This window comes from Stenotrophomonas sp. DDT-1, from assembly GCF_001580555.1.
Taxonomy (GTDB): Bacteria; Pseudomonadota; Gammaproteobacteria; order Xanthomonadales; family Xanthomonadaceae; genus Stenotrophomonas; species Stenotrophomonas sepilia.
The window spans coordinates 1-54,822 of sequence record NZ_LEKR01000006.1 but is presented as its reverse complement, the minus strand read 5'-3'; the positions used below and the strand labels follow the sequence as shown (position 1 = coordinate 54,822).

At 66.7% G+C, this 54,822-nt stretch carries 56 protein-coding genes, 7 tRNA genes and 1 riboswitch (1 of these 64 only partly in view); of the genes, 47 read left to right on the top strand and 16 right to left on the bottom strand.

Annotated features, from left to right (window positions below; all coding sequences use genetic code 11):
* Positions 1–69, top strand: a tRNA-Val gene (locus tag AB839_RS04745) (it extends 6 nt beyond the left edge of the window).
* Between the two features lie 126 nt (positions 70–195).
* Here AB839_RS04745 and AB839_RS04740 read toward each other — a convergent pair.
* The gene (locus AB839_RS04740; protein ID WP_061478486.1) at positions 196–498 is read right to left on the bottom strand and encodes a hypothetical protein; all 303 of its coding nucleotides are present in this window, start codon (positions 496–498) and stop codon (positions 196–198) included.
* Positions 499–680: 182 nt separating this feature from the next.
* Here AB839_RS04740 and AB839_RS21680 point away from each other — a divergent pair, with 182 nt between their 5' ends.
* Positions 681–821 (top strand): hypothetical protein, encoded by a 141-nt coding sequence (locus tag AB839_RS21680; protein WP_005415970.1) that lies wholly within the window; start codon positions 681–683, stop codon positions 819–821.
* A gap of 96 nt (positions 822–917) precedes the next feature.
* On the opposite strand, the gene AB839_RS04735 is transcribed toward AB839_RS21680, so the two are convergent.
* The gene (locus AB839_RS04735) at positions 918–1,202 is read right to left on the bottom strand and encodes a hypothetical protein (protein WP_061478485.1); all 285 of its coding nucleotides are present in this window, start codon (positions 1,200–1,202) and stop codon (positions 918–920) included.
* Between the two features lie 176 nt (positions 1,203–1,378).
* Between AB839_RS04735 and AB839_RS04730 the strand changes: the two genes are divergently transcribed.
* The 21 genes from AB839_RS04730 (at position 1,379) to AB839_RS04625 (ending at position 23,159) form a co-directional block, all read left to right on the top strand.
* Positions 1,379–2,050: a response regulator transcription factor gene (locus tag AB839_RS04730; RefSeq protein ID WP_049415866.1), complete on the top strand. Its 672-nt coding sequence runs from the start codon at positions 1,379–1,381 to the stop codon at positions 2,048–2,050.
* Position 2,051: 1 nt separating this feature from the next.
* The gene (locus AB839_RS04725; RefSeq protein WP_061478484.1) at positions 2,052–3,395 is read left to right on the top strand and encodes a HAMP domain-containing sensor histidine kinase; all 1,344 of its coding nucleotides are present in this window, start codon (positions 2,052–2,054) and stop codon (positions 3,393–3,395) included.
* 59 nt (positions 3,396–3,454) lie between these two features.
* The gene (locus AB839_RS04720; protein ID WP_061478483.1) at positions 3,455–5,854 is read left to right on the top strand and encodes a DNA internalization-related competence protein ComEC/Rec2; all 2,400 of its coding nucleotides are present in this window, start codon (positions 3,455–3,457) and stop codon (positions 5,852–5,854) included.
* Between the two features lie 3 nt (positions 5,855–5,857).
* Complete coding sequence (locus AB839_RS04715) at positions 5,858–6,520, top strand: MotA/TolQ/ExbB proton channel family protein (protein ID WP_061478482.1); 663 nt, start codon at positions 5,858–5,860, stop codon at positions 6,518–6,520.
* Between the two features lie 3 nt (positions 6,521–6,523).
* A complete protein-coding gene (locus tag AB839_RS04710; RefSeq protein WP_005415977.1) occupies positions 6,524–6,946 on the top strand; it encodes a biopolymer transporter ExbD in 423 nt (140 codons plus the stop codon).
* Positions 6,943–8,691 carry a lipid A export permease/ATP-binding protein MsbA gene (gene msbA / locus AB839_RS04705; RefSeq protein WP_061478481.1) on the top strand — a complete coding sequence of 583 codons (1,749 nt, stop codon included), beginning with the start codon at positions 6,943–6,945 and terminating at the stop codon, positions 8,689–8,691. The genes AB839_RS04710 and msbA overlap by 4 nt, the downstream gene beginning before the upstream one ends.
* Positions 8,691–9,710 carry a tetraacyldisaccharide 4'-kinase gene (gene lpxK / locus AB839_RS04700; protein ID WP_061478480.1) on the top strand — a complete coding sequence of 340 codons (1,020 nt, stop codon included), beginning with the start codon at positions 8,691–8,693 and terminating at the stop codon, positions 9,708–9,710. The genes msbA and lpxK overlap by 1 nt, the downstream gene beginning before the upstream one ends.
* A gap of 75 nt (positions 9,711–9,785) precedes the next feature.
* A complete protein-coding gene (gene kdsB, locus AB839_RS04695) occupies positions 9,786–10,559 on the top strand; it encodes a 3-deoxy-manno-octulosonate cytidylyltransferase (protein ID WP_061478479.1) in 774 nt (257 codons plus the stop codon).
* Positions 10,556–11,044, top strand: a complete 489-nt coding sequence (locus AB839_RS04690) for a low molecular weight protein-tyrosine-phosphatase (RefSeq protein ID WP_061478478.1) — start codon at positions 10,556–10,558, stop codon at positions 11,042–11,044. The genes kdsB and AB839_RS04690 overlap by 4 nt, the downstream gene beginning before the upstream one ends.
* A complete protein-coding gene (locus AB839_RS04685) occupies positions 11,041–12,453 on the top strand; it encodes a hypothetical protein (protein WP_061478477.1) in 1,413 nt (470 codons plus the stop codon). The genes AB839_RS04690 and AB839_RS04685 overlap by 4 nt, the downstream gene beginning before the upstream one ends.
* Positions 12,450–14,294, top strand: coding sequence for an excinuclease ABC subunit UvrC (gene uvrC / locus AB839_RS04680; protein WP_053500510.1), 1,845 nt, complete (start codon positions 12,450–12,452; stop codon positions 14,292–14,294). Before AB839_RS04685 ends, uvrC begins: the two co-directional genes overlap by 4 nt.
* Before the next feature lie 18 nt (positions 14,295–14,312).
* Positions 14,313–14,939, top strand: a complete 627-nt coding sequence (gene pgsA, locus AB839_RS04675) for a CDP-diacylglycerol--glycerol-3-phosphate 3-phosphatidyltransferase (RefSeq protein ID WP_061478476.1) — start codon at positions 14,313–14,315, stop codon at positions 14,937–14,939.
* A 98-nt stretch (positions 14,940–15,037) separates the two neighbouring features.
* Positions 15,038–15,113 (top strand) — tRNA-Gly (locus AB839_RS04670).
* Positions 15,114–15,251: 138 nt separating this feature from the next.
* Positions 15,252–16,358 (top strand): NAD(P)/FAD-dependent oxidoreductase, encoded by a 1,107-nt coding sequence (locus AB839_RS04665; protein WP_061478475.1) that lies wholly within the window; start codon positions 15,252–15,254, stop codon positions 16,356–16,358.
* Between the two features lie 147 nt (positions 16,359–16,505).
* Positions 16,506–16,832, top strand: coding sequence for a helix-turn-helix transcriptional regulator (locus tag AB839_RS04660; RefSeq protein ID WP_227200205.1), 327 nt, complete (start codon positions 16,506–16,508; stop codon positions 16,830–16,832).
* Positions 16,825–18,108: a type II toxin-antitoxin system HipA family toxin gene (locus AB839_RS04655; RefSeq protein ID WP_061478474.1), complete on the top strand. Its 1,284-nt coding sequence runs from the start codon at positions 16,825–16,827 to the stop codon at positions 18,106–18,108. Before AB839_RS04660 ends, AB839_RS04655 begins: the two co-directional genes overlap by 8 nt.
* Before the next feature lie 114 nt (positions 18,109–18,222).
* Positions 18,223–18,298: transfer RNA gene (locus AB839_RS04650), tRNA-Gly, on the top strand.
* Between the two features lie 605 nt (positions 18,299–18,903).
* Positions 18,904–20,367, top strand: a complete 1,464-nt coding sequence (locus AB839_RS04640; protein ID WP_061478473.1) for an efflux transporter outer membrane subunit — start codon at positions 18,904–18,906, stop codon at positions 20,365–20,367.
* Positions 20,364–21,503: an ABC transporter permease gene (locus AB839_RS04635; RefSeq protein ID WP_061478472.1), complete on the top strand. Its 1,140-nt coding sequence runs from the start codon at positions 20,364–20,366 to the stop codon at positions 21,501–21,503. Before AB839_RS04640 ends, AB839_RS04635 begins: the two co-directional genes overlap by 4 nt.
* Before the next feature lie 10 nt (positions 21,504–21,513).
* The gene (locus tag AB839_RS04630; protein WP_061478471.1) at positions 21,514–22,242 is read left to right on the top strand and encodes an ABC transporter ATP-binding protein; all 729 of its coding nucleotides are present in this window, start codon (positions 21,514–21,516) and stop codon (positions 22,240–22,242) included.
* Positions 22,239–23,159: a biotin/lipoyl-binding protein gene (locus tag AB839_RS04625; protein ID WP_061478470.1), complete on the top strand. Its 921-nt coding sequence runs from the start codon at positions 22,239–22,241 to the stop codon at positions 23,157–23,159. The genes AB839_RS04630 and AB839_RS04625 overlap by 4 nt, the downstream gene beginning before the upstream one ends.
* Positions 23,160–23,163: 4 nt before the next feature.
* Here AB839_RS04625 and AB839_RS04620 read toward each other — a convergent pair whose 3' ends face one another.
* Positions 23,164–23,613, bottom strand: a complete 450-nt coding sequence (locus AB839_RS04620) for a hypothetical protein (RefSeq protein ID WP_061478469.1) — start codon at positions 23,611–23,613, stop codon at positions 23,164–23,166.
* A 130-nt stretch (positions 23,614–23,743) separates the two neighbouring features.
* Here AB839_RS04620 and AB839_RS04615 point away from each other — a divergent pair.
* The 5 genes from AB839_RS04615 (at position 23,744) to AB839_RS04595 (ending at position 25,700) form a co-directional block, all read left to right on the top strand.
* Positions 23,744–23,819 (top strand) — tRNA-Gly (locus AB839_RS04615).
* Between the two features lie 142 nt (positions 23,820–23,961).
* A tRNA-Gly gene (locus tag AB839_RS04610) sits at positions 23,962–24,037 on the top strand.
* A gap of 66 nt (positions 24,038–24,103) precedes the next feature.
* Positions 24,104–24,177 (top strand) — tRNA-Cys (locus AB839_RS04605).
* Between the two features lie 120 nt (positions 24,178–24,297).
* Positions 24,298–25,212 carry an ADP-ribosylglycohydrolase family protein gene (locus tag AB839_RS04600; protein WP_061478468.1) on the top strand — a complete coding sequence of 305 codons (915 nt, stop codon included), beginning with the start codon at positions 24,298–24,300 and terminating at the stop codon, positions 25,210–25,212.
* A gap of 218 nt (positions 25,213–25,430) precedes the next feature.
* On the top strand, positions 25,431–25,700 hold the full coding sequence (locus AB839_RS04595) for a hypothetical protein (protein WP_005415995.1): 270 nt from the start codon (positions 25,431–25,433) through the stop codon (positions 25,698–25,700).
* 22 nt (positions 25,701–25,722) lie between these two features.
* Here AB839_RS04595 and AB839_RS04590 read toward each other — a convergent pair whose 3' ends face one another.
* Positions 25,723–26,799 carry a hypothetical protein gene (locus AB839_RS04590; RefSeq protein WP_061478467.1) on the bottom strand — a complete coding sequence of 359 codons (1,077 nt, stop codon included), beginning with the start codon at positions 26,797–26,799 and terminating at the stop codon, positions 25,723–25,725.
* 182 nt (positions 26,800–26,981) lie between these two features.
* On the opposite strand from AB839_RS04590, the gene AB839_RS04585 reads away from it, so the two are divergent.
* Positions 26,982–27,815: an AraC family transcriptional regulator gene (locus AB839_RS04585; protein WP_005415997.1), complete on the top strand. Its 834-nt coding sequence runs from the start codon at positions 26,982–26,984 to the stop codon at positions 27,813–27,815.
* A 3-nt stretch (positions 27,816–27,818) separates the two neighbouring features.
* Here the strand turns inward: AB839_RS04585 and crcB are convergent, their stop codons facing one another.
* Entirely contained in the window at positions 27,819–28,211 is a 393-nt protein-coding gene (crcB, locus tag AB839_RS04580) for a fluoride efflux transporter CrcB (RefSeq protein ID WP_061478548.1), read from the bottom strand.
* An 81-nt stretch (positions 28,212–28,292) separates the two neighbouring features.
* Positions 28,293–28,356, bottom strand: a riboswitch (Fluoride riboswitch).
* Between the two features lie 22 nt (positions 28,357–28,378).
* Positions 28,379–28,780, bottom strand: a complete 402-nt coding sequence (locus AB839_RS04575; RefSeq protein ID WP_061478466.1) for a helix-turn-helix transcriptional regulator — start codon at positions 28,778–28,780, stop codon at positions 28,379–28,381.
* Between the two features lie 111 nt (positions 28,781–28,891).
* Between AB839_RS04575 and AB839_RS04570 the strand changes: the two genes are divergently transcribed.
* Together AB839_RS04570 and AB839_RS04565 are read left to right on the top strand one after the other, a co-directional pair.
* Entirely contained in the window at positions 28,892–29,095 is a 204-nt protein-coding gene (locus tag AB839_RS04570) for a hypothetical protein (RefSeq protein WP_061478465.1), read from the top strand.
* Positions 29,096–29,453: 358 nt separating this feature from the next.
* Positions 29,454–29,690, top strand: a complete 237-nt coding sequence (locus tag AB839_RS04565) for a hypothetical protein (RefSeq protein ID WP_061478464.1) — start codon at positions 29,454–29,456, stop codon at positions 29,688–29,690.
* A gap of 9 nt (positions 29,691–29,699) precedes the next feature.
* Here the strand turns inward: AB839_RS04565 and AB839_RS04560 are convergent, their stop codons facing one another.
* Both AB839_RS04560 and AB839_RS04555 read right to left on the bottom strand, forming a co-directional pair.
* Positions 29,700–30,749, bottom strand: coding sequence for a 4Fe-4S dicluster domain-containing protein (locus tag AB839_RS04560; RefSeq protein WP_061478463.1), 1,050 nt, complete (start codon positions 30,747–30,749; stop codon positions 29,700–29,702).
* Entirely contained in the window at positions 30,746–31,033 is a 288-nt protein-coding gene (locus tag AB839_RS04555) for a hypothetical protein (protein WP_061478462.1), read from the bottom strand. Before AB839_RS04555 ends, AB839_RS04560 begins: the two co-directional genes overlap by 4 nt.
* A gap of 179 nt (positions 31,034–31,212) precedes the next feature.
* Between AB839_RS04555 and AB839_RS04550 the strand changes: the two genes are divergently transcribed.
* Together AB839_RS04550 and hemN are read left to right on the top strand one after the other, a co-directional pair.
* The gene (locus AB839_RS04550) at positions 31,213–31,653 is read left to right on the top strand and encodes a group III truncated hemoglobin (RefSeq protein WP_061478461.1); all 441 of its coding nucleotides are present in this window, start codon (positions 31,213–31,215) and stop codon (positions 31,651–31,653) included.
* A gap of 44 nt (positions 31,654–31,697) precedes the next feature.
* On the top strand, positions 31,698–33,107 hold the full coding sequence (gene hemN / locus AB839_RS04545; RefSeq protein WP_061478547.1) for an oxygen-independent coproporphyrinogen III oxidase: 1,410 nt from the start codon (positions 31,698–31,700) through the stop codon (positions 33,105–33,107).
* A 21-nt stretch (positions 33,108–33,128) separates the two neighbouring features.
* Here hemN and AB839_RS04540 read toward each other — a convergent pair.
* Positions 33,129–33,215: transfer RNA gene (locus AB839_RS04540), tRNA-Leu, on the bottom strand.
* A 132-nt stretch (positions 33,216–33,347) separates the two neighbouring features.
* Between AB839_RS04540 and AB839_RS04535 the strand changes: the two genes are divergently transcribed.
* From AB839_RS04535 to AB839_RS04520, 4 genes are all read left to right on the top strand, one after another.
* On the top strand, positions 33,348–33,782 hold the full coding sequence (locus AB839_RS04535; RefSeq protein WP_061478460.1) for a BLUF domain-containing protein: 435 nt from the start codon (positions 33,348–33,350) through the stop codon (positions 33,780–33,782).
* Between the two features lie 143 nt (positions 33,783–33,925).
* Positions 33,926–35,212, top strand: a complete 1,287-nt coding sequence (locus AB839_RS04530; RefSeq protein ID WP_061478459.1) for a nucleotide sugar dehydrogenase — start codon at positions 33,926–33,928, stop codon at positions 35,210–35,212.
* A gap of 55 nt (positions 35,213–35,267) precedes the next feature.
* Positions 35,268–36,890, top strand: coding sequence for an FMN-binding glutamate synthase family protein (locus AB839_RS04525; RefSeq protein ID WP_061478458.1), 1,623 nt, complete (start codon positions 35,268–35,270; stop codon positions 36,888–36,890).
* Between the two features lie 137 nt (positions 36,891–37,027).
* Positions 37,028–37,489, top strand: coding sequence for a GNAT family N-acetyltransferase (locus AB839_RS04520; protein ID WP_061478457.1), 462 nt, complete (start codon positions 37,028–37,030; stop codon positions 37,487–37,489).
* 39 nt (positions 37,490–37,528) lie between these two features.
* Here the strand turns inward: AB839_RS04520 and AB839_RS04515 are convergent, their stop codons facing one another.
* Together AB839_RS04515 and AB839_RS04510 are read right to left on the bottom strand one after the other, a co-directional pair.
* Positions 37,529–38,776 (bottom strand): TIGR03862 family flavoprotein, encoded by a 1,248-nt coding sequence (locus tag AB839_RS04515; protein ID WP_061478456.1) that lies wholly within the window; start codon positions 38,774–38,776, stop codon positions 37,529–37,531.
* Positions 38,763–39,197 carry an FKBP-type peptidyl-prolyl cis-trans isomerase gene (locus tag AB839_RS04510; RefSeq protein WP_061478455.1) on the bottom strand — a complete coding sequence of 145 codons (435 nt, stop codon included), beginning with the start codon at positions 39,195–39,197 and terminating at the stop codon, positions 38,763–38,765. The genes AB839_RS04515 and AB839_RS04510 overlap by 14 nt, the downstream gene beginning before the upstream one ends.
* A 70-nt stretch (positions 39,198–39,267) precedes the next feature.
* On the opposite strand from AB839_RS04510, the gene AB839_RS04505 reads away from it, so the two are divergent.
* From AB839_RS04505 to AB839_RS04490, 4 genes are all read left to right on the top strand, one after another.
* The gene (locus AB839_RS04505) at positions 39,268–39,633 is read left to right on the top strand and encodes a DUF6164 family protein (RefSeq protein WP_061478454.1); all 366 of its coding nucleotides are present in this window, start codon (positions 39,268–39,270) and stop codon (positions 39,631–39,633) included.
* Positions 39,634–39,878: 245 nt separating this feature from the next.
* Positions 39,879–40,646: a sulfurtransferase gene (locus AB839_RS04500; RefSeq protein WP_061478453.1), complete on the top strand. Its 768-nt coding sequence runs from the start codon at positions 39,879–39,881 to the stop codon at positions 40,644–40,646.
* A 190-nt stretch (positions 40,647–40,836) separates the two neighbouring features.
* Positions 40,837–41,832, top strand: a complete 996-nt coding sequence (locus AB839_RS04495) for an LLM class flavin-dependent oxidoreductase (protein WP_061478452.1) — start codon at positions 40,837–40,839, stop codon at positions 41,830–41,832.
* Between the two features lie 69 nt (positions 41,833–41,901).
* Entirely contained in the window at positions 41,902–42,399 is a 498-nt protein-coding gene (locus tag AB839_RS04490) for a pyridoxamine 5'-phosphate oxidase family protein (protein WP_005416015.1), read from the top strand.
* A gap of 112 nt (positions 42,400–42,511) precedes the next feature.
* On the opposite strand, the gene AB839_RS04485 is transcribed toward AB839_RS04490, so the two are convergent.
* Both AB839_RS04485 and AB839_RS04480 read right to left on the bottom strand, forming a co-directional pair.
* Entirely contained in the window at positions 42,512–43,171 is a 660-nt protein-coding gene (locus AB839_RS04485) for an exopolysaccharide biosynthesis protein (protein WP_053501113.1), read from the bottom strand.
* Positions 43,155–44,459 (bottom strand): hemolysin family protein, encoded by a 1,305-nt coding sequence (locus AB839_RS04480; protein ID WP_005416017.1) that lies wholly within the window; start codon positions 44,457–44,459, stop codon positions 43,155–43,157. The genes AB839_RS04485 and AB839_RS04480 overlap by 17 nt, the downstream gene beginning before the upstream one ends.
* Before the next feature lie 292 nt (positions 44,460–44,751).
* Between AB839_RS04480 and AB839_RS04475 the strand changes: the two genes are divergently transcribed.
* Both AB839_RS04475 and AB839_RS04470 read left to right on the top strand, forming a co-directional pair.
* Positions 44,752–45,378, top strand: a complete 627-nt coding sequence (locus AB839_RS04475) for a DUF47 family protein (protein ID WP_004152833.1) — start codon at positions 44,752–44,754, stop codon at positions 45,376–45,378.
* A 13-nt stretch (positions 45,379–45,391) separates the two neighbouring features.
* Complete coding sequence (locus AB839_RS04470) at positions 45,392–46,513, top strand: inorganic phosphate transporter (RefSeq protein ID WP_014646691.1); 1,122 nt, start codon at positions 45,392–45,394, stop codon at positions 46,511–46,513.
* Positions 46,514–46,894: 381 nt separating this feature from the next.
* On the opposite strand, the gene AB839_RS04465 is transcribed toward AB839_RS04470, so the two are convergent.
* The 3 genes from AB839_RS04465 to parE all read right to left on the bottom strand — a co-directional run bounded on the left by AB839_RS04465 (position 46,895) and on the right by parE (position 51,097).
* Positions 46,895–48,391 carry a S10 family peptidase gene (locus tag AB839_RS04465; protein ID WP_061478451.1) on the bottom strand — a complete coding sequence of 499 codons (1,497 nt, stop codon included), beginning with the start codon at positions 48,389–48,391 and terminating at the stop codon, positions 46,895–46,897.
* A 111-nt stretch (positions 48,392–48,502) separates the two neighbouring features.
* Positions 48,503–49,081 carry a GNAT family N-acetyltransferase gene (locus AB839_RS04460; protein ID WP_061478450.1) on the bottom strand — a complete coding sequence of 193 codons (579 nt, stop codon included), beginning with the start codon at positions 49,079–49,081 and terminating at the stop codon, positions 48,503–48,505.
* A 126-nt stretch (positions 49,082–49,207) separates the two neighbouring features.
* Positions 49,208–51,097 carry a DNA topoisomerase IV subunit B gene (gene parE, locus AB839_RS04455; protein ID WP_061478449.1) on the bottom strand — a complete coding sequence of 630 codons (1,890 nt, stop codon included), beginning with the start codon at positions 51,095–51,097 and terminating at the stop codon, positions 49,208–49,210.
* 170 nt (positions 51,098–51,267) lie between these two features.
* Between parE and AB839_RS04450 the strand changes: the two genes are divergently transcribed.
* From AB839_RS04450 to AB839_RS04435, 4 genes are all read left to right on the top strand, one after another.
* Entirely contained in the window at positions 51,268–51,501 is a 234-nt protein-coding gene (locus AB839_RS04450) for a hypothetical protein (RefSeq protein WP_019658885.1), read from the top strand.
* Between the two features lie 400 nt (positions 51,502–51,901).
* Positions 51,902–53,566 carry a CTP synthase gene (locus tag AB839_RS04445; protein WP_005416023.1) on the top strand — a complete coding sequence of 555 codons (1,665 nt, stop codon included), beginning with the start codon at positions 51,902–51,904 and terminating at the stop codon, positions 53,564–53,566.
* Between the two features lie 89 nt (positions 53,567–53,655).
* Positions 53,656–54,486 (top strand): 3-deoxy-8-phosphooctulonate synthase, encoded by an 831-nt coding sequence (gene kdsA / locus AB839_RS04440; protein WP_010485995.1) that lies wholly within the window; start codon positions 53,656–53,658, stop codon positions 54,484–54,486.
* The coding region (locus AB839_RS04435) for a hypothetical protein (RefSeq protein WP_061478448.1) at positions 54,483–54,822 on the top strand (340 nt) is incomplete at its 3' end. The genes kdsA and AB839_RS04435, both read left to right, overlap by 4 nt.

Below are 54,822 nucleotides of genomic sequence, written 5' to 3'. Positions count from 1 at the left end.
TTAGCTCAGCGGTAGAGCACTACCTTGACATGGTAGGGGTCACAGGTTCGAACCCTGTACCGCCCACCACCTGCTCCCGGCGTTGCCGGTGAAGCGGTGGAAACGATGAAAGCCGGCCCCGGGGCCGGCTTTTTTCGTTCCGGCGAGCCTGGCGTTCCCGCGAAGCTGCATCCGTGCCGGTTCATTGGCATGAAATCAGTGGGTAATGCTGATCGAACGCTGGATGCGCCACTGGCCGTCGACGCGTTCCCACAGCTGCGCCACACGTACCGGGGCCAGTGCCGGATGAGGGCTGGCGCCAGTGTCGTCTGGCGATTGCTGGCTGCCCAGCCGCAGCACGCGGTCCTGGCGCAGGTGATAGAGCTGAAGGGGCTGCGCTTCATGCATGGCCTGCCGATCCTCGGTGCGCAGGATCTGGCTGCGCAGGGCATCCTCGGTGGGCCCGCAGCCGTCGCCGAACAGGCTGGAGAACAGCAGGATCAGGGCAAGCATCGGCATGGCACGGTGCTCCAGCGGGAAAGTGCGTGCAGGCTGGCAGGGTCGGCCGGGCATCGCAGCCGGCCTGCGACGAAGGCGGGAATTGGGCCGCCAAAGGCAGGCAGATGGCGATGAATCCGGGCCGCGCAGGCGTAGACTCGGCGCTGCTGCGCAAACGCGCCATTACTGCAAGGAGCTGCCGCATGAGTGATCACGTCCCGGTGTCCAGGCCCAACCCGCTCCTGGAACGCCTGTTCGGCGGCAACATGCTGGAAGGCACGTTCAAGGCAGTGATCTGGGTCGCAATCCTGAGCGCGCTGCTGGCGTGGACCACGCTGCGCTGAATGACGCTGCCGCGCCAGGCCTGCCGGGTGGCGGGTCCTGCTGACCCGATCACTCCCGCTGCCGCCGGTGCGGCGGCAGTGCCTGTGCGGGTGCTGTCAGGCGCTGAAGGCCTGGCGCAGGCTGCGCAGGGTGGCCTGGCGATGTTCCCTGGCCGTTGGCTCGCCCATTTCCAGCTCCTGCAGGCGCAGTCCGACCAGAGTCATCGCCAACGCATAGCCGCGTGCCGCGTCGGCAACGCGTGACAGGCTCACTGCACGGCGGGCCAGTGCATTCACATGTTCAAGGTCGGGCATCAGTCCCAGATAGGCGCGTTCTGCGCTGTCCAGGTCCGGTGCACGCAGGATCGCGTGGGCTTCTGCGGTGGGGGAGACGGAGGCCATGGGGGTCCTTGTCAGGGGCAGCGACAGCATCGTTCGGCCACATTGCGGGTGATGGCTGCGAATGCTGAAGGGGCAACATTGTCAGAACATTGCGCCTGCAACCGCTGGCATGCATGGGCGCAAAACCATGGCCCCAGGCACTATGATCGGCAGCGTTTCCGGTAGACGAGTTCCTGATGCGCATCCTCCTGGTCGAAGACGATCCTGATCTGTCCCGCGCCCTGCAATCGGGTCTGGAGCGGCAGGGCGTGGTCGCCGATGTGGTCGGCAGCCTGGCCGAGGCCGCGCTCGCGTTGCGCGAACCGGTGCACCAGCTGCTGCTGCTCGATCGCCAGCTGCCCGATGGCGATGGTGCTGGATTCGTCGCGTCGGCGCGTGCGCTGCGGCCGAACCTGGCGGTGATCATGCTCACCGCCAAGGGCACGCTGTCGGACAAGGTCGAAGGCCTGGACGTCGGTGCCGATGACTATCTGGTCAAGCCGGTGGCGATCGAGGAGCTGATGGCACGCATCCGCGCGGTATCGCGCAGGCCTTCGGCGATGGTGACGCCGAGCCTGCGGCTGGGGCGGCTCGAGTTCGATTTCGAATCGCTGCAGGCACAGGTGGAGGGCCAGCCCTTGGCATTGCCACGTCGGCAGGTGCTGGTGCTGCAGGCGTTGGCGATGCGGCAGGGCCGCACGGTGACCCGCAGTGCCCTGGAGGCTGCAGTGTACGGGTTCGATGATGAGATCCAGTCCAATGCGCTCGATGCGCATATCTCCAAGCTGCGCAAAGCGCTGCAGCAGGCCGGGGCGGGGGTGGAGATCCACGTGATCCGGGGCGTCGGCTACCTGCTGGCGGAGGCCTGAGATGGCCCGTCCGATCCGTTCGATCACCCTTGGCCTGGCTTGGCGCCTGTTCCTGGCACAGGCCTTCACCGTACTGTTCGCGGTGGTCGCGTTGATCCTGACCTGGGGTGACAAGGACTCCTGGGGCATGGACATGTTCGTTGCCGAGGCGGTGGCCAAGGCGGTGCACAGCGAAGGTGGCCGCCTGGTGCTGGACCAGGCGCGCTGGGACAAGCTCGATGCCAACGCCGGGGGAAATCTCTGGTTCGCCGCGGTGGATGACAAGGGCATGTGGCTCGAGCGCGGCACCATCCCAGCCATCCACGCGCCGATGCTGGCGCGGCTGCCGACCGTGGGCGCCACGGAACTGGGCTCGCTGGTGCCCCCCTACCTGGACGTGGCGCGGGTGATGATCCGCAACGAGGACGGGCGCCGCATCACCGTGATGGTCGGTGGCGCGCCCAAGGGCGGGCTGCTGGATGGCGCGTTGATGGTGCTGCGCCTGATCGGCCTGTGGTTCTTCCTGCCACTGATCGTGGTCACCCTGCTGGTGATGCCGACCGTGATCCACCGTGCCATGCGCGGCGTGCGCCGTTCTGCGCAGCAGGCCAAGGAACTGGATATCGGCCAGCCCGGTGCGCGGCTGGATGCGCGGCTGGTCTCCACGGAAGTGGCGCCGCTGGTGGAAGCGTTCAACGATGCCATCGACAAGGTGCAGCAGGGCTACGCCGCGCGCGACAAGTTCCTCGCCGACGCGGCGCACGAGCTGCGCGTGCCGATCGCCGTGGTGCAGGCGCGCCTGGCGCAGCTGCCACAGGGTGAGCTGAAATCGCAGTTGCTGACCGACGTGGCGCGGCTGGGCAATGTTGCCGAGCACCTGCTCGATCTGCAGCGCCTTGACCGCAATGTCGGCGCATTGCAGCGGCTGGACCTGGCGCTGCTGGTGCGTGAGGCCGCCGCGGACCTGGCGCCGTTGGTGGTCGGCGCCGGCTATGGATTCGAAGTGGACGCGCCGGAATCGCCGGTGTGGATCCACGGCGACAGTCTGGCGCTGGGGCGGGTGATTGCCAACCTGGTGCACAACGCGATCGTGCATGGTGGTGGCCGTGGCACCATCTGCGTGCGGTTGGATGCGCGTGGCTTGCTGGAAGTCAGCGATCAGGGCGCGGGCATTCCAGTGGGCGACCGCGAGGCGATCTTCGAGCCGTTCCATCGCCTGCGCGCGGCGGGCAGCGGCAGTGGCCTGGGCCTGCATCTGGTGAAGGAGATCGTGCAGCACCACGGTGGCTCGGTCAGTGTCGGTGAGGCTGCGGGAGGCGGCGCAAGCTTCCGGGTCAATTTCCATCGCGGCAGCGTCCGGCGCTGACGCGTTTGCGGGGCAAGTCCCGATAGGCAACCTGCCGCCGGTAGCGGCAGGCTGGACCCATGGCCGTCGAGCGTTCCCCGTCTCCCTTGCTGGGCAGTGGCGCCGCTGCGGCGCTGACACTGGGGGCGCTGGCCTGCGTGCAGCTGCCACAGCTGCCGCCGCTGTGGGGCTGCATGGTGATGATCGTGCTTGGCATGGCAGGGTGGGGCCTGCGTTGGCGGGGGCGCCTGCCCGCGGTCGTGCTGCTGGGCGCCGGATGGACGGCGATGCACGGACACTGGGCAATGCAGGAACAGCTGCCGCCAGGCCAGCCAGCACGGGATGTGGTGGTCAGTGGACGGGTCATCGATCTGCCGGACCATGGAGCCGCGCACACCCGCTTCCTGCTGCAGGTCAGCGAGAGCAGCGAACTGCCATCGCTGCGCGGCAAGCGCCTGCAGGTCACCTGGAACGATGCCTGGCGTGCCGCTGACGCCACCGACGCCGGGCGTGGGCGCCATCAGGTCCTGGCCGGCGCGCAGTGGCATCTGGCCCTGCGCGTGCGGGCGCCGCGTTCGCGGATCAATCCCGGTGGTTTCGACGGTGAACGCCATGCGCTGCTGCGCGGCGTGTCCGGCAACGGCACGGTTCGGGCGCCGACCAGCGCGCGTGAGCTTCAGGCCGCGCATGGCCTGCCGGCGTGGCGTGAACGCACCAGCGCCGCCATCGCCGCGCAGGTGGCCCATCCAGCTGCGCGCTTCGTGCAGGCGCTTGCCCTGGGCGATACACGTGGCCTGTCCGACGCCGATTGGGATCAGTTGCGGGCGCTGGGCCTGACCCATCTGGTGGCCATTTCCGGGTTCCATGTCGGGGTGGTGGCGGGACTGGGGGCGTTGCTGTGCCGAGGGCTGTGGTGGCTGTGCCCGCTGCTGGGCCGGCATTGGCCACGCCCCCAGGCGGCGGCCTGCGCCGCGGCCCTGTCCGCAGCGGGCTATGCGGTGCTGGCCGGCGGTGAATTGCCGACCGTGCGCACCGCACTGATGATCGGGCTGGTGGCGCTGGCGCGTAGCGGGCGGCGCCCACTGGGTCTCGTGCAGGGGCTTGCACTGGCGGCGCTGGCGCTGCTGCTGCCGGCGCCCCTGTCAGTGCTGTCCGCGGGCTTCTGGCTCAGCTTCGGCGGCGTCCTGTGGCTGGTCTGGTGCCTGCCGCAGGGACGTCCGCGAGGCGTGGTCGCCAACCTGCGCGGGTTCCTGGCCGCACAAGGGGTGGCCAGCGTCGGCCTGTTGCCGCTGGGCATCGCCTTGTTCGGCGGCACCGCCTGGCTGGGGCCGCTGGTGAACCTGCCGGTCATCCCGTGGTGGACATTGCTGGTGGTGCCCTTGTCGCTGCTGGGCACCGCCCTGCAGGTGCTGCATGACGGCGCCGGATGCTGGGCGTGGCGTGCAGCGGCGTGGTTGTTCGAAATCAGCTGGCAGGCCCTGCAGCCATTGGCGGCGCATCCACAGGCGATGTGGTGGTTGGCCGAGGCACCGGCCTGGGCAGTGCCGGCGGCGCTGCTGGGCGTGTTCTGGTGGCTGCTGCCACGCGGTGCCGGGGGCGGGCTGGCTGGCCTCCTGCTGTGCCTGCCGCTGCTATGGCCATTGCGCGAGCGGCCGGCCGAGGGGGAGCTGGAGCTGCTGGTGCACGACGTCGGGCAGGGCACGGCGGTGTTGCTGCGTACCGCGCGGCATGCGCTCTGGTACGACGTGGGACCGCCGATCGGGGGTGAGGGCAGTGAGCGGGTCCTGGTTCCGTCATTGCGAGCGCTGGGGCAGGCACGGCCCGACCGCGTGCTGATCAGTCACGACGATCTCGATCATGCCGGCAACCTGCCGAGCCTGCGCCTTCAGTTGCCGGAGCTGCCCCTGTTGGCGCCGCCGGGCAGCGCGATCGCCGGGGCCGGGCGCTGCCAGCGCGGCCTGCGCTGGCGCTGGGACGGCGTCGACTTCCAGGTGCTGCACCCGGATGCCGGCAGCCAGCGGGCTGAAAACGAGGACAGCTGCGTGCTGCGCGTGGCCAGCGCGCATGGTGGGGTCCTGTTGCCCGGGGACATCGGCCGCCCGGCCGAACAGGCGCTGCTGCGGGCGTCTCCGGCGGCGCTGAAGGCGGATGTGGTGCTGGTGCCGCACCATGGCAGCGGCACCAGCTCCAGCGCGCCCTGGGTGGCGGCGGTGTCAGCCCGGCTGGCGCTGGTTTCGGCCGGGCACCAGAACCGCTTCGGCCACCCGCGCCGGGACGTGGTCCGGCGCTGGCAGGCGCAGGGAGCCGAGGTGGTGTCCACTGCGGAGTCCGGGGCGATCCGCGTATGGCTTGGCGCACAAGGGCTGCAGCTGCGTGAACAGCGTATCCATGCATCCCGGTGGTGGGATGCCGCTGGGCGGGCGCGGTCGGCTGTTATCCTATCGCCGATCAAACAAGCGGCCGTTGGGCCGGAGGGTTGAAACGTGTGGGAACTGGTCAAGGCCGGTGGCTGGCCGATGGTGCCGCTGCTGCTGTTGGGCGTACTGGCTTTGGCGATCATCCTGGAGCGTTTCTGGTCCCTGCGGCGGACTGAAGTGCTGCCGCCCGGCCTCGGCCAGGAAGTGCGCAACTGGGCCGCACGCGGCAAGCTTGACCCGGCGCACCTGCAGACCCTGCGTGCCAACTCGCCGCTGGGGGCATTGCTGGCGGCCGCGCTGGAAGCCCGCAATCGTCCGCGCGACCAGATCCGCGAGCGCATCGAGGACACCGGCCGCCACCTGGTGCACCGCATGGAACGTTTCCTCAACGCTCTGGGCACGATTGCCTCGGCCGGCCCGCTGCTGGGCCTGCTGGGCACGGTGATCGGCATGATCCAGATGTTCCTGGGCATCCTCGACCATGGGGTGGGCGACGTGAACCAGCTGGCCGGCGGTATCGGCAAGGCGCTGGTGTGCACCGCCACGGGCATGATCGTGGCCATTCCGGCACTGATGTTCCATCGCTACTTCAAGGGCCGCATCCACGGCTACGTGGTGGAAATGGAGCAGGAAGCCAGTGCCCTGCTGGACACACTCGACGGTCGCCCCGGGGTGATGAACCCGGTCGCGCCGGCGCGACCGGCCAACGCCGCTGCGGCGAAGGCCTGATCGATGCGTATCGGCAATGACCGCTCCCAGGATGAACCGCATATCGATCTGGTCCCGCTGATCGACGTCATCCTGGTGCTGATCATCTTCTTCGTGGTCACCACCACCTTCGATGCGCGCTCGACGCTGCAGGTGCAGCTGCCGACCGCCAGCCAGCAGCCCAACAACGAGCCGCCGCGTTCGCTCAGCGTGCTGATCAACGCCGAAGGCCGCTATTTCATCAATGACCAGGAAGTGCTGCGCAGCGACGTCGAGTCGGTCAAGCAGACCATCGCGTCCGTGGCCGGCAGTGACCGTAGCCAGCCCGTGCTGCTGCGCGCCGACGCACGCACTCCCTACCAGGCCGTGGTGACCGCGCAGGACGCGCTCGGTCAACTCGGTTTCCGTCGTATCGCCATTGCAACTGCGCCAGAGGTGCGTCCATGAGTTCCCATCACGCGCCGGTGTGGCCGATCTACAAACGTCTGCTGGGCTACACCCGCACCTACTGGGTGTTCATGGTGGGCGCGGTCATCGCCATGGTGGTCGAGGCCCTGGCCGGCTACCACTTCACCAAGCTGATGGAGCCGCTGGTCAACGAAGGTTTCGTCGACCCGCAGCCGCGCGCGGCCGTGGTGCTGCCGCTGACCATCCTCGGCCTGTTCCTGATGCGCAGCGTGGCCACCTGGGTCAGTGATTACACGCTGGCCAAGACTGGTCGCAGCGTGGTCCGCGACCTGCGTGAGCAGGTGCTGCAGAAGTACCTGCACCTGCCGTCGTCGCACTTCGATACCGAAGCGACGCCGGTGATGGTCAGCCGCCTGAACTTCGATACCGAGCAGGTCACCCAGGCCAGCGCCGACGCGCTGAAGACCGTGGTGGCCGACACCCTCACCATCATCGCGATGCTGGCGGTGATGCTGCAGATGAGTGTCAAGGTCACCCTGGCGATGCTGCTGGTGGTGCCGCTGATCGGTGGCATCGTGTCCTACGTGGGCAAGCGCTACCGGCGCATCAGCCGTGGCATCCAGGACGGCATGGGCACCATGGCGCAGACTGCCGAGCAGTCGCTGGCCGCGCAGCAGGAAGTGAAGGTGCACGGCACCCAGCAGCATGAGATCTCGCGCTACTCGCGCCTGGCCAACCGCATGCTGGCGCTGAACATGAAGGTCGAGGTCACCCGCGCCGCCGCCTCCAGCGTGGTGCAGTTCCTGGCTGCACTGGCGCTGGCGGTGATCGTCTGGGTGTCGACCCGCGAAGCCCTGGCGGGCCGGCTCAATGCCGGCCAGTTCATGGGCCTGATGACATCGATGATGGCCATCATTCCATCGCTGCGCCGCCTGACCAGCGTACAGACGTCGATTTCGCGCGGCGTGTCCGCTGCCGAGCGCCTGTTCGGCATCCTCGACATGCCAGTGGAGCGCGACCAGGGGCAGCGACGCGTGCAGCGCGTGCGGGGCGAACTGGCGTTCGACCACGTCATGCTGCGTTACCGCGAGGACAGCGGCATCGCCCTGGACGACATCAGCTTCGTTGCCAGGCCAGGCACTGTGACGGCCATTGTTGGCCGTTCCGGCAGTGGCAAGACCAGCCTGATCCGGCTGGTGCCACGCTTCTACGAGCCCAGCGGCGGTGTCATCACCCTCGACGGCGTGGCACTGGACGACTACCCGCTGGCCGACCTGCGCCGGCAGGTGGCAATGGTCGGGCAGAAGGTCATGCTGTTCGATGACACCATCGCCGCCAACATCGCCTATGGCATGGAAGCGACCGACGAGCAGATCCGCGCGGCGGCCGAGGCCGCCAACGCGTGGGAGTTCATCGCACGCATGCCGCAGCAGCTGCAGACCCCGGTGGGCGAGAACGGCGCGCTGCTGTCCGGTGGCCAGCGCCAGCGCCTGGCGATTGCCCGCGCGATCCTGCGCGACGCCCCGATCCTGATCCTCGACGAAGCCACTGCGGCGCTGGACAACGAATCCGAGCGCCTGGTGCAGGACGCGCTGCAGCGCCTGATGCCGGAGCGCACCACGCTGGTCATCGCGCACCGGCTGTCGACCATCGAGCATGCCGACCAGGTACTGGTCATGGATCACGGCCGCATCGTTGAACGCGGCACGCACAAGGAGCTGCTCGAACTGGGCGGCCTGTACCAGCATCTGCACAGCATGCAGTTCCGCGAAAGGCAGGACTGATGGCCGGCAAGGGCGCCCAGACCCCGCCGTACTGGTATGACGGCACCCCGGTTCCGTGGGCGATGCGCCTGCTGGCGCCGCTGTACGCAGGTGTCACCGCACTGCGCCGGCGCGCCTATCGGCGTGGCTGGCGCAAGCGCCACTCGCTGCCGGTGCCGGTCATCGTGGTCGGCAACATCACCGCCGGTGGTACCGGCAAGACGCCGCTGACGATTGCCCTGGTCGAACGCCTGCGTGCGGCCGGCTGGAAGCCGGGCGTGGCCAGCCGCGGCTATGGTCGCGAAGACGCCGACAAGCCGCTGTGGGTGCAGGCCGACACGCCAACCGCGAAAGGCGGTGACGAGCCGGTGCTGATCGCCTGGAAGACCGGCGTGCCGGTGCGCGTGGACAGTGATCGGGTTGCTGCGGGCAAGGCGCTGATCGAGGCCGGCTGCGATGTGATCGTCTGCGACGACGGTTTGCAGCACTACCGGCTGGCGCGCGACATCGAGATCGAAGTGGTCGATGCCCAGCGTCGCTATGGCAATGGCCGGATGATTCCGGCCGGGCCGTTGCGCGAGCCGGTCAGCCGCGCCAGCGAGTGCGATTTCCGCGTGGTCAACCTCGGCCAGGCCGATGAGGGGACCGCGGCACAGGCCTGTGGCTTCGGTCAGTGGCCAATGGCCCTGCACATCGACAGTGCGCAGCCGCTGGCCGGTGGCCGCGCGCGCCCGCTGGCGTACTTCAAGGGCCAGCGCGTGCACGCGGTGGCCGGCATCGCCCATCCACAGCGCTTCTTCGACATGCTGCGCGCGCGCGGGATCGGCGTGGTGCCGCATGCATTCGCCGACCACCAGGCCTACCAGCCGCAGGACTTGTCCTTCGGCAGCCAGCTGCCGGTACTGATGACCGAAAAGGATGCGGTGAAATGCCGGGCGTTCGGCAACGACTGGCACTACGCGGTTCCGCTGCGCGCCGAGTTGCCCGCCGCGTTCTGGGTGGCGCTGACCGATCGCCTGGACAAGCTGCGACCGAACTGAGCGGCGCCGCGGCGCTTGCATTCACGCGCCGCTGGCCGCATTCCCGTTGTAACGAGCCTGCCGAGAACCGCCCGCATGACCGAATTCGTCGTCGCCATTCCGGCCCGCTTTGCCGCCTCGCGGCTGCCGGGCAAGCCGTTGCGCCCGCTGGGCGGTGAGCCGCTGGTGCTGCATGTGGCGCGCCGCGCGCTGCAGGCCGGTGCCCGCGAGGTCTGGGTGGCGACCGACGACCAACGCATTTCCGATGCACTGTCCGGGTTGGCCGAGGTGAAGGTGGCGATGACCGCGACCACGCATGCCTCGGGCACCGATCGCCTGGCCGAGTGCGCACGCATTGCCGGCTGGGCCGATGACACGGTGGTGGTCAACCTGCAGGGCGACGAACCGTTCGCGCCGGCGACCGGCATCCGCGCGGTGGCAGATGCGTTGGTCGCTGGCACTGCGCCGATGTCGACTCTTGCCACGACCGTCGAGGACGCACACACCCTGTTCGACGCGAACGTCGTGAAGCTGGTGCGCAACGTGCGCAACGAGGCGATGTACTTCAGCCGCGCGCCGATCGCCTGGCACCGCGACGGCTTCGCACGCAGCCGCGACACGTTGCCGGCCGGTCACCACTGGCTGCGCCACATCGGCATCTATGGCTATCGCGCCGGCTTCCTGCAGCAGTTCGCGGCGATGCCGCCGGGCCAGCTGGAGCAGGTCGAATCGCTGGAGCAGCTGCGCGTGCTGGAAGCGGGCTACCCGATCAGCGTGGCGATCTCGCCCGAGCCGTTCCCGCCGGGCATCGATACGCCCGAGGACCTGGAGCGCGCCGAAGCGTTGCTGCAGACGATGGCCGCGCGATGAGGCTGCTGGTCGTCTGCCTCGGCAACATCTGCCGTTCGCCGATGGCCGAAGGGGCGCTGCGCGCACGCCTGGATGCCTCGCCGCTGGCCGGGCGGGTGCAGGTCGATTCGGCCGGCACGGGCGACTGGCACGTGGGCGAGCCGCCGGACCGCCGCGCGATCGCCTGCGCGGCCGGACACGGCGTGGACATCGGCGGCCTGCGCGCACGTCAGCTGCAGGCCGTGGATTTCGACCGTTTCGACTGGATCCTGTGTGCCGACGAGACCAACCTGCGTGATGCCGGGCGCCTGGCGTCGGCGGCCCAGCGTGAACGGCTGGCGTTGTACCTGCCCTGGTCCGGCGGGCAGGGGCGGGTAGCCATCCCTGACCCCTACACCGGCGGCAGCGATCATTTCGAACAGGTCTGGTCGCTGGTCGACGATGCTGCAAAACGTGCGGTGGCACGACTGTTGCATGACGCCGACTCCGGCATAATCAGGTCATGAACGTCCAGCCCGTCCCGGACCTGCCCGAATTCGCCACCTGGCTCAATGCCACCCCCTGCACCCTGACCGAACTGCGCGGCCGGCCGGTCGCGCTGCTGTTCGTCAATGCGGCCTCCGCCTGGAGTGCGCAACGCCTGGCCGAGTTCGGCCAATGGCTGTCGCGCCACCCGGGCAAGCTGCAGCCGCTGGTGCTGCAGGTGCCGCGTTTTGATTTCGAACGCGATGCCACGGCCGCACTGAAGCTGCTGCGCCGTCAGGGCCTGACCATGCCCGTGCTGCTCGATGCCGACTGGGATGGCTGGCGCCGCTTCGGCGTTACCGCCTGGCCGACCATGGTGCTGCTGGACGCACAGGGCCGCGAACAGCAACGGCTGGTCGGGCAGGGCGCGCCCGGTGAACTGGAGCGCGCCTTGAACGCGCTGTGCCAGGGTGCACCTTCGGCGCCGCCGCGCGGCGGCAGCGAACTGCATCCGGAACCGCGCCAGGCCCTGCGCTTCCCGCAGGGGCTGGCGGTCAGCACCGAACGCCTGTACATCGCCGACAGCGGCCATCACCGCATTCTCGAATGCAGCCATGGCGGACGCATCCTGCGCCAGTTCGGCCTCGGCACCGCCGATTTCATGGACGGCAACCTCGCCGAAGCGGCATTCCACCGCCCGCAGGCGCTGGTGCTGGAGCGCGATTCGCTGTACGTCGCCGACACCGGCAACCACGCGGTGCGCCGTATCAACCTGCTGACCGGCATCGTCGACACGTTGTGCGGCAACGGGCGACCCGGTGCGCCGGTGGAAGGCCCGGTCGCGCAGGCGCGGCAGGTCTCGCTGGACCATCCGATTGGCCTGGCCATCGCCGACAACCAGCTGCACATCGCGATGGCCGGCGACAACCGCATCTGGAGCTACCACCTGGGCCAGCGCAGCCTGCAATGGCGCGCCGGTAGTGGTTCCATCGACGAGCGTGATGGCAGTGGCCATCTGGCTGCCTTCGCGCAACCGACCGCGCTGGCCGTGGTGCAGCAGGTGCTGTACGTCGCCGATGCGTTGGGATCCTCGATCCGTGCACTGCAACTGCGTGGTGACCTGGTGCAGACCCTGGTCGGGCAGGGGCCGTGGCGCTTCGGCAGTGAAGACGGCCCGCGCGCGCAGGCCAGCCTGCAGTTCCCGCAGGCGATCGCACTGGGCGCGGACGCCCCGCTGCTGTGGATCGCCGACACCGGCAACGGTCGCCTGCGCACGCTGCGCCTGGGCGGCGGTGAACTGACCACCCAGCCGCTGCCGCGCCGCCTGCATGGCCCGGCTGGACTGGCCGTGGGCGCAGGTGCGGTGTGGATCGCCGAGACCGACGCCCACGCCGTGCTGCGATTCGACCCCGACAGCGGCGTGCTCAGCGAAGTCCCGATCAGCGAATGACCGACGTTCCCGCCCCGGCCTTCGACGGCAAGGCCTTCGCGGCCCAGCTCAGCACTGCCCCCGGCGTGTACCGCATGTACGCGGCCGACGACACCCTGCTGTACGTGGGCAAGGCGCGCGCGCTGCGCAACCGCGTCGGCAGCTATTTCAACGGCAGCCCGAAGAACGCGCGGATCATGTCGATGATCTCGCAGATCACGCGCATGGACGTGACCGTGACGCGCTCGGAAGCCGAGGCGCTGCTGCTGGAAAACCAGCTGATCAAGTCGCTGTCGCCGCGTTACAACGTCTCGCTGCGCGACGACAAGACCTACCCGCATGTGCTGCTGACCCGCGAGGACTGGCCGCGCATCGCCCTGCATCGTGGCCCGCGCGCCATTCCCGGCCGCTATTTCGGGCCGTATCCGGGCGTGACCGCAGTGCGCGAAACGCTGAACCTGATGCACAAGCTGTTCAAGCTGCGCAGCTGCGAAGACAGTGTGTTCCGCAACCGCTCGCGGCCGTGCCTGCAATACCAGATCGGCCGCTGCAGCGCGCCCTGCGTGGAGCTGGTGCCGGCCGCGGACTACGCCGAATCGGTGCGCCGTGCTGCGCTGTTCCTGGAAGGCAAGAGCGACGAGCTGACCCGCGAGCTGGGCGAGCAGATGCAGGCCGCCAGCGAGGCGCTGGAGTTCGAGCAGGCCGCGCGCCTGCGCGACCTGATCTCCTCGCTGCGCAGCATGCAGACGCGCCAGTACGTGGACGGCCGCGCCGCCGACCTGGACGTGCTGGCGGTGGCCATGCAGGGTTCGCAGGCCTGCGTGCTGCTGCTGGCTTTCCGCGATGGCCGCAACCTCGGCACCCGCCCGTTCTTCCCGCGTACCAACGGCGAGGAGAGTCCGGAGGAAGTGCTGGCCGCGTTCGTCTCGCAGTACTACATCGAATTCGAGCCGCCGCGCGAGATCCTGCTGGATCGCGAGATTCCCGACGCCGACCTGCTGGTCGCCGCGCTGTCCGCCTCGGCCGAGCGCAAGGTGCAGTTGAAGTGGAACGTGCGCGGCGAGCGTGCCGGCTACGTGGAGCTGGCCAGTCGCAACGCGCAGCTGACCCTGGCCACCGAGCTCAACAGCCGCAATGCGCAGCATGCGCGCAGCGATGCACTGCGCGAGATGCTGGGCCTGGCCGAGCCGGTCAAGCGGGTCGAGTGCTTCGATATCAGCCATACGCTGGGCGAGGCCACCGTGGCCTCGTGCGTGGTGTTCGACGCCGCCGGTCCGGTACGCGCGCAGTACCGCCGCTTCAACATCAGCGGCATCGAGCCGGGCGACGACTACGCCGCGATGCGTCAGGCCATCGACCGCCGCTTCCGCCGCGCGGTGGAAGAGCAGGGCGTGCTGCCGGACGTACTGCTGATCGACGGCGGTGCCGGTCAGCTGGCGCAGGCGCAGGCCGCGCTGGCCGACCTGGGCGTGGAAGGCGTGCTGCTGGTGGGCGTGGCCAAAGGCGTGGAGCGGCGCGCTGGGCATGAAGCGCTGGTGATGCCCGATGGCCGCGAGCTGCGCCCGGGCGCGGCCAACCCGGCGCTGCAGTTCATCCAGCAGGTGCGCGACGAGGCGCATCGCTTTGCCATCACCGGCCACAGGGGGCGCCGGCAGAAGGCGCGGATGACCAGCAAGCTGGAGGATATCCCCGGCATCGGGCCGCGCCGCCGCGCCAGCCTGCTCAAGCATTTTGGCGGTCTTGTGGGCCTGAAAGCCGCTGGCGAAGCGGAAATCGCCAAGGTGGAAGGCATCAATGACGCCCTCGCGGCACGTATCTACGCTAACCTGCACGGGTTGGCCACGCCTGATGCGGCCGAGTAGAGAGAGAAGCACGCAAGCATGAAGTTGACCCTGCCCACCTGGCTGACGCTGTTGCGGATCGTGATGATCCCGGTGCTGGTGCTGGTGTTCTACCTGCCCTACACCTGGACCAACTTCGCTTCGGCGGCGATCTTCGGCCTGGCCGCGATCACCGACTGGCTCGATGGCTGGATCGCACGCCGTTACCAGCTGGAGTCGGCCTTCGGTGCGTTCCTCGACCCGGTCGCGGACAAGCTGATGGTGGCAGTAGCGCTGTTCCTGATCGTGCAGGGCCATCCGACGCCGTGGATGGCGTTCTGGGCGGCAGTGATCGTCGGCCGCGAGATCGCGGTATCGGCGCTGCGAGAGTGGATGGCCGAGCTGGGCCAGCGCGCCAAGGTGCGCGTGGCGATGATCGGCAAGATCAAGACCACCGCGCAGATGGTCGCGCTGCTGTGCCTGCTGTACTCGGTGGCCCCGAGCGTGCCGGTGGAAGACATCTGGATGGGCTGGCCGGTGTTCCACATCGGCGACTGGACCCTGGCCATTGCCGCGGTGCTGACCTTGTGGTCGGGCCTGCAGTACCTGCACGCTGCCTGGCCGAGCCTGCGCGATGACGAGCGCGCCGCCCGCGAGCGTGCACGGCAGAAGAAGCTGGGCAACTGAGCCCCGGGGTCGGATCCCTTTCCGCAGGAAAGGGCTCCTGGCAGACCCGAAAAAGCGCTTGACGCCATCCTTGGAACAGGTAGAATTTCGCCTCCCAAGCGGGAATAGCTCAGTTGGTAGAGCGCAACCTTGCCAAGGTTGAGGTCGCGAGTTCGAGTCTCGTTTCCCGCTCCAGATTCAAGAAGAACGCTCCCGACAGGGGGCGTTTTTCGTTTGCCTGGCGCCTGCTTCATCCCCACTTCACCGCCACTCCTTCGCCTCGCCACGCGCCAGTTCGAAGCTGCATCTGTATTCCTCCAGAACGATGCAGCCATGCCCCAAACTCCCTCCGCCTACGACCACGATGTGGTCATCGTCGGCGCCAGCTTCGCCGGTGCCGCCTGCGCGCTGGCCGCTGCTCAATACGGCTTGCGCGTCTGCGTGCTGGAACGCAGGACCGACCCCGGCGAGCGCCTGCACACCACCGGCATCGTGGTGAAGGAAGCGATGGAGCAGACCTGGCTGGGGCGCATGCCCGAACATCTGGTGCAGCGGGTCGCCAACGTACGCCTCTATGCGCCGAACCTGCGCAGCGTATTGCTGGCCGCACCGGGCTATTACTTCCTCACCACCGATACGCCGAACGTGATGCGTTGGCTGGCCAGCGAACTGCGCGCGAACGGTGTCGACCTGCGCCTGCAGCAGTCCTTCACCGACGCTCGCCGCTGTGGTGACGGCTGGCAGGTCGAAGGGACAGGGCGCTGCGCCTATCTGGTCGGCGCAGATGGCGCACGCTCACGCGTTGCCCAGCGCACCGGGCTTGGCCAGGTGCGTGACAACCTCTACGGCGTCGAGCGTGAGTTCGCCGGCCTGCAGGTGACAGAGGGCGACGCGTTGCATTGCTTCGTCAGCAAGCGCTTTGCACCGGGCTACATCGGCTGGGTCGCGCAGAATCCAACCGGCCTGCAGGTCGGGCTGGCCCTGCGCCATGATCCGCGACAGGCGCGGCCGCCGGATATTGATGGTTTCCTTGAGTATGTGCGCGATGTGGTCGGCATCCCGCCATCTGCGCGTCCCTCGGCCACCCGCGCCGGCCTGGTGCCCTGCGGCCGACCGGATGGGCCGATCACCGGCCAACGCGTGATCCTGACTGGCGACGCGGCGGGCATCGTCTCGCCGCTCTCCGCAGGGGGCATCCACTCCTCGTGGCGGCACGGCTGGGCGGTCGGCGGGGCGATGGCCCGCCATCTGCGTGGGCAGGGGCCGGAAGCGGAACGGGTGGCGCGGCAGGTGGCGCCGGCATTCCATGGCAAGCGCCTGCTGCGCTGGGCGATGGATCATCTGCAGGCCGACTGGCCGTTCAACGCACTGCTGCACACGGCGGCCACGCGGCGCTTTGCCGAGCAGGTCTACTTCCACCGCCGTGGCCTGCGCACGTGACGCGCGCTTTGCCAATGTAATTCCAGAATTCTGTATTTATATAGCTGAATGCGCAAATAAAACACAAAATTCGGGAGTTAAATCAATTGAATGGAGTTGGGGGTTAATTCTATAATTTTGGGTGCTAAATAGCCTATATAGGGGATCATGCACGCTATGTTGGATTTAAGCCTCAGCAAGCCCAGCGAGGTCGTCAAGCGACTCTGCGGGCGCTTGCGTACAGAACGCATGGCGTTGGGCATGACACAGTCGGATCTGGCCGGGCGTGCCGGCATTGGTACCAACACCGTGTCCAACCTGGAGGCCGGGCGCAATGTTGGCTTCGAGGCGGTGGTCCGCGTGGCGATGGTCCTTGGTCGGATCAACGAGCTCGAAGGCCTGTTCCAGCCAAAGTTGGACAGCATCGAAGACATTCGGCGCTACGAAGAGGCTGCGAACCGCCTCCGGACGAAGAGGAAGCCCCGTAATGCCTGAACAGGTGAAGGTCTTCTACGAAGGGTGGGGAGAGCGATGGCACTGGGGAACGCTGATCTCCAGCATCGCCCTGACCGGTCGCCCGCTGGTCGCGTTCGAGTACAGCAACGAGGCCCGGCGAAGGGGACTGGAACTGTCTTCGTACAAGCTGCCGCTGGCCGGCCCTCCGTTGCGGCGGGATTTCCCGGACCATCAGCTGCAACTGCCCGGGCCTGTGTATGACGCGTTGCCAGACGGCTGGGGCATGCTGCTGATGGACCGCATGTTCAGGCGCCGCGGAATCAACGCAGCACGCATTGGCCCGCTCCAGCGGCTGGCCTATATCGGTGGCAACGCGATGGGGGCCATGACGTTTGAGCCCGTGGCGCCCGAAGGTGAGGCGCCGAAGGTCCATATACCGCTCGAGCAGCTTTCCGCGGAAGTGCAGCAGGTGCTCGACGGAGAAGGTGGTGAATTCCTGCAGACCTTGCTGCTGGTGGGGGGTTCGCCCCAAGGTGCAAGGCCCAAGGCCCTGGTCTATCGCGATCCGCGATCGGGCGCGTTCACCACGGCCGTCACGCCCGGCTTCGAAGCCTGGTTGATCAAGTTCCCGGCCAAAGAAGAGCATGCCGAGGTGTGCGCCATCGAAATGGTCTACGCCGAGTGCCTGCGCAGGTGTGGCATCGAGACACCGGACACGCAGTACTTCAGCCTGCCCAACGGACTGGCCGCGTTCGCCAGCAAGCGCTTTGATCGCCACGATGGGTTGCGTGTGCCGATGCAGAGTCTTGCTGCATTCACGGGCGCCAACTACCAGACGGCGGGGTCGTTGGACTATGTCAACTTCCTGCGCGCGACCCGGTTGTGCACCAATGACGTGCGGCAAATGGCCGTGGCCTTCGAACGTGCGGTCTTCAACGTTGCGTTCAACAACCGGGACGATCATCCGAAAAACTTTGCCTACATCATGTCGCCGGATGGGCAATGGCGTTTGGCTCCGGCCTACGACGTGACCTTCTGCGAAGGACCCAACGGATATCACCAGATGGACGTCATGGGGGAGGCACTGGAGATTTCCCGTGCTGACCTGCTTCGCCTTGCCGAAGAGGCAGAAGTGCAGCACGGGGACGCCAGTCTGGCGATTGGCAGCATTTGCGACGTGGCCAGCCAATTCACGGAAATCGCCAACAGCATGTACTCAAACGTTATTGCTCAAGACACCTTGATCATGATCCAGGGGCGCATCAACGAGAACGTAGCTCTGTTGCGGGAAGTCCGGCGTGGCCTGCGGACCTGAGGGCCGGGTCCAAGGGCCTGAACGCCGCCCCACAATGCGGCCGAAAATTCCTGTTGACGCCGTGCAGCAATATCGACACAATAGCGCTCCTTCGACGCAGGTCGAACGAAATCTGCGGGAATAGCTCAGTTGGTAGAGCGCAACCTTGCCAAGGTTGAGGTCGCGAGTTCGAGTCTCGTTTCCCGCTCCAGATTCAAGAAGAACGCTCCCGAAAGGGAGCGTTTTTCGTTTGTCACACCGGTTGCACCACCACCGCGCCAGCGTGCCTTGCCGGGCAGGGCGCTGCACCAGGTCCGGGCATTCTGCCGGTCGAAACCGGGGCAGCGGTTGTCCTGCGGGATGTAGACGTAGGGAACGTCATCCTCGTAGGTGAAGTGGTAGTAGTAGGTGCGGTCCTTCCCATAAAACCAGTAGTTCGACGAACCGTCGTTGATCGCATACGGCTCGAAGGTGAGGATCGAGGATTCGGCGGGAATGAAGTTGCTGCGCTCCATCAGTAGCAGCAGGGCGTTCGAGACCAGTGGGGTGGTCAGGACGAGCACGATCACACCGACAGTCGCTGTCGTGATCGAGCCAATCAGCAGCCAACGGCGAGGGTGTTTCACGGTCGTGCAGCATCGAAGCAAGGAATTGCCGCAATGTGCAATACGCCGTGAAAGTCGTCCAGTGTTCCGTACCGGGAACGCATTGAAAGCGTAGTGAAAGGCTGGGTCGGCGTTGCCTGAACCGCACGCGTGCTGTGACCTTTTTCGGACGATTTCTCCATGTTCGCTCCACAATCGCGCGGTAGCCTTCATGCTCCTTCTACACGTTGGCGGGCTGGTGGTCAGGCGTATCACTTCAGTGGCAGTGCCCAGGACAGGGCGAGGACTCTCCCTGCAGGCAGTGCTGCGCCCCGGCGCGTTGTTGGCAACCCTGGCCTTGGCGGGTTGCATGTCGGTGTCCGTCCCGGACCTGCCTGATCGCACACCCAGCGCCTGGACCCAGGTGCCGCAGGGGCAGGGTGTGGCGGTGGACGCCAGGCAGTGGTGGAAGGTGCTGGCCGACCCGGCGCTGGACGGACTGGTGGACCAGGCCATCGCAGGCAACCTTGATCTGCAGCAGGCCACGTTGCGCCTGCAGGCAGTGCGGATCGTCGCCGGCGCCTCGGATTCGCGCTTCCTGCCGGAGATCTCGGCCAGCGCCAAGCAGGTACAGGACGCCGCCGCGGTCGACACCTATTTCCATGCAGGCATCGAAGCGATCTGGGACCTGGGGCTGTTCGGCGCCGCCGAGAGCGCGCAGCTGAGCGCGCAGGCCTCGACCGGCAATGCCGAGGCGCTGCGCAATGCCGCACAGGTGGCGGTGATTGCCGACGTGGTGCGCAGCTATCTGGACCTTACCGTGGCACAGGCCCAGCAGGACCTGCTGGCCCGGCAGCAGGCTGTGGACGACCGCGGCGAACAGCTGGCGCTGGTCCGTCAGCGGCTGCGTCTGGATGAGCCGGGCGAGCTGCAACGGCTGCGCGCGCGGCAGGCGGCCACCCGTGCGGCCATCGCGCAGGCGCGGGAAAACGCCGACAACGCCGCCCGTGCGCTGGCATTGCTGCTGGGCCGCGAGCGTCCGGATCCGGCCTGGCACGCCTACCGCACCCCGCCGACGCTGGGTGCGTTCACGCTGCAGCAGGTCCCTGCGGATCTGCTGCGCCACCGCCCGCAGATTCTGCTGGCCGAATCAGAGGTGATGCAGGCAGCGGCCAGCAAGGGTTCGGCGCGCGCTGCAATGTATCCGCGGATCAGCCTTGGCGGCTCCATCCTGTACGCGTACAACCTCACCCAGAACGCCCGCTCCAATTCCGATTCGAGCCCGTCGATCGGCCCGTACATCGATATTCCGCTGTGGGACTGGGGCCAGCGTCGCGCGCGGTTCCATGCCGACGAGAAGCAACTGGACGCCGCCTTGCTCGGCTACCGCAAGGCCGTGCTGGAAGGCGTGAGCGAAGTGGAAGGTGCACTGGGTAGCCTGGCGCGCCAGGACAGCAGCATCCAATCGCTGCGTGCGGCCAATGATGCCGCCAACCAGCAGGTCAAGCGGCAGGCGCGGCAGGTGCAGCTGGGCCTGTCCAGCGAATTCGACGGGCTGGATACGCAACGCGCCGCACTCGCCTCGCAGGCCGACCTGATCGCTGCGCAGGGCGCGCGCGTGCTGGCCTTTGCATCGCTGTACCGCGCCCTCGGCGGTGCCCCGCTGCCTGCCGAGGGTGAGGGCGAACCGCAATGATCGCACTCGCGCGCAAGACCCTGGCCTATGAGTGGCGCCGTTTCCTGCCGGTGGTGCTGGCGATGTGTTTCGCCGGTGTACTGTTGATCGTGCAGGCGGCACTGGTGCTGGGCATCTTCGGTACCGCCGCGATCTACGTGAAGGCATCCTCGGCCGATCTCTGGGCCGGTTTTCCCGGCACCCAGAGCGTCAACTACGGTCATGCGATCAGCGCCGATGTGGAAAGCCACCTGCGCATGGACCCGGATGTTACCCGCGTCGAACCCTACGAGTGGGTCGACGGCGAATGGCGGTCCGGCGCGCAGGGCACCGGCAATGTGTCGGTGTACCTGTCCGGCATCTCCACCCGGGACGACGCGATGATGTTCGCGCGCATCCTGCCTGCGAACCTGCGCGCGCAGCTGCGCGAGCCGGGTGCGGTGATCGTCGACAGCGCCGATCTGGATACGCTGGGCGTGGACCTGCAGAACAACCGTGCCTGGATCAATGGCAAGGCGGTGCGCGTGGTCGCCGCACAACCGGGACTGCGCGGCCTCGGTGGCGTCAACGTTCTGGCCTCGCTGGACACCGCGCGCGCCATCGCCGGCACTGACCCGCACGAGGGCAGCACCTATTTCGTGGCGGGCCTGCGCTCGCCGGACCTGGCCGACCGCGTGCGTGACCGCTTGGCCGCGTCGATGGGCCAGGCCACACCGGTCGAGTTCTGGACCGCGCCGGCGTTCGCCAGCCGTTCGCAGCAGTATTGGCTGTTCGATACCGGCGCAGGGATCGCCGTGTTGTTCATGGCCGTCATCGTCTGCTTCGTCGGTGCGGTGATCACCAACCAGTCGTTCGCCTCGGTGGTGGCCGGCTCGGTACGCGAGTACGCCACGCTCAATGCACTCGGTGCAGGCCGCTATGCGCTGGCGCGGGTGGTGTTCGAGCAGGCATTGCTGATCGGTGGCGTGGGCATGCTGCTGGCGGCGGCGTTCAGTACCGTGGTGCTGTTGATCGCGCAGACCCAGCGCGTGCCGGTGCAGCTGACGCCGATGGTGATCCTCGGCTGCGTGGCGCTGGTCGCGGTGATGGCCATGCTCTCCAGCATCATGGCGGTGCGCAGTGTCGTCCGCTCCGATCCATCGTTGCTGCTGCGTTGAGGACCGGCCGATGACTTCCGCACGCGCCGTCGTCCCGACCCTGGAGGCCGACGCATTGGAAAAAGGCTTCATGTCCGGTGATGTGCAGGTGCCGGTGCTGCGTGGCCTGTCGCTGGACATCTATCCTGGCGAGCTGACCCTGGTGTCGGGCCCGTCCGGCTGCGGCAAGAGCACACTGCTGTCGCTGCTGTCCGGCCTGTCCGCACCCGATGGCGGTCGCGTGCACGCGCTGGGCCAGGACGTGGGCCACATGACCCGCAGTGAAGTGGAGCGTTTCCGCCTGCACCATGTCGGGTTCGTGTTCCAGGGCTTCAACCTGTTCCCGGCACTGACTGCGTTGGAGCAGGTACAGCTGCCACTGGGCTACCGCGGCATGCGCAATCGCGAAAGCGAGCCGCTGGCCCGCAGGGCGCTGGAAGAAGTCGGCCTCAGCCACCGCAGCCACATGCGCCCGGCGCAGCTGTCCGGTGGCGAGAAACAGCGCGTGGCGGTGGCGCGTGCCTTCGCCAAGTCGCCAACGCTGATCTTCGCAGACGAACCCACCAGCGCGCTGGACGCCGAGAACGGTCAGCGCGTGATCGACATCCTGCATCGCTATGCGCGGGCGCATGGCGCGACTGTGCTGTGCGTGAGCCACGATCCGCGCCTGATCCGGCATGCCGATCGGGTGATCGCCATGGAAGACGGCATGGTCCGTGATGACCGCCGCCAGAACGAAACCGTAGAGTCCGCCCCATGACCAAGACGTCGCATCTGCTTCCCCTCAGCCTGGCCCTGTCCGCGGCACTGCTGCTCGGCGCCTGTTCCAGGGAAGCGCCTACCGTCGCATCGGCCCCCTCAGGCAAGGCGGGTACTGCCGCCGCCGGCAAGGTCGCCGTGGCACGGGGCATCATTGACATCGAAGGTGGCCTGATCGCACTGGCACCGCCGGTGGATGGCTCGATCACTGCCGCGCCGGTGAAGGAAGGCGCCACGGTGAAGAAGGGGCAGCTGCTGCTGTCGCTGGATGGCGCCCTGTTGCAGCAGGAAGTGGCAATGGCCACCGCCGATCTGGCCTTGGCCAATGACCGCCTGAAGGGCAGCCAGGCGCAGCTGCGCGAACTGGAGCGCAACGCCACCCGACTGTCCACGGGCGCCAGCGAAGGTGTGTCCTCGAACCAGCAGGCCGATGCGGCCAAACAGCAGCTGGCCGGTGTGCGTGCCGATGTCGAGGTGGCCGGTGCGCAGGTCGACCTGGCGCAGCACAAGCTGGAGCACGCGAAGCTGAGACTGCAGCAGATGTCGTTGAGCGCGCCGGAAGCCGGCACCGTGGTCGGCCAGGTGCCGGGCGTCGGTGCCTTCGTGCAGGCGGGCAAGCCGGCGATCTCGTTGCTGCCGGCGCGCCCGCTGCAGGTGCGTGCCGAGCTCAGCGCCGCCTACGCCGATGCCGTGCAGGTGGGCATGAAGGCTGCTGTCGTGCCGGACAGTGATGGTGCGGAGAACACGGGCACGTTGCCACCTGCACGCGTGGTACGCATCAGCCCGGTGTTCGCGCAGGCACGCCTTCCTGAAGATGCCGGGCGTGGCGTGGCCAAGGTGGTGGAGTGCGTGCTGGAGTTTGACGGCGAGGCCAAGGCACGCTTCGGCCAGCATGTGCGGGTGGAGTTCCGGAAGTAGGTCTCTAGCGCTGCGACGGGGGAGTCTGTGGTGACCCGCGCCGGCAGAGCGCCCGCCACGCGCTCACCGCCGACACCACGCACAGCGCCAGCAGCAGGCCCACGTCCAGCAGCAGCAACCACAGCAGGTGCATGCCTTGTACCGGCGGCTGGTGCATCGCCGACAGCATCCACGGTATCGACCACGCCAGCAGCAGCGCGAAGGCGATCAGCAGGCGCAGCCACAGGCGTTTGAGCTTCCACGGGCGCACGATCAGCGCCGCCACCACCAGTTCAACCGTGCCCAGCAACGCGAACACGATGACGGTGCTGGTCGGGTAGGGCAGCTGGGCGCCTTCCAGGCGATGCAGCAGCCAGTAGTCTGGGGTGAAGCCAGCATTGACAAGTGCGGCGATCAGCGCCAACCAGGTCAGCGCGACCAGCAACCAGAACAGGCGGACGTAGCGTCTAGGCATCGGCGGTGTCCGTGCTTGGGCGGGGCAGCGTACCCCAGTGCGGACGCCGTGACCGCATGATGTGAAGACTGTTGACGGCGTGAAGGAATTTGGACACAATAGCGCTCCTTCGACGCACGTCGAAGAATCTGCGGGAATAGCTCAGTTGGTAGAGCGCAACCTTGCCAAGGTTGAGGTCGCGAGTTCGAGTCTCGTTTCCCGCTCCAGATTCTACAGGGCCCCGGTAGGGGCCTTGTTTTTCTCCCGCCCGGGCAAGGCGGGGCACGTTGGGCCACAAGCCTTTACGCGCAGTCAGAAAAGTGAAATCGCTGGTGTGTTTTCCGGATTTCCGGTAGCATGTCGGCTTACGCGGGAATAGCTCAGTTGGTAGAGCGCAACCTTGCCAAGGTTGAGGTCGCGAGTTCGAGTCTCGTTTCCCGCTCCATGTTCCGACAGGCCCCATCTTGGGGTTTTGTCTTGTCAGGGCTACGTTCCTGGCGCGCAGTACGTTGGCCTCATGGCAGAGTGGCTATGCACCGGATTGCAAATCCGTTTACAGCGGTTCGATTCCGCTTGAGGCCTCCAATTGAAAAGCCCTGACTCCGGTCAGGGCTTTTTTGTTGGCTGCGATCACTTTCGCGCTCGCGCGATCGTTGCGCGGCTGGCGGTCAGTCATGACGGAGGCGGCGGCGCTACACTTGCCTGATGAACCAGATTGACCACTTCCGCGGCGCCTTGCTCGGCCTGGCGTGCGGCGATGCCGTCGGTACCACGCTGGAGTTCAAGCCTCGTGGCAGCTTCACCCCGATCACCGACATGGTGGGCGGTGGGCCGTTCCAGCTGCAGCCGGGGCAATGGACCGACGATACCTCCATGGCGATGTGCCTGGCCGAGAGCCTGGTGCGTTGTGACACCTTCGATGTGCACGATCAGATGAACCGCTACGCCAACTGGTACCGGCATGGGTACTGGAGTGCGACCGGCGAGTGCTTCGATATCGGTATGGCAACGCGGGCTGCCATCGACCGGTTCCTGCAGGATGGCCATCCGCTGGCGGGGAGTGACGACCCGCGCAGCGCTGGCAATGGCTCGATCATGCGTTTGGCGCCGGTGGCATTGCGCTACGCCGGGACCCCCAACCTGCAGGCCATGGCCGCGTTGAGTTCGCGAACCACGCACGCTGCGCAGGAGTGTCTGGAGGCGTGCCGCTTGCTGGTGGTCGCGCTGGAGCGGGCGTTGGCAGGTGGCACCCGCGACGGGGTGCTGGATCTCAGCAATGTTCCCGTCGAGAGCGTGCGGCTGCAGCAGATCGCGGCGGGCGGCTACCGCGGTGCCGCGCGTGAGCAGATCCGTGGCAATGGCTATGTTGTCGACAGTCTGGAAGCTGCACTCTGGTGCTTTGATCGCCACGACACCTTTGAAGCCGTCGTACTCGAGGCGGCCAATCTTGGCGAGGACGCCGACACCACGGCCGCCATTGCGGGGCAGCTGGCGGGCGCATTCCATGGTGCGCGCGGAATCCCCGGGCGGTGGTTGCAGCGGCTGGCCCTGCGTGCCGAAATCCAGGCGCTGGCCGATGCGCTGCACGCCTTGAACCAGGGCAGCGACCGCGCTGCGTGAGTCGGGTTCCCTGCCTGTGAACTGCGCCGGCAGGGCGCTCCCTGCGGCCGCCATTTCCGACGCCGCGCTGCTTCACCTGCAGCCGTTCGCCGCGCCCCGGTCGCCAGTCTCAGCCGGCCACGACATGGAAAGGCGCTATGGTCGAGTTCCACGTCTCAGGGAGCCGCAATGGCGAGCAAGGACATCACGCGTCGTTCCAGCCACGGAGCGAAACGGAAATGAGCAAAGTCACGGCAGATGTGCGCTGGTTGACCTTCCGCTTGAAGAACGGGCAATCCATTGGCCCGGATCGGCTGAAGGACGGATGGGTCATCGCCTCGGAAACCGCCCGCTGCGGGGTGCGCCGCGAGCATATCGAAGGGTCGGGCCTGGTGTATGCCCTGTACGCGCCGGCCAACCTGGCCTCACCACGGCGCGCGGAAATGCGCATGCGCGAATTCCTGATGAGCTCGGGCTACACCTTCACGATGGGCACGCTGGGCGGCTGACCTGCGCGTGGGCCGCGATTGCTCAACGCTGCGCGGCCTTCAACGCCTCGATGATCTGCGCGCCGGAGAAGCCACAATGGCCTTCGCCAACGCGCGGCAGCACCTGTGGCAGCGGACGGGCGCCGGCCCGTGCGGCCGTCTGCGGATACACCGTCTGCATGCGCGGCACGATCGTCGGGTCGTTGTTGTTGAACTGGATCACCAGCGGTCGCCTCAACGCACCGCTCAATGCCAGCTCCCTGCGGACAGCGGCCTGCGCGGCAGGCACGGCGTCGACACGTTGCACGCCGGCATTGAACGCCATGTCGTCACCGAAGCCGCTGTAAGCCACACCTCTGTTGCCCACCGGCATGCCGCCACTGCGCGTGGCCAGTTCGTGCAGGACCAGTGCATGCAGGCTGATCGTGCCGGCCAGTGCATCAGCGGACACCTGCAGCCGCTGTGCCAGCAACGCGGCATGCGAGGGGCTGCGTTGCAGCGCATTGGAGATGCCCTGGTACAGTTCGCCCTGTGGCAGCGCAGCCGCGTCGCGTGAGACCAGTCCCGCAGCCGGCAGGCCTTCGGCCTTGGCAAAGAAATAATCGAAAGCGACCAGCGTGGTCAGCAGATCACTCGCGATCTGTTCGCCACTGAGATTGGCGCCGCATAGCGACACCCCACCGGCGTAATGTTGCGGGAACCGTTCGAGGCTGGCGAGGGTCACGGCGCCGCCCATCGAAAATCCCAGCATCCAGATATGGCGCACATGCTTGAGCTCAGCCACTGCATGCCGGCGCAGGCGTTCCATGTCGGTGATCGCATCGGCCACCGCCCAGCCCTGGCTGGCATAGGCGCTCTGCGCGACGGCGTAGCCTGCCGCCAGCAGTGGCGCGGTGCCGTCATTGGCAGCCATCGGCGTAGCACGTGGCATGCCTACCGGCTCGTAGCCGTGCGCCAGCATCACCAGGTCACCGTTCCAGTCAGCCGGCACGTCCAGGCGCCACGGGGCCCTCTGCAGCTCGCCACTGAACGTGCGCGGTGATGCAGCGGGTGCGGCCATCACCTGTGTCGCAGGGAATAGCAGGGCGAGGGTGAAGGCACATCGTAGCAAGCGACACATCACGGGCATTCCATCCGGGAATCGCGTCAGCTTAGACGCCGCCAGCAGCCTGCGCGCGCTGCACTGCCGCAGGAAGGGCGGGCTGGGGGGCGCCCGCTCCCGGAGTTGATCACGTCCGCTACGGGAGGATTCCGATACGATGTGTCGCCTTGATCTCTTTCTACTTTACCCAGGGTCCCGTCATGGTCGACCGTCTCGCCATTCTGCTTGAACGCTTTGCGGTTACCGCCTCGGTGTTCCATGCCGGCGCGCTGTGCGGCATCAACTCGCTGGCGGGCGAGGATGACGCCGGGCAGCTGCATCTGGTGCGACGTGGCCCGTTGCAGGTCAGCCATGGCCAGCAGACTGTCCAGGTCGAGGTGCCGAGCCTGCTGCTGTACCCACGGCCGATGCCGCATCGATTCAGTACCGATCCGCAGCATGGCGCCGACATGGCCTGCGCCAATCTGCATTTCGAGGGCGGGCGGCTCAACCCGATCAGCGCGGCGTTGCCCGATTTCATCTGCCTGCCGCTGGCCGATCTGTACGGCGGCAACGCAGCGCTGGAGCTGCTGTTCGAAGAAGCCTTCGAGCAGCGCTGCGGGCGTGCGGCGATGGTCAACCGGCTGTTCGAGGTGGTGATGATCCAGGTGCTGCGGCAGCTGATGGAAGGGGGCGAGATGCGTGGTGGCCTGTTTGCCGGGCTGGGGCATCCGCGGCTGCGGCTGGCGCTGGTGGCGATGCATGAAGCGCCCGCACAGTCCTGGACCCTGGAAGACCTGGCCGAGGTCGCCGGCATGTCACGCAGCGTCTTTGCTGCCAGTTTCCGTGAGGCGATGGGCACTACTCCGGGCCAGTACCTGCAGGGCTGGCGGGTGGGCTTGGCGCAGCAGGCGCTGCGCCAAGGGCGCCCATTGAAGCGGATCGCTGACGACGTCGGCTATGGCAGCGAAGCAGCACTGTCGCGCGCATTCAAGGCACATACCGGACAGTCGCCGCGGGAGTGGCGCGGACAGGCCCGCGCCGGCGCGGGCTGAGCCTCAGCCCAGCACCAGCCGGGCCAGTTTCATGCCACCGAACAGGCCGACCAGGCCCAGTGCCACCGAACCGCCGGCATACAGCGCCGCCAGGCCATGCTGGCCGCGCTGCAGCAGCAGTCCGATTTCCAGTGCGTAGGTGGAAAATGTGGTGTAGCCGCCGAGGACGCCGGTGGCCAGCAGAAGGCGCAACTGCGGCGAGGCGCCATTGCGCAGGGCGAAGGCTTCGACCAGCACGCCCATCAGCAGTGCACCGCTGATGTTGATCAGGAAGGTCGACCATGGCCACGGGCTGCCGACTGATACCCGCGCACCGATCAGGTTGCAGGCATAGCGAAGGCAGGCGCCGAGCCCGCCGCCGATGAAGACCAGCAGATAATTGTTCAATGCGTGCATCACGTGCCTCGGTTGCGGGTTCGCTGATTCGATGGCGAACGCCGACAGCAGGCACGACCCGCCATCGACGAACACCGGTTCGTCCTGGCAGGAGCCATCAGCCCTTTCGGGCGGTTATCGGGGGAGCCCCATCCCCATCCGCGACCATGCTACCAGTGGCGGTGCATTCACGTCATCGAGGTCGTCAGCACCCGGATGACCTTGCTGCGGCTGAAGCCGTCCATCAGCAGTTCGAAGGCCAGCAGGTCCAGGGCCGCGTGGCGGCGATGGTCGATCTGCAATCCCTTCTCCTCCACCAGATGGCTGACCAGTTCGTAGGCGTCCTGCCAGACATCCAGGTGGGCCTGGCTGGGAATATAGGTATTGCCCCGCTCACCGACGCCAAGCCCGCTCACGCCGTACAGCAGTTCACGCGCGTCCAGTTTGGCCGCATCGGCGATGCGGAACAGCTGTTCGGCCTTCACATGGGCGGGGCTGACATGGTCGTTGAGCCAGTTGCTGATGGTTGCCGTCGTCGAATCGGCGGCGCGGGCCAGATCGGCCGGGCGAGGGTGCCCGGCTTTCTTCATGGCAATGGCGAGTCGTTGGCCGAGAGTATTCATCTATGCAAGCCAGCTTAACGCGTGGATCGCAAAGTTCCCTTGTTCCAAGAATAAGTCTGGTTAACAGAAGGACCGACCGTGACCGAATTCTGGAGCAAGGGGCAGGTACGCGCCCGGCTGGGTTTCCGGACCGATGCCGAACTGGCGCGCTTTTTTGGCATAAGCCGATCTGCCGTGTCGCAATGGCCCAAGAACTTTCCGATTCCTGCGCTACGCCAATACATCCTGCATCAGCGCTATCCCAACCTGTTCCCCGCGACTGAGGCTACGCAGGGCGAGTAAGCCTCAACTACGCCGCCTTTTGTCGCATATAGCACTCTAAACAGTATTTGCTAAGTATGCTTAGCAACATTGGAAACTTCGATGGAACGGGGCTTGCCCATCGATGGCGCCTACCAAAGCGGGGCCGGGAAATCGGAGCAGTGTGTCGGGTCCGACCCATCCGGGTACCCCGTCTCCCCGTATGTGGTTTCGTGAACGATTAATAATTTCAATCACGAAAGTCGCGGCATGTAATTGACCTGTCGTGAAATCTATGACTAATTGGGATCAACCGGACGTGAAGCCCGGGAGTCTTTCAGTAGCTCGCAAGTGAGTCGGTAGACCGTCAACGATGCAGGACAAGTCCAACGGAGGTCGTATGGAATACGGCATGCATGGCTTGGCTGAACGGGTACGCCGCGAACTGGAAGCCAGTTATCACAAACACGGATGCGGTCCGGCGTTCTGGGATACCTACCAGCAGGTGCTGGACCGCCTGGTCCCGCAGGGGACCGAGCGTACCGAAGTCACCAATGAAATGGCGCTGATCATCGAGCAGCTGGGCATCGTCCGACGTGCGCAGCTGGTGCCGCCGCACGCCAACGGGCAGCGTTGATCCGTTGATTCAAAGCAGGCGCCAGGCGCCGCAGGCCAACAGCGCCAGCAGCATCGACAGCAGTGCCAGGGTCCGCGGTCGCCACCATTGCCGCGGTTGCCCGGCCATGGCCTGCGGACTGCAGTAGCGTACCAGCCCCGGGCCGAAACCGGCCTGGTGCTGCTGCTGCGAGCAGGCCTCCAGGCAGGCGCCGCAGGCCAGGCAATCGGCCTGAGGTCCCTGGCGGATATCCAGTTGCATCGGGCAGGCGCTGACACAGGCAGCGCAATCGGTGCAGTCGCCCAGGCGGTCGGCGCTGAAGGTAGGCATCGGTCCGGCCAGCAGCGGATGTGCAGCGCGGAACACGTAGTCCTGTGCGGTGGTCGGGTCGAGCAGGCCACGGCCGCGTCCGAGCACGCCCCCCAGCCCCGACGGACGCATGCCGCGCGGTTCGCCGCGGCGCGCGTCGTACAACATGCGCGGTGTATGCGGATCGGTCAGCAGCGGCTGCAGGCGCGCGAACGGGCACAGCGAACGGCACACCTGCTCGCGCAGGAAGCCGGCATTGCCCCAGGTGGCGGCGGCATAGAACAGCACCCAGAAGGTTTCCCAGCCGCTCCAGCCGGCATGCGGCGCGGCGGCCACCAGTTCTTCGATCGGGCTGAACAGACCGACGAACGTGATGCCGGTCCACAGCGACAGCAGCCCCCAGGCCACCTGGGTGGCAGGGCCCACGCCGGGCGCTGGCAAGGCCCGGGCCATGGCGCGCGCAATCCAGTCGAAGGCGCGGCGCCATAGCGTCTGCGGGCAGGCGTGGCCGCACCAGATGCGGCCGGCGAGGTGGGTGAGCAGCGCGAGGCCGACCGCCAGCACCGCCAGCAACCCGATCAGCACGCCGACATCGCTGGGCCACAATGTCCAGCCAAACAGGTCAAAGCGCCGTGCGTTGATGTCCAGCAGCAGGGCCTGCCGCCCATTCCAGCGCAGCCATGGCAGGGCATAGAACAAGGCCAGCAAGAGCATGCTGAGCGCGGCGCGCCAATGCCAGCGGCGTGGGATTCCGGTGCAGGGCGTACTCATCCCAGCGGCAGCTCGTCGTCGTCGTCGCTTGGCATCGGTCGCTGCAGGTACCAGGTGACCGCGCTGGACAGTGCGGTCACCGACCAGAACATGAAGAATCCTGCCGTATAGCCCAGTTCGCGGCTGATCGCCGTACCCGGAAAGCTGATCGCCTGCAGACGCAGCGGGTCGACAAAGGCGAAGAACACCACGCTGGCCAGGCCTGCAGCGATGAAGCTGGGCCAGAGGATGGCGCCCCAGTGGTGGATCAGCTGCTGGCGGCGGCTGGGAGAGGGTCTGTTCATGCTGTCCCGGATCGGAATGAGGGCGGCGCGTATACTCCGCCGAGGCTGGCGCAGCATCCGCAGGGCATGCTTCCTGCAGGCGTGCCAGCCTAGGTGCAGCGAACTGCGCCGACATTGATCTGGATCAACGGCGGTGCCGGCCGGCTACGGCACACTGCCGGCAAGCTTTGGGTGCCCCGATGAACGCAACGCCGCCGCCCGTCCTGCCCGTCGCCTCGCCCGGGTTGTGCACCGAGCAGGAAGTGACCCGCCTGGTCCACGACTTCTATGCGCGCGTGCGCGAGGAAGAGCGGTTGGGGCCTGTGTTCGAGGCGCACGTCCACGACTGGCCGGAACACCTGGCGCAGCTGGTCGATTTCTGGTCGGCAATGCTGCGCGGCACGCGCCGCTTCAAGGGCTCGCCGATGTCCAAGCACATGGCCATCGAGCTGGACAAGGACCTGTTCGACCGCTGGCTGGTGCTGTTCCGGATCACCACCGCCGAGTGCGGCAACCCGCCCATGCAGGTGCTGGCCAACGACGTCGCCACGCGCATCGGTGACACCTTCTGGAAGCGCTACCAGATGCTGCGCTGGCCGCAGGTCGGCCTGCCGGTGCTGGGAATCCCCGCCCGCGATTGATCTGGGTCAAGGCGGTCGGGTACGCCCGGCGCGATGCTGGCGGCATGGACACGTTCTCTCCCGCCGCCGGCGGCCTGGCCTGGACCTTCGACCCCGACCTGCTGCGCCGGCATGACCGGCCGGGGCCGCGCTACACCTCGTATCCGACCGCGCCTCATTTCCACGATGGCTTCGATGCGCCGGCACTGCGCCAGGCAATCGCCGACAGCAACCAACTGGCCCGCGCGCTGTCGCTGTACGTGCATGTGCCGTTCTGCTCCAGCCCCTGCTTCTACTGCGGCTGCAACCGGGTGATCACCCGCGACCGCGGCCGTGGCCACAGCTACGTCGCGCGCGTGCTGGCCGAGGCCGACCTGCTGGCGCCGCAGTTCGAGGACGGCCGTGAGGTCATCCAGCTGCACCTGGGCGGGGGAACGCCGAACTTCCTCGAGGCCGAGGCGATGACCGCGCTGGTTGAAGGACTGCGCCGGCGCTTTGATTTCAGCGATTCGCCGCAGCGCGATTTCTCGATCGAACTCGATCCGCGCTTCATCGATACCCGCGATGTCGCCATGCTTGCACGGCTGGGCTTCAACCGGGCCAGCCTGGGCGTGCAGGATTTCGACCCACAGGTACAGGAAGCGATCAACCGCGTGCAGGGCGTGCAGCAGACGCTGGACATCCTGCAGGCCTGCCGCGACAGCGGCATGCGTTCGGTCAACGTCGACCTGATCTATGGGCTGCCGGGACAGAGCCTGGAAGGGTTTGGCCGCACCCTGGAACGGGTGCTGGCATTGCGCCCGGATCGCCTGGCGGTGTACGGCTACGCACACCTGCCGCATCTGTTCCGCGCACAGAAGCAGATCGACGAACGCCACTTGCCTTCGCCGGAAGACAAGCTGGCGCTGCTGGGCCTGGCGGTGGAGAAACTCTCTGCGGCCGGCTACCAGTACATCGGCATGGATCACTTCGCATTGCCGGAAGAAGATCTGTCACGTGCGCAGCGCGCCGGGCAGCTGCATCGCAATTTCATGGGCTATACCACCCACGCCGATACCGATCTGCTCGGCCTGGGCGTGAGTGCGATCAGCCACATCGGTGCCACCTACAGCCAGAATCCGCGCGACCTGCCGTCGTGGGAGGATGCCGTGGACCAGGGTCAGTTGCCGGTGTGGCGCGGCGTGGCGCTCAGCGCCGACGACCAGCTGCGCGCAGAACTGATCCAGCAGCTGATGTGCCAGGGCGAGGTGGACGGTGCGGTGCTGGGCCAGCGCCATGGCGTGGATTTCGAGCAGTACTTCGCCGAAGACCTGCGTTCGGTGCAGCGGCTGCAGGAAGACGGCCTCGCCGAGTACCGTGACGGTGTAGTGCGCGCCAGCGAGCCTGGACGGCCGTTGCTGCGGCTGCTGGCGATGTGCTTCGACCCGTACCTGCGTGCCGCCTGCGAGCAGCCGCGCTACTCGCGTGCAATCTGACGTTCGTCGTGAAGAGTGCGATGGTGCCCGGAGCCGGAATCGAACCGGCATGGGGTTGCCCCCGGCGGATTTTAAGTCCGATGCGTCTACCAGTTTCGCCATCCGGGCCTGCAGCGCGGCGCCGATTGTAGCCCAGCTGCAGAATCCCGACCGGATTGCAGTGGAGCGGCGGTGTGCTTAACTGTCGCTCCCATTCATGTCATAGTCCAAAGCCTCGTTCCCAGGGGGGGGAGCCACCCGATGTCGCTGCACGCGATTGCCTATGCCAGCGAGGCCCGCGCCGACCTGCAGACAACCGATCTTGACCGCCTGCTGGCCGATGCCACGGCATTCAACCGAGTAGCCGGTGTCACGGGTGTGCTGATGTTCGATGGCAGCCGTTTCCTGCAGTACCTGGAAGGCCCGGAGGATGGCATCGATTCGGTGTACCAGCGCATCGCCAATGCGCGCAGCCATGGACAACTGAAGGTGCTGTGCAGCGCGCCGGTGGCGCAGCGGGCATTCCCGCGCTGGTCGATGGGGACCCGGCGCATTGATACAGAACTGCTGGTACAGATCGTCGACGCCTCATGGCCGGGCTTCGTGCTTGGCGGCGGTGGCTTCGAGCGCCTGCTGCAGGCCTGGACCGGCGCCGATGGCGAACTGGAGCCGGCCGCGGTCGCATTGGGTTCCTGACCCCACCTTGGCGGCCGGGCACCCGGGCCGTTAGGCTGTAGCCTTTCTGGCATGGATCTTCCCGGAGTGGCAAAGCGAATGAGTAGGTCGGCCATGCCCATGGCAGTACGCATGCGATTTCAGCCGTTGCATGGGATGCGGCGTTGAGCGCGCCGCTTGCGGCAGCAGCCTCGCCGCGTTTCGCGGTGATCGGGCTGGGCTACGTGGGCCTGCCACTGGCGGTGGCCTTCGGCCGGCACTGGCCGACGCTCGGCTTCGACATCGATGCTGATCGCATCGCCGAGCTCCGTGACGGCCAGGACCATACGCTGGAAATGGAGGCCGATGAGCTGGCCAGTGCGCAGCAGTTGCAGTACGGCAGCGATCCGGCTTTGCTCGATGCCTGCAATGTCTACATCGTTACCGTGCCGACCCCGATCGATGCCTATGAGCAGCCCGATCTGGAGCCGCTGCGTTCGGCGACGCGGCTGATCGCCAGCCACCTGCGTGCGGGTGACCTGGTGATCTACGAATCCACGGTGTACCCCGGCACCACCGAAGAGGTCTGCGTGCCGCTGCTGGAGCAGCTGTCCGGGCTGCGCTTCAACGAAGACTTCTACTGTGGTTACAGCCCGGAGCGGGTCAGCCCCGGCGACCGACAGCGGCGCCTGGCCGATATCCGCAAGATCACCTCGGGGTCGACACCGGAAGTGGCTGCGGTGATTGATGGCCTGTACCAGCGCATCATCGCCGCCGGTACCTTCCCGGCGCCGTCGATGCGTGTGGCCGAAGCGGCCAAGGTGGTGGAGAACATCCAGCGTGACGTCAACATCGCGCTGGTCAATGAGCTGGCGCTGATCTTCGACCGGCTCGGCATCGACACCCAGGATGTGCTCGACGCCGCCGGCAGCAAGTGGAACTTCCTGCCGTTCCGGCCGGGCCTGGTCGGCGGCCACTGCATCGGCGTGGACCCGTACTACCTGCTGCACAAGTCCGAGAGCGTGGGTTACCACCCGGACCTGATCCACACCGCGCGGCAGGTCAACAACCGCGTCGGTGAGCACGTGGCGTCGCGTGTGCTGGCAATGCTGGCCGAACGCGGCCGCGCACCTGCGCAGTCGCGTATCCTGGTGCTGGGCGTGACCTTCAAGGAGGATTGCCCGGACCTGCGCAACAGCCGCGCGCTGGAACTGGCGCAGCGCCTGCGTGATGCCGGCGCACAGGTGGAGGCCAGCGACCCGTGGGTCGGCCCGGCGGCATTGGCCGACGCGGGCGTGCACTGGCTGGCCGAGCCGTTGGCGGGGAGTTACGACGCCGTAGTTCTGGCAGTGGCCCATGCCCGATTCAAAGCCATGGATGACGCCGCAATCCAGGCGCTGCTGGCGCCCGGCGGCATCGTCTACGACGTGAAATCGGCCTGGCCGCGCAACGTGGTTGACGGTCGCCTGTAAACGCCGGTGATGGCCGGCGCGGTAGACTCGCAGGCAGTTGCAACCAAGGAACGCCATGCACCGGTATATCGTCTACCTGCTCGCCATCCTGATGTTTCCCATCTGCCTGTGGTTGGCCACGATCTGGCCGGCCTGGTACTGGGGCGTCGGCCTGACTGCCGCGATGGTGGCGCTGGGGACCTGGGATCTGCTGCAGAAGCGCAGCACGCTGCGCCGCAACTATCCGGTGATGGCGCATTTCCGCTATGGCCTGGAATCAATCGGCCCGGAAATCCGCCAGTACTTCGTGCAGAGCGACCTGGAGGACGTGCCGTTCTCGCGCCAGCAGCGTGCGCTGATCTACCAGCGCGCAAAGAACGAAATGGACACGGTGCCGTTCGGTACCCTGCGCAGTACCTATGCGGTGGATTACGAGTGGATCAACCATTCGCTGGCTCCCACCTCCATTGCCAAGCATGATTTCCGCGTGCTGATTGGGCCGAACTGCGCCAAGCCTTATTCGGCCAGCGTGTTCAACATCTCGGCGATGAGCTTCGGTTCGCTCTCGGCCAACGCGATCCGCGCACTGAACGAAGGTGCGCGGCGCGGTGGCTTCTACCACGACACCGGCGAAGGTTCGATTTCGCCCTACCACCGCGAGATGGGCGGCGATCTGGTCTGGGAAATCGGCTCGGGCTACTTCGGCTGCCGTGACGAGAAGGGTGGTTTCAGCGAAGAGCGCTTCGTCGCCAACGCTACCCACGACCAGGTCAAGATGATCGAGATCAAGCTGTCGCAGGGTGCCAAGCCGGGCCACGGCGGCGTGCTGCCGGCACCAAAGGTGACCGCCGAAATATCGGTGACCCGTGGTGTTCCGATGGGCGTGGACTGCGTATCGCCGTCGCGTCACTCGGCATTCTCGACGCCGGTCGAACTGTTGCAGTTCGTGGCGCGGCTGCGCGAGCTGTCCGGTGGCAAGCCGGTCGGTTTCAAGCTGGCCATCGGCCACCCCTGGGAATGGTTCGGCATCGCCAAGGCGATGCAGGAAACCGGGCTGCTGCCGGACTTCATCGTGGTCGATGGTGCCGAGGGAGGCACCGGCGCGGCGCCGGCTGAATTCGTCGACCATGTCGGCGTACCGATGCATGAAGCACTGCTGCTGGTGCACAACACCCTGGTCGGCCTGGACCTGCGCGAGCGCATCCGCATCGGTGCCGCTGGCAAGATCACCAGTGCGTTCGACATCGCGCGCACCATCGCGCTGGGTGCCGACTGGTGCAATGCCGGCCGAGGCTTCATGTTCGCGCTGGGCTGCATCCAGTCGTTGAGCTGCCACACCGACAAATGCCCGACCGGCATCGCGACCCAGGACCCTGCGCGCTGGAAGCATCTGGATGCACCGGACAAGGCCACCCGTGTGTACAGCTATCACGAGCACACGCTGCATGCCTTGAAGGAACTGTTGTGCGCGGCGGGCCTGAACGATCCGGCCGAGCTGGGGCCGGAGCACATCCTGCGTCGCGTGTCGCCGGTGGAAATCCGTTCGCTGGCGTCGCTTTACCGCTACCTGGAACCGGGCGAGCTGCTGCACAAGGTGCCCGACCATGCGGTGTTCCATGCATTCTGGGCCGATGCGCGCAGCGACTCGTTCCAGCCGCCGCCGAAGATCCAGGCTCTGCGCGCCAGCAAGTCGCGGTAGCGTGATGTTGTAGAGCCGAGCCCATGCTCGGCTGCCTTTCTGTAGAGTCAAGCCATGCTTGACTGCCTTTCGATCAGTCATCGCGAGGTCGGAACGAAGAACAGCCGAGCATGGGCTCGGCTCTACGAGGAGATGTCATGCAGTTCAGGACCGGTACCATCGACGATGTCGCCACGCTGTGGGCGTTGCGCACGCGTTGCGTGCGCGAGACCTGCAGCAGCCATTACCCACCCGAGGTCATTGCACCGTGGTCGGCCTCGCCGCCACCGTCGCAGTATGCGCGGTTGCTGGGGCAGGGCGGTTGCGTGGTGGCCGAGGACGGGCAGGGTGGCCTGCTCGGCTTCGGCGTCTTTGATGTCGATGCCAATGAAGTCGATGCGTTGTTCGTCGATCCGGATCATGGCGGCCTGGGCATTGGCCGGGCGCTGATGCAGCGCCTGCTGGCGATGGCTGATCGTGAGCGCGAGGTGGTGCTGTCGGCCTCGCTCAACGCCGTGCCGTTCTATCAACGGCAGGGCTTTGTCAGCGTGGGTGAGGAAGCCTATGCACATCCCAGCGGTGTGGCGTTGGCCTCGGTGAGCATGCGCAGGCCGTGGTGATGTGCCGTCGAGCATGGGCTCGACGCTACACGGCAGGCGTCACCGCCCGGCCAACCAACCGATCACGCCCTCGGCGGCACGCCGGCCACTGGCGTAGCACGCGGTCAGCAGGTAGCCGCCGGTGGGGGCCTCCCAGTCCAGCATTTCACCGGCGCAGAACACGCCAGGAACGGCCCGCAGCATCAGGCCGTCATCCAGCGCATCCAGGCGCACGCCACCGGCGGTGCTGATCACCTCGGCCATCGGCCTTGGGCGCAGCAGGCGCAGCGGCAGGTGCTTGAGCGTGGCGGCCACAGCCGGCAGGTCGTTGCCGGCCTCCCTGCCAAGAATCTCGAACACGAGTGCGGCCTTCACCGCATCCAGACCCGCCTGGCGGCGCAGGTGCTCGCCGAAGCTTCGGCCCTTGCGCGGACGTGACAGGTCGGCCAGCAGGCGCGCCTCGTCGCGACCCGGCACCAGGTCCAGCCACAGCATTGCGTGGCCATCGCGGTTGATGGTCTCGCGCAGGTCGGCGGCCAACGCGTAGACCAGACTGCCTTCAATGCCGTACTCGCTGGCCACGCACTCGCCTTGCAGCGACCGCGGTTGTCCAGTCAGGTCGATCCAGTGCGCGACCACCGGCCTCAATGGTGCGCCGGCATTGCGCTGGGCAAAGAACGGCGTCCAGTCCACGTCGAAGCCACAATTGGCTGACTGCAGCGGCGCGATGTCCACGCCACGCGCCTGCAGTGGCACGACCCAGGCGCCGTCGCTGCCCAGCTGCGGCCAACTGCCGCCGCCCATCGCCAGTACCGTGGCATCGGGGTGCACATCGATTTCCCCCGCCTCGGTGGCAAAGCGCAGGGCGCCGTCGTCGCTCCAGCCGATCCAACGGTGGTTGGCATGCAGGCGCACACCCTGATCCTTCAACCGGCGCACCCAGCCGCGCAGCAGCGGCGCCGCCTTGCGGTCGACCGGGAACACGCGGCCGGAGCTGCCCACATAGGTTTCCACGCCCAGGCCGGCGGCCCAGTCACGCAATGCCTGCGCGTCGAAGCCATCCAGCCAGCTGCCGACCACGGCGGCCTGCTCGCGGTAGCGGCTGTCGAACAACGGCCGCGGATCGGAATGGGTGAGGTTGAGCCCGCCCTTGCCGGCGATCAGGAACTTGCGGCCAGGCGACCCCTTGGCCTCGTACAGGTCGACCTCCAGCCCAGCGGCACGCAGGCGTTCGGCGGCGAACAGGCCGGCCGGGCCGCCGCCAATGACGACGACCCGATGGGGCATGGCGGCATTACGGTTTGACATCGAGCAGCTCGACGTCGAACACCAGCGACGAGCCCGCCGGAATCGGGCCGACCTTGCGGTCCCCGTAACCGTAGTCCGGCGGAATCATCAGCGTGCGCTTGCCGCCGACCTTCATGCCGGCCACGCCCTCGTCCCAGCCGCGGATGACCTGGCCGGCGCCGAGCGCGAAGGTGAACGGCTCGCCGTGCTTGAAGGAGCTGTCAAAGGTCTTGCCGTGCCTGGTCTCGGTACGGTTGTCGTAGATCCAGCCGGTGTAGTGCACCGTGACCTTGCTGCCGGCGATGGCTTCGGCGCCGGTGCCGGGCATGGTATCGATCCGCTCGAAGGTGGTCAGCGTGCCGCCGGGCGGCGGGCCGGATGGTTCGGTCGAGCAGCCAGCGGCGGCGAGGGACAGCAGCAGGGGAAGCAGCAGGCGGCGCATCGGGCGTCTCCAGAAGGGCGCGGGGCGAGGGCGGCAAGGGTAGCGCATCGGCGCCGGGTATCATGGGGCCATGGCAAAACTCCTGCTCAATCTGCGCAATGTCGGCGACGACGAATATGCCGATGTCTGCACGCTGCTCGATCAGCACGGCATCGCCTGGTATCGCACCGAACCCAGCCCGTGGGGCATTTCCAATGGTGGCCTGTGGCTGCGCGACGACGCTGATCATCCGCGTGCGAAGGCGCTGATGGCGGAGTACCAGGCGGCGCGCGGCGTGCGCGTGCGGGCTGAACGCGAGCAGGCATTGCGCGAGGGGACGGCGGAGACATTTGGCAGCCTGTTCCGGCGCCGGCCGGCCTATGTGGTGCTGGTGCTGCTGTCGATGGCCGGCGCGGCGGCGCTGGTGCTGCTGCCGTTCCTGCTGTTGCGGGGGTAACGGGTTTCGGCCGGGTTGCACCCGCAGAGGCAACGGCAACGTCAGAAGCGGGTTTCCGTGGGATGGCGCGGCGGTGTGGGCAGGCGGGTCATGCCGTAAACCCATCTTTGGGGGCCAGATCAAACGGTCCCGCCTACCCAAACCGCCACGCTTCTGACAGTTCCCGCGATCTGAAGTTGATCCACGCCATCCGTGGATGAACGGGTAAATCTGACCCTGGGGCGGTCTGGCGCTAAAATGGCGGGATGATCGCCAATACCGCTGCCTATCATTTCGCCGTCATCGACGCTCCCCAGGCCCTGTGCGACCAGCTGCTGGCCCGTGCCGGGACGGCGCAGCTGCGCGGCACGATCCTGGTGGCCGGCGAGGGGCTGAACCTGTTCCTGGCGGGGGCGCCGGAGGCGGTCGAGGGCTTCTATGCAGCGCTGCGTGCCGATGCGCGTTTCGCCGGCATGCGGGTCAAGACCAGCCTGAGCGAGCACCAGCCGTTCGCGCGGCTGAAGGCCAAGGTCAAGGACGAGATCATCAGCTTCCGTCGCGATGACGGCCAGCCGTTGGACTATCCGCGCGCACCGTCGGTCGATCCGGCCACCGTGCAGCGTTGGCTGCGGCAGGGGCATGACGATGCCGGCAAGCCGGTGGTGATGCTCGATACCCGCAACCTGCAGGAAGTGGAGTACGGCACCTTCAAGGATGCGCTGGTGTTGCCCATCCGCAAGTTCACCGACCTGCCCGAGGCGCTGGCGCCGCATCGCGATGCGCTGCGGGACAGCACCGTGGTCAGTTTCTGCACCGGCGGCATCCGCTGCGAGAAGGCCGCGCTGTGGATGGTCAATGACGGCATGGACAATGTGCTGCAGCTCGATGGCGGCATCCTCGGCTACTTCGAGGAGGTGGGTGGCGAAGGCTACGAAGGCCGCTGCTTCGTGTTCGATGAGCGCGTGGCGCTGGATGCCGAGCTGAAGCCGATGGTCGACCAGCCGCTGCCCGAACCGCGCCCCAGCGCGTTCTGACTGCATTTCTGTAGCGCCGAGCCCATGCTCGGCCGCTGTTGGTCGACGAAAGGCAGCCGAGCATGGGCTCGGCTCCACGATCCGGTGGGCGTTGAACCTGCCCTACGGGAATCAGCATCCCGCCACCGTCACTGGCCGCTGCGCCCGGCCGCCCCCATGCAAGGGTGATCCTGTGACGGAAAACCGCCTGATGATCCCGTTGTCGATCCTTGACCTGGCCCCGGTCTGCGAGGGCAGTGACACCACCGCCGCCTTCGCCAACATGCTGGAACTGGCGCAGCACGCCGATGCGCTGGGCTACCGCCGCTACTGGCTGGCCGAACACCACAACATGCCCGGCATCGCCAGTGCCGCCACCGCCGTGCTGATCGGCCATGTTGCCGGTGGCACCCGACGCATCCGTGTCGGCGCGGGCGGCATCATGCTGCCCAATCATGCCCCGCTGCAGGTGGCCGAGCAGTTCGGAACGCTGGCCTCGCTGTATCCGGACCGCATCGACCTTGGCCTGGGCCGTGCGCCGGGCACCGATCAGCCGACCGCGCGTGCACTGCGCCGCTATTTCGACAGCGCCGACCAGTTCCCGCAGGACGTGCGCGAGCTGCTGCACTACTTCGAGCCGGTCCAGCCTGGACAGGCGGTGCAGGCCGTTCCGGGGGGGGGCCTGCGGGTGCCGACCTGGATCCTCGGTTCAAGCCTGTTTGGCGCACGCATGGCCGCCTCGATGGGCCTGCCGTATGCATTCGCCTCGCATTTCGCGCCGGACGTGATGGACGAAGCGCTGGCGGTGTACCGCCGCGAATTCCGCCCCTCGGCCACGTTGAAGCAGCCGCACGCGATGCTGGCCCTGAACGTTGTTGCCAGCGACAGCGAGGCCGAGTCGCGTCGCCTGTTCACCAGCCAACAGCAGAGTTTCGTCAACCTGCGCCGCGGCCGGCCGGGCAAGATCCCGGCGCCGATCGACGACATTGAAGCCTTCTGGGAGCCGCACGAAAAGCTCGGCGTGGAACGGGCCCTGGCCTGCACTGTACTGGGCGATCCGCAGCAGGTGGCCGAGGGTATCGCCGCTTTCGTTGAGCGGCACAAGCCTGACGAGCTGATGCTCACTGCCAACCTGTATGACCACCGTGCGCGCCTGCGTTCCTTCGAGCTGGCGATGAACGCCTGGCATGGCAGCCACGCGGGCTGAACAATCGCGTCACGGCCCGTTGCGGCCGATCCGCGTCTGATGGGAGCTCCCCTTTCTGGAGTTCCCACCATGGCCGAGACCCGTGCCGAACACATTGCCCAGCTGGCTGAACTGATCAAGGACGTGGAGGTGGCGATGTTCACCACCACCGGCGTCGATGGGCGGCTCTACAGCCGGCCGTTGGCCACCCAGCAGGTCGCCTTCGACGGTGACCTGTGGTTCGTGATCACCGCCGACAGCCCGAAGGTGGCTGAGATCGCGCTCGACCCGCGCGTCAATGTGGCCTATGCCTCGCCATCGAAGAACACCTATGTGTCTGTGGCGGGGCGGGCGCGGGTTGTCGATGATCGCGCGAAGATCGAAGAGCTGTGGTCGCCGGCGATGAAGCTGTTCTTCCCCGCCGGCAAGGAAGACCCCAACCTTCGCCTGATCCACGTGCGCGCCGATAGCGCCGAATACTGGGATGGCCCGGGCACCTTGCTGGGCAAGGCATTGAGCTTCGTGCTGTCGGCGGTGCAGGACGATCCGGCACCGCTGGCGGACAACGGATTCGTCGACCTTCGGTGATTGCCGCATCCACGCGTTGCGTGGATCTAGCGGATGCCGGTAGTGCCGGCCGTTGGCCGGCGACCCTGGAAACGTGGCAGCCGGTCATCGGCCGGCTCTACCGGATGCCGCTTCAGAACCAGCGCTGGAAAAGTTCCACTGTATAGCCCACCAGCTGCCCCGAACTGAAGCCGAAGAACGCGATCGCCACCAGCGCTGCGATCCAGTTGAACAGCATCAATGCACCATCGCGCTCCAGCAGCGCCAGCGAGAACAGCAGCAGCTGGAAGCCGAACAGGAAGTTGGTGAACGGAATCGGCAATGACAGCAGGATGCCCAGCAGCACCAGCAGCAGGCCGCTGAAGGCGTGCGCGGGCAGCGGTGTCAGCAACTGCGGCAGGCGAGGTTTCAGCATCCTGTCCAGCCGCCGCAACGGGCGATCGATACGGTCCAGGAAGCGGTGCATGGTGCCGCGCTTCGGCCCGCGTCGGGCAATGAAACCCGGCAGCCAGGGCCGGCGCAGGCAACACAGCATCTGCAGTCCGATCAGGACCACGAGTGGGCCGCTGACCGCACCCCCCATGCCCGGGATCGGGATGAACGAGGGCAGGATCGCCACGAACAGGAACACGCCAAACGCGCTCTGCTGCAGGTTGCTGAGGATCTGGCCAAGCGGCATGTGCTCGGCAGGATCGCCGGAGGCGAACATCTCCAGCAGGGTGCGGATGCCCTCGTTGCGGTAGGTCGGGCGCTGCGCGCCCTGGCCCTGGCCGGCCTCAGGCGGTGAGCTCATCGGCCTGCTCGTCGGATAACGTGCGCAGCAGCAGCTTGTCCACCCGCGCACCGTCCAGGTCGACCACCTCGAAGCGCCAGCCGGCCCAGTCGAAGTACTCGCCTGCGTGCGGGATGCGGCCGAAGTAATGGATGCACATGCCGGCCAGCGTGTAGTAGTCGCCATCCTCGGCATCGGGCAGGTCGTTGCTTCCGATCAGCTCGCGCAGGTCCTCGATCGGCAGCGAGCCGTCGACCAGCAGCGAGCCGTCCTCGCGGGTCACCACCAGTGCGTCTTCATCGGCATTCTCCACCGCCTGCAGGCGGCCAACCACGGCGCCCATCAGGTCGCTGATGGTCACCAGGCCCTGGATCTCGCCGTACTCGTCCACCACCAGCGCCATCGACTGCTGCTCCTCGCGGAAGATCTCCAGCAGCTTCATCGCGTGGGTCGATTCGGACACGTACAGCGGTTCGCGCAGGGTCTGGAACAGCGCGTTGTCGCCGCGCGCCATGCGCGTGGCCAGCGATTTCAGCTCCAGCACGCCGACCACGTCCATGTCGTTGTCGCGGTACACCGGGTACCGCGAGAACTCGTGCTCGGCCATGATGTCCAGATTGCGCTCCAGCCCGGCCTGGGTGTCGAGCCAGGCAATGCGGTTGCGCGGGGTCATCAGGCTGTCGGCGGTGCGGTCGCCCAGGCGCATGACGCGGTTCATCATGTCGCGCTCGTGGGCGTCGATCACGCCAGCTTCGTGGCTCTCGGCCACCAGCATCCGGATCTCTTCTTCAGTCACCTGCGCGGCCTCGTCCTTGCCCAGGCCCAGCACCTTCAGTACCAGCTGGGTGGTCTTGGACAGGAGCCAGACGAAGGGCAGGGCCAGCCTGGCCAGCCAGCTCATCGGCATCGCGACCAGGCCGGCAATGGCCTCGGAGCGGGTAAGGGCCAGACGCTTGGGCACCAGTTCGCCGAAGATCAGCGTGATGAAGGTGATCAGCGAGACCGCCAGGGCGGTGCCCACTTCGCGCGCGTACGCAAAGCCGGGCATCAGGCCCTGCAGCCAGCCGGCGATCGCGTCGCCGATCGCATCACCACCGAGGTAGCCGGTCAGTACGCCGATCACGGTGATGCCGATCTGCACCGTGGACAGGAAGCTCTCCGGCTTCTCCGAAAGCTCCAGCGCCTTGGCGGCGCGCTTGGAGGTGGCGGCCATCTGCTTCAGGCGGCTCTTGCGCGAGGTCATGACCGACATCTCGGACATGGCGAAGAAGCCGTTCAGCAGAACCAGCGCGAAGACAATCAGGATCATTTCAAACACGGGCGTCGTCCCCGGTTGGTGGCAGGGAGGGCGGGTGCTTGCGATGGCGGCTGGCGCTCAGGAACAGGGTCCGGCGCGGCGCAGGGGGATAAGGGTCGTCGTCCATAAGGTGCGCCCGGAGGCGCGCTGGCATCTTAGCAAAGGGGCGTGGCAGGGTGGCAACCGCCTGTTCAGGTTGGGGGTCCCAGAGCCCGGAAAGGGCGCGGGGATACCCGTGATGGTCATCTAGCCGTCATAATTCGCTCTGGTGCCGTCCTTCCCGCGACGGCTGACAGGTTTCTCAATGTTCTCTCTGCAGACCATTTTCGGTTCCGGCAAACAGTTCTACACCCTGCTCGATGAGGCTGCCGTCGCGGCTTCCGATGCCGCCAAGGCGCTGCATTCCATGCTGCGCGAGGCCGATCGCCAGCCCGCGCTGGACGCCTTCAAGCTGGCCCGCCTGCGCGAACGCGCGGCCTCGGACAAGATCAGCCAGGCGCTGGTGGACAGCTTCATGACCCCGATCGAGCGCGAAGACATCGAGGCGCTGGGTTCGGCCCTGTACAAGATTCCGAAGCAGATCGAGAAGTTCGCCGATCGCTATTCGCTGGCCACGACCCACCTGGAGCACATCGACTTCGCGCCGCGCGCGGCGATGCTGGAACAGGCCGCCGGCGTGGTGGTGGAGATGGTGGCCGACCTGCGCCACATGAACCTGGACCGGATGACCGCGCTGAACGAGAAGCTGCGCTCGCTGGAGAACGAGGCCGACCGCCTGATGCTCGAGCTGTACCGCGACATCTACTCCGGTCGCCTGGACAACCTGCAGATGTTCCTGCTGAAGGAATTCTTCGAGATCCTGGAAAAGGCCATCGACCGTTGCCGCGAGGCCGGCGTGGTGGCGTACCAGATCGTGTTGAAGAACAGCTGACGGACGCCGCCGCATGTTGACCCTTGTCCTGGTGGTGATCCTGGCCGCGCTCGTCTTCGAGTTCATCAACGGCTTCCACGACACTGCCAACTCCATTGCCACCGTAGTGGCGACCAAGGTGCTCTCGCCCGGCTGGGCGGTGATGCTGGCCGCCTTCATGAACCTCATCGGTGCGCTGACCGGTACGGCGGTGGCGCTGACCATCGCCTCGGGCCTGCTCAACACCAACGTGGTCGAGGTTACTCCGCAGGTGATCCTGTGCGCCCTGCTGGGCGGCATCATCTGGAACCTGATCACCTGGTGGAAGGGCCTGCCGTCCTCGTCCTCGCACGCCCTGATCGGTGGCCTCTGTGGTGCCGGCCTGGCCGCGGCCCACAACAACTGGGACGCGCTGATCTGGTCGGAGCGCCTGGGCAGCTGGGCGCAGAACAAGGGCCTGCTGTGGAAGGTGTTCGTGCCGATGATCACCTCGCCGATCGCCGGCTTCCTGCTCGGCATCGTGGTGATGGTGCTGCTGTGGGCGCTGATCGCCGGCCTGGCCAAGATCGGTGGCGCCATCGGCCGCCTGGCCCGTCCGCGCATCGTCAATGCCTTCTTCGGCAAGGCGCAGATCGCCTCGGCGGCCTACATGGGCTTCGCCCACGGCCACAACGACGCGCAGAAGACCATGGGCATCATCGCGATGACCCTGATTGGTGCCGAAGCCACCGGCGCACTGAACGATCTGCCGTCCTGGCTGGCCTTCATGCACCCGGACGCGCACGCCGGAGACGGCATCGCCATGTGGATCGTACTCACCTGTGCGGTGGTGATGGCTGCCGGTACCGCCTCGGGTGGCTGGAAGATCATCAAGACCCTGGGCCACAAGATGGTCAAGCTGCACCCGATCCACGGCTTCGCCGCAGAGACCAGCTCGGCCACCATCCTGACCCTGGCGGCCCACTTCGGCATGCCGGTCTCGACCACGCATAGCATCTCCACCGCGATCATGGGCGTCGGTTTCGCCAAGAACCCGCGCTCGCTGAAGTTCGGCGTGATCGAGCGCATCGTCTGGGCTTGGATCCTGACCATTCCCGCGGCAGGCGGCTGTGCGTACCTGATCCTGAAGCTGTTCGAGCTGTTCGGCTGGACCTGATCGCCACGCCAAGGTGCACACGAAAAAGCCCGCCGACTACCGGCGGGCTTTTTTCATGGGCAGTGAATCCTTCCGGACACATCGTGTCGACCAAGGTCGACACCTTGCCAGAGCAGAAACAGGGATCCGATCCCGTGCCGACCAACGGTCGGCACCCACCAACAGCGCACGGAAACTGTCGAAGGCGGGGTGGGATGGGCAGGCGGGGGCGCAGAGCGCCATGGATGGCGCTCTACGAGGCACGCAGGAGCAGTTTTTGCCGTCCCCCGCCTGCCTATCCCACCCCGCCAACCCACGGAAACCCTGCTTTTGCCGTTGCAGTAGCAGTTGCAGTTGCCGTTGATCCGGCGGGTGCCGGGCCGCAGGCCCGGCCGACCGTCCTCAATTGCGTTGGAACAGCGCCTGCACATCCCTGCGGAACGCCGCCTGGCTGTCCGCCCGGCTGTAGAACATGTGCCCGCCCGGGTAGCTCCGCACCTGCACCCGGTCCGGATTGCTGCCCATCGTCGGCATCTGGTCCACGGTCAGGATCGAACCCATGAACGGGCACGACAGGTCATTCCAGCCATGCACGATCAGCACCTGCAGGTTCGGGTCGATCGCCACGGCCTGGCGCAGCTGGGTCACCGCGCCATCGCGCAGCTCGCCATTGCGGTCCCACAGCCGGTTCACGTCGTAGTTCAGCGCCTGGTACCGCGCATCCACCTTCCAGCCGACCACGCGCGTCACGAAGTCGACCATCGCCGTGGTGGTCGGCGCAATGATGCTGTCCAGCAGCGGATCGTTGGCGCGCTGCTCCGGATCGTTCGGGAATGGATCGAACGCGGTCACGTTGGAATCGTAGCGGCTGCCCAGCGTGCCCTTGTCGCGGAACACTTCACGCAGGTAGGCCTGGGTTTCCAGCCGGCCACCGGCACGGCGCACGAACTGCGGGTCCAGCCCGGTCAGTTCGGTCACCCGGCGCAGCATTGCCTCGGTCGCCTGCGGATCGCTGCGGCCCTTCATCAACGCGGTGGCGTAGTCGCCACGGGTGTACTCCACCACGTCGCGCATCGCTGCATCGGTCAGCTTGCCCTGGCGCTCCAGGTGCGCGGCGGCGATCGACGGCAGGGTCTGCATCCACGCCATCGGCGAGACATCGGCGTTGTCTTCCAGGGTCGGGCTCAGGTACGGCGAGACCAGTACCAGGCCGTTCATCGCAACTCCCAGCCGGGTCTGCAGGTAGTGGGTGATGCGCGGGCCACGGTAGCCGCCGTAGCTCTCGCCGGTCAGGTACTTGCGCGACGCCATGCGCTGGTTGCGCAGCAGCCAGTCGTAGATCGAGCGTGACAGGTATTCGATGTCGGCGCTGGGGTTGTACAGCGCCTTCTTCGCTTCGTCGTCGCCGATGCGCGCGCGGCTGAAGCCGGTGCCGACCGGATCGATGAACACCAGATCGGTGAAGTCCAGCCAGGTGCCGGGGTTGTCGTGCAGCGTGGCCGGCGCCGACGCGCTGTCACCCTCGGAGCCGAAGGTCACCACCTTGGGCCCGATCGCGCCCATGTTGAGGTAGACCGACGATGCACCGGGGCCGCCATTGAGCGCGAAGGTCACCGGCCGGTCCTTGCCCGGCATCGTGTAGGCGGTGAACACCACGTCGGCAATCACCTTGCCCTTGGCATCGCGTACCGGCAGGGTGCCGACGGTGGCGGTGTAGTCCAGGGTGCGGCCGGCCAGGCGCATGCTCTGGCGGGCCGAGGCGTCTGCGGGCAACGCAGGTGCCTCGGTCTTGTCGTCTTTCGGATCGGGCTTGGCGTCGGCATCAGGCGCGGCCAGCACGCTGGCTGGGGCGATGAGCAGGCCGACGCAGAGCGCGGCAGTGTGCAACAGAGACTTCATGGCACCGGCTGGGCAGCGGAAGGGGATTCCGATGCTAGGCCGGTGGCGGCCCTTGCCGTATGTGTCCAAAGACATGGCCCCGGCGTTGCGGCCGCGATTGGCCAGCTTGGGTCAAGCGGGCAGGGCGGCTGCCGCTTTGTCATCGGCAAGCAGGCCGTAGACGGCCGAGTCGGCCAGTTCCCCCTGGATGCGCCAGCGCTGGCGCAGCACTCCCTCGCGGCGGAAGCCCAGGCGTTCGAGCACGTGCGCGGAGGGTGCGTTGCGCGGGTCGATCTCGGCTTCCACGCGGTGCAGGTGGAGGGTGCCGAACAGGTAGGCCAGTACCTGCTGCAGGGCCTCGTGCATGTAGCCCTGGCCCTGGCGATCCGGTGCCAGCAGGTAGCCGATCTCGGCGCGGGCTGCAGTGCGGTCCACTGCAAACACCACGCAGATGCCCAGCAGTGGACCTTCCAGTGATTCGCGCACGGCCAGCTTCAGCTGGGTACCGATGGCATGGGCTGCGAGATCATCGTCGATCTGCTCGCGCGCCTCGGCCTGTCGCGTCCAGGCCGGATGATTCCACCAGCGCATCACATCGGGATTGGACTGCAGCGTAAACAGCGCGGCGGCGTCGTCACGGCGGATCGGGCTCAGGACCAGCCGTGCACTGTGCAGCGGCAGGTCGGGGAACAGCAGCGAGTGGCTGGCCAATACGGTGGTCCACGCGGATGGACGCGCATTATGGCGCCGCCGGGTTTGCCGATGGGGGCGGAATGCCCGGGGCGGATGGGGTCGGATCCCTTTCCCGGCGGGAAACGGATCCGACCCCGCGAGGGATCAGACTTCCAGCGAAGCCAGGTCGCCCTTCGACTCCAGCCAGCCCTTGCGGTCGGACGCGCGCTTCTTGGCCAGCAGCATGTCCATCAGCGAGCGGGTCTGCTCGCCATCGTCCACGGTCAGCTGTACCAGGCGGCGCGTATCCGGGTGGATGGTCGACTCGCGCAGCTGCGGCGGATTCATCTCGCCCAGGCCCTTGAAGCGGGTCACGTTGATGGCGCCCTTGATCTTCTCGCGTTCGATCTTGTCCAACATCGAGCGCTTTTCTTCTTCGTCCAGGGCATAGAACACCTGCTTGCCTACGTCGATGCGGAACAGCGGCGGCATCGCCACGAACACGTGGCCGGCATCGACCAGCGCCGGGAAGTGCTTCAGGAACAGCGCGGTCAGCAGCGTTGCGATGTGCAGGCCGTCGGAGTCCGCGTCGGCCAGGATGATCACCTTGCCGTAGCGCAGGCCGCTGATGTCGTCCTTCCCCGGATCGCAGCCGATGGCGATGGCCAGGTTGTGTACTTCCTCCGAGGCCAGCACGCTGTTGGACGAGACTTCCCAGGTGTTCAGGATCTTGCCACGCAGCGGCATGATCGCCTGGAAATCCTTGTCGCGGGCCTGCTTGGCGCTGCCGCCTGCCGAGTCACCTTCCACCAGGAACAGCTCGGTGCGCGACAGGTCCTGGCTGATGCAGTCTGCCAACTTGCCGGGCAGGGCCGGGCCCTGGGTGACCTTCTTGCGGACGACCAGCTTCTCGGTCTTCAGGCGCGCGCTGGCACGCTCGATGGCGATCTGCGCGATCTTCTCGCCCAGCTCCACATTCTGGTTGAGCAGCAGGCTGAAGGCATCATGGGCGGCACCTTCGATGAAGCCGGCCGCCTGGCGCGAGGACAGGCGCTCCTTGGTCTGGCCGCTGAACTGCGGGTCGGTCATCTTCAGCGACAGCACGAACGACACGCGGTCCCACACGTCTTCCGGGGCCAGCTTGACGCCACGCGGCAGCAGGTTGCGGAAGTCGCAGAACTCGCGCAGCGCCTCGGTCAGGCCGGTACGCAGGCCGTTGACGTGGGTGCCGTGCTGGGCGGTGGGGATCAGGTTGACGTAGCTTTCCTGCACCAGCTCGCCTTCCGGCAGCCAGGCCACTGCCCAGTCCACGACCTCGGTGTCCTTCTTCAGGCTGCCGACGAACAGCTCGGCCGGCAGCATCTCGCGATCGCCCAGCTCCAGCTTCAGGTAATCGCGCAGGCCGTCTTCGTAGTACCAGGTATCGACTTCACCGGTGGCTTCATCGGTCAGCTTCACAGTCAGGCCCGGGCACAGCACGGCCTTGGCGCGCAGCAGGTGCTTGAGCGCGCGCACCGCGAACTTCGGCGTATCGAAGTACTTCGGGTCCGGCCAGAAGCGCACGCGGGTACCGGTGTTCTTCTTGCCGACGCTGCCGACCACTTCCAGCGGCGTGGCACGGTCGCCGTTGCGGAAGGTGATGCGGTGTTCGGCACCGTCGCGCTTGATGTGCACCTCCACCAGGGTCGACAGCGCATTGACCACGCTGACGCCGACGCCGTGCAGGCCGCCGGAGAAGGTGTAGTTGTTGTTGCTGAACTTGCCGCCTGCGTGCAGGCGGGTGAGGATCAGCTCGACACCCGGGATCTTCTCCTCCGGATGGATGTCCACTGGCATGCCGCGGCCGTCATCGCTGACCTCCACGCTGCCGTCCTTGTACAGGGTGATCTCGATCGAACGGGCGTGGCCGGCGAGGGCTTCGTCCACCGAGTTGTCGATCACTTCCTGCGCCAGGTGGTTCGGGCGCGCGGTGTCGGTATACATGCCGGGACGGCGCTTGACCGGGTCAAGGCCGGACAGGACTTCAATATCGGCGGCGTTATAACGGGCGTTCATCTGTCTTCGAAAGCTTGGAGCGACGGGCAAGTGTGGGGTCTGGCACGGGATTTTGCACGCCTGCGGTTCAGTCTCGGCGACGCAGAGGGGGTAAAATGGCAGCCGCTGGAATCTGAACGCCGGCGCTCCGTTGGATCAGAACGTCCAAGCCATACCGCGAGGAGGACTCCATGAAGAAGTTGCTGACCATTGCGATCCTGGCCGCTGCCGCTGTTGCAGTGCCGCTGGTGGTGGCGCAGAACGCCGGCCAGTCGGCCCCGCAACAGGGTGATCAGGCCGACAAGGCCCAGGCCGAGGCCGATGCCAAGGCCAAGCGCCGGGCCCAGGCCAATGCCCAGATGAAGGCGCAGGGCCAGCCGGCCCCGCAGCAGGAAGAGGAAGAGGAAGCGCGCAAGAAGCGCTGATCCCGCGGCCTGCCAGGCGCCCTTGCGACAAGGGTTGCGCTCCGGAACGCCCCGCTCAGCGGGGCGTTTCTTTTTAGGAACGTGGCGTCAGCCTCTTGGGTTGGCGGCCATCAATCTGTAAACTATGGCTTTCCGGGAGTAAGTGCGTGTCCACCCTTTGCGAATGGGCTGGAGCGGCCAAGCGTGGCTTCCAGCAAGGCGGGTCGCAGGTGACGGTCGATTTGACCGGCACGGCCGCCCCGACCTCGCACGATGGTTCCCGTCCGGCCCCCGCTGCCGCACGGATCCGCACCTCCCTCGCTGCCTCAGCGAACCGGAAAACCCCCTCTGAGCACCATGCCCGCCCTCCGGGTGCGCGTGGTGCTGCCGTTTTCCATTTCCAGACAGGATGCTTGCAGCCATGACTCCCTTGATTTTCGTAACCGGCGGCGTGGTGTCCTCGCTCGGCAAAGGCATTGCCGCCGCGTCGCTGGCCGCCATTCTCGAAGCCCGTGGCCTGAAGGTCACGATGATGAAGCTCGACCCGTACATCAACGTCGACCCGGGCACCATGAGCCCGTTCCAGCACGGTGAGGTCTATGTCACCGACGACGGCGCGGAGACCGACCTCGACCTGGGCCACTACGAGCGCTTCGTGCGCACCCGCCTCAGCCGCAAGAACTCGGTCACCACCGGCCGCATCTACGAGAACGTGATCCGCAAGGAGCGCCGCGGCGACTACCTGGGCGCGACCGTGCAGGTCATTCCGCACATCACCGACGAGATCCGTCGCTGCATCGACGAAGCCACCGAAGGCTACGACGTGGCACTGGTCGAGATCGGCGGCACCGTGGGCGACATCGAGTCGCTGCCGTTCCTGGAGGCGATCCGCCAGGTGCGCACCGAACGTGGCCCGGAGAAGGCGCTGTTCATGCACCTCACCCTGGTGCCGTACATCGGCGCCGCCGGTGAGCTGAAGACCAAGCCGACCCAGCACTCGGTGAAGGAGCTGCGCTCGATCGGCATCCAGCCGGACGTGCTGCTGTGCCGCTCCGAGCAGGCGGTGCCGGATTCGGAGCGCCGCAAGATCGCCCAGTTCACCAACGTTTCCGAGCGTGCGGTGATCAGCGTGCCGGACGTGGACGTGCTGTACCGCATCCCGTCCGGCCTGCATGCACAGGGCCTGGACGAAATCGTGGTGAACCAGCTGAAGCTGGCCGACAAGGCCGGTCCGGTCGATCTGTCGATGTGGGAAGACGCGGTCGATGCGACCCTGCACCCGCTGGACGAAGTGACCATCGCCGTGGTCGGCAAGTACGTCGATCACCAGGACGCCTACAAGTCGGTCGGCGAAGCACTGAAGCACGGCGGCCTGCGCCAGCGCACCAAGGTCAACCTGAAGTGGCTGGAAGCACAGGACCTGGAAGGCACCGACATGGCCGCACTGGCCGATGTCGACGGCATCCTGGTGCCGGGTGGCTTCGGTGATCGTGGTTTCGAAGGCAAGGTGCTGACCTCGAAGTTCGCCCGCGAGCAGCAGGTGCCGTACTTCGGCATCTGCTACGGCATGCAGGCGGCGGTGGTCGATTACGCGCGCAACGTGGTCGGGCTGGAAGGTGCCAACAGCACCGAGAACGATCGCCAGTCGCCGAACCCGGTGATCGGCCTGATCACCGAATGGCGCACCGCCAGCGGCGATGTCGAGAAGCGTGACGACAAGAGCGACCTCGGCGGCACCATGCGCCTGGGCCTGCAGGAGCAGCGCCTGAAGCCGGGCACGCTGGCCCGCGAGCTGTACGGCAAGGACGTGGTCGCCGAGCGCCACCGCCACCGCTACGAGTTCAACAACCGCTACCGCACCCAGCTGGAAGATGCGGGCCTGGTGATCGCCGGCAAGTCGATGGACGACACCCTGGTGGAAGTGGTCGAGCTGCCGCGCGACGCCCACCCGTGGTTCCTGGCCTGCCAGGCGCACCCGGAATTCCTGTCCACGCCGCGTGACGGCCATCCGCTGTTCATCGGTTTCATCCGTGCCGCGCGCGAGCGGAAGGCCGGCGGCAAGCTGCTTTCCGAAGCGCGCGCCTGACTTGTGAATGGGGGCTTCGGCCCCCATCCTGCATGCTTCAACCCCCAGCGCACCGGCCTGTCCGGTGCTGCGGACAACAAGGAAACGCCATGAAACTGTGTGGATTCGAGGTCGGGCTGGACCAGCCCCTGTTCCTGATCGCCGGCCCCTGCGTGATCGAGTCGATGCAGCTGCAGCTCGATACCGCCGGCAAGCTGAAGGAGATCACCGACAAGCTCGGCGTCAACTTCATCTTCAAGTCCAGCTTCGACAAGGCCAATCGCACCTCGGGCACCGCCTTCCGCGGCCCGGGCATGGAAGAAGGCCTGAAGGTCCTGGCCGAAGTGAAGAAGCAGATCGGCGTGCCGGTGCTGACCGACGTCCACGAATACACCCCGATGGACGAAGTGGCCTCGGTGGTGGATGTGCTGCAGACCCCGGCGTTCCTGGTCCGCCAGACCGACTTCATCCGCAAGGTGTGCTCGGCCGGCAAGCCGGTCAATATCAAGAAGGGCCAGTTCCTGGCGCCGTGGGACATGAAGCCGGTCGTGGAGAAGGCCAAGGCCACTGGCAACGAGCAGATCATGGTCTGCGAGCGCGGTGCCAGCTTCGGCTACAACAACCTGGTCAGCGACATGCGTTCGCTGGCGGTGATGCGCGAGACCGGTTGCCCGGTGGTGTTCGACGCCACCCATTCGGTGCAGCTGCCGGGCGGGCAGGGCACCAGTTCCGGTGGCCAGCGTGAGCACGTGCCGGTGCTGGCCCGTGCCGCCGTGGCGGTGGGCATCTCCGGCCTGTTCGCCGAGACTCATCCGGACCCGTCCAAGGCGCTGTCCGATGGTCCCAACGCGTGGCCGCTGGACCAGATGGAGGCCCTGCTCGAGACGCTGATGGAACTCGACGCGGTGACCAAGAAGCACGGTTTCTCGCGCTTCGCGTGAGTCGTGACCCGTGGGTGGCGCTGGAAACCCAGCGTCACCGCCGGCACTGGAGACAGTGGCCGTGGGGTCTGATCGCGCTGGGGCTGTCCGTGGTGTTCACCGTGGGCGTGTTCTGCCTGGTGCTGATCAGTGCTGCATCGGTGCGGCCACCGGGTGATGGCAGCAGCGCGCCCGATCTTCGGGCGTACTTCATTGCGCTGCTGGTGGCAGAGCTGGTCGGCGCCGTGGGGTGCGTCGCTGCCGCCGTACTGGCCTGGCGCCTGAACCGTGGCAAGGTGGCCGCCGGGTTGGCGATCGTCCTGCTGTCGCTGTGGCTTGGTGCCCTGTTCTACGGGC

Coding starts and splice junctions, on each gene's coding strand:
- AB839_RS21680 (WP_005415970.1), top strand. CDS start 681: ATGAGTGATCACGTCCCGGTGTCCAGGCCCAACCCGCTCCTGGAACGC.
- AB839_RS04725 (WP_061478484.1), top strand. CDS start 2,052: ATGGCCCGTCCGATCCGTTCGATCACCCTTGGCCTGGCTTGGCGCCTG.
- AB839_RS04665 (WP_061478475.1), top strand. CDS start 15,252: ATGCCCCAAACTCCCTCCGCCTACGACCACGATGTGGTCATCGTCGGC.
- AB839_RS04625 (WP_061478470.1), top strand. CDS start 22,239: ATGACCAAGACGTCGCATCTGCTTCCCCTCAGCCTGGCCCTGTCCGCG.
- AB839_RS04445 (WP_005416023.1), top strand. CDS start 51,902: ATGACTCCCTTGATTTTCGTAACCGGCGGCGTGGTGTCCTCGCTCGGC.
- AB839_RS04630 (WP_061478471.1), top strand. CDS start 21,514: ATGACTTCCGCACGCGCCGTCGTCCCGACCCTGGAGGCCGACGCATTG.
- AB839_RS04560 (WP_061478463.1), bottom strand. CDS start 30,749: ATGAGTACGCCCTGCACCGGAATCCCACGCCGCTGGCATTGGCGCGCC.
- kdsB (WP_061478479.1), top strand. CDS start 9,786: ATGACCGAATTCGTCGTCGCCATTCCGGCCCGCTTTGCCGCCTCGCGG.
- AB839_RS04490 (WP_005416015.1), top strand. CDS start 41,902: ATGGCCGAGACCCGTGCCGAACACATTGCCCAGCTGGCTGAACTGATC.
- AB839_RS04525 (WP_061478458.1), top strand. CDS start 35,268: ATGCACCGGTATATCGTCTACCTGCTCGCCATCCTGATGTTTCCCATC.
- AB839_RS04620 (WP_061478469.1), bottom strand. CDS start 23,613: ATGCCTAGACGCTACGTCCGCCTGTTCTGGTTGCTGGTCGCGCTGACC.
- AB839_RS04495 (WP_061478452.1), top strand. CDS start 40,837: ATGATCCCGTTGTCGATCCTTGACCTGGCCCCGGTCTGCGAGGGCAGT.
- AB839_RS04485 (WP_053501113.1), bottom strand. CDS start 43,171: ATGAGCTCACCGCCTGAGGCCGGCCAGGGCCAGGGCGCGCAGCGCCCG.
- AB839_RS04565 (WP_061478464.1), top strand. CDS start 29,454: ATGGAATACGGCATGCATGGCTTGGCTGAACGGGTACGCCGCGAACTG.
- AB839_RS04735 (WP_061478485.1), bottom strand. CDS start 1,202: ATGGCCTCCGTCTCCCCCACCGCAGAAGCCCACGCGATCCTGCGTGCA.
- AB839_RS04500 (WP_061478453.1), top strand. CDS start 39,879: ATGATCGCCAATACCGCTGCCTATCATTTCGCCGTCATCGACGCTCCC.
- msbA (WP_061478481.1), top strand. CDS start 6,943: ATGAGTTCCCATCACGCGCCGGTGTGGCCGATCTACAAACGTCTGCTG.
- AB839_RS04465 (WP_061478451.1), bottom strand. CDS start 48,391: ATGAAGTCTCTGTTGCACACTGCCGCGCTCTGCGTCGGCCTGCTCATC.
- AB839_RS04470 (WP_014646691.1), top strand. CDS start 45,392: ATGTTGACCCTTGTCCTGGTGGTGATCCTGGCCGCGCTCGTCTTCGAG.
- AB839_RS04515 (WP_061478456.1), bottom strand. CDS start 38,776: ATGTCAAACCGTAATGCCGCCATGCCCCATCGGGTCGTCGTCATTGGC.
- AB839_RS04475 (WP_004152833.1), top strand. CDS start 44,752: ATGTTCTCTCTGCAGACCATTTTCGGTTCCGGCAAACAGTTCTACACC.
- AB839_RS04660 (WP_227200205.1), top strand. CDS start 16,506: ATGCACGCTATGTTGGATTTAAGCCTCAGCAAGCCCAGCGAGGTCGTC.
- lpxK (WP_061478480.1), top strand. CDS start 8,691: ATGGCCGGCAAGGGCGCCCAGACCCCGCCGTACTGGTATGACGGCACC.
- AB839_RS04710 (WP_005415977.1), top strand. CDS start 6,524: ATGCGTATCGGCAATGACCGCTCCCAGGATGAACCGCATATCGATCTG.
- hemN (WP_061478547.1), top strand. CDS start 31,698: ATGGACACGTTCTCTCCCGCCGCCGGCGGCCTGGCCTGGACCTTCGAC.
- AB839_RS04600 (WP_061478468.1), top strand. CDS start 24,298: ATGAACCAGATTGACCACTTCCGCGGCGCCTTGCTCGGCCTGGCGTGC.
- AB839_RS04450 (WP_019658885.1), top strand. CDS start 51,268: ATGAAGAAGTTGCTGACCATTGCGATCCTGGCCGCTGCCGCTGTTGCA.
- AB839_RS04730 (WP_049415866.1), top strand. CDS start 1,379: ATGCGCATCCTCCTGGTCGAAGACGATCCTGATCTGTCCCGCGCCCTG.
- AB839_RS04690 (WP_061478478.1), top strand. CDS start 10,556: ATGAGGCTGCTGGTCGTCTGCCTCGGCAACATCTGCCGTTCGCCGATG.
- AB839_RS04535 (WP_061478460.1), top strand. CDS start 33,348: ATGTCGCTGCACGCGATTGCCTATGCCAGCGAGGCCCGCGCCGACCTG.
- AB839_RS04585 (WP_005415997.1), top strand. CDS start 26,982: ATGGTCGACCGTCTCGCCATTCTGCTTGAACGCTTTGCGGTTACCGCC.
- AB839_RS04740 (WP_061478486.1), bottom strand. CDS start 498: ATGCCGATGCTTGCCCTGATCCTGCTGTTCTCCAGCCTGTTCGGCGAC.
- AB839_RS04640 (WP_061478473.1), top strand. CDS start 18,904: ATGCTCCTTCTACACGTTGGCGGGCTGGTGGTCAGGCGTATCACTTCA.
- parE (WP_061478449.1), bottom strand. CDS start 51,097: ATGAACGCCCGTTATAACGCCGCCGATATTGAAGTCCTGTCCGGCCTT.
- AB839_RS04595 (WP_005415995.1), top strand. CDS start 25,431: ATGAGCAAAGTCACGGCAGATGTGCGCTGGTTGACCTTCCGCTTGAAG.
- AB839_RS04575 (WP_061478466.1), bottom strand. CDS start 28,780: ATGAAGAAAGCCGGGCACCCTCGCCCGGCCGATCTGGCCCGCGCCGCC.
- AB839_RS04550 (WP_061478461.1), top strand. CDS start 31,213: ATGAACGCAACGCCGCCGCCCGTCCTGCCCGTCGCCTCGCCCGGGTTG.
- AB839_RS04635 (WP_061478472.1), top strand. CDS start 20,364: ATGATCGCACTCGCGCGCAAGACCCTGGCCTATGAGTGGCGCCGTTTC.
- pgsA (WP_061478476.1), top strand. CDS start 14,313: ATGAAGTTGACCCTGCCCACCTGGCTGACGCTGTTGCGGATCGTGATG.
- AB839_RS04590 (WP_061478467.1), bottom strand. CDS start 26,799: ATGTGTCGCTTGCTACGATGTGCCTTCACCCTCGCCCTGCTATTCCCT.
- AB839_RS04520 (WP_061478457.1), top strand. CDS start 37,028: ATGCAGTTCAGGACCGGTACCATCGACGATGTCGCCACGCTGTGGGCG.
- crcB (WP_061478548.1), bottom strand. CDS start 28,211: ATGCACGCATTGAACAATTATCTGCTGGTCTTCATCGGCGGCGGGCTC.
- uvrC (WP_053500510.1), top strand. CDS start 12,450: ATGACCGACGTTCCCGCCCCGGCCTTCGACGGCAAGGCCTTCGCGGCC.
- AB839_RS04655 (WP_061478474.1), top strand. CDS start 16,825: ATGCCTGAACAGGTGAAGGTCTTCTACGAAGGGTGGGGAGAGCGATGG.
- kdsA (WP_010485995.1), top strand. CDS start 53,656: ATGAAACTGTGTGGATTCGAGGTCGGGCTGGACCAGCCCCTGTTCCTG.
- AB839_RS04505 (WP_061478454.1), top strand. CDS start 39,268: ATGGCAAAACTCCTGCTCAATCTGCGCAATGTCGGCGACGACGAATAT.
- AB839_RS04555 (WP_061478462.1), bottom strand. CDS start 31,033: ATGAACAGACCCTCTCCCAGCCGCCGCCAGCAGCTGATCCACCACTGG.
- AB839_RS04685 (WP_061478477.1), top strand. CDS start 11,041: ATGAACGTCCAGCCCGTCCCGGACCTGCCCGAATTCGCCACCTGGCTC.
- AB839_RS04510 (WP_061478455.1), bottom strand. CDS start 39,197: ATGCGCCGCCTGCTGCTTCCCCTGCTGCTGTCCCTCGCCGCCGCTGGC.
- AB839_RS04480 (WP_005416017.1), bottom strand. CDS start 44,459: ATGATCCTGATTGTCTTCGCGCTGGTTCTGCTGAACGGCTTCTTCGCC.
- AB839_RS04720 (WP_061478483.1), top strand. CDS start 3,455: ATGGCCGTCGAGCGTTCCCCGTCTCCCTTGCTGGGCAGTGGCGCCGCT.